Annotated in this window: 44 protein-coding genes and 1 pseudogene; 19 read left to right on the top strand and 26 right to left on the bottom strand. The window is 71.1% G+C overall.

Translation table 11 applies throughout. The features are described from left to right. On the top strand, positions 1-1,767 hold a 1,767-nt coding region (locus D7X96_RS19150; RefSeq protein WP_370450132.1), incomplete at its 5' end, for an outer membrane protein assembly factor BamB family protein. 35 nt (positions 1,768-1,802) lie between these two features. On the opposite strand, the gene D7X96_RS19155 is transcribed toward D7X96_RS19150, so the two are convergent. Further along, the gene (locus tag D7X96_RS19155; protein WP_199746993.1) at positions 1,803-2,732 is read right to left on the bottom strand and encodes a hypothetical protein; all 930 of its coding nucleotides are present in this window, start codon (positions 2,730-2,732) and stop codon (positions 1,803-1,805) included. A 35-nt stretch (positions 2,733-2,767) separates the two neighbouring features. On the opposite strand from D7X96_RS19155, the gene D7X96_RS19160 reads away from it, so the two are divergent. After that, on the top strand, positions 2,768-3,820 hold the full coding sequence (locus tag D7X96_RS19160) for an alpha/beta fold hydrolase (protein ID WP_233609892.1): 1,053 nt from the start codon (positions 2,768-2,770) through the stop codon (positions 3,818-3,820). Here D7X96_RS19160 and udk read toward each other — a convergent pair. The 3 genes from udk to D7X96_RS19175 form a co-directional block, all read right to left on the bottom strand. Continuing rightward, positions 3,817-4,455: a uridine kinase gene (gene udk, locus D7X96_RS19165; protein ID WP_120551073.1), complete on the bottom strand. Its 639-nt coding sequence runs from the start codon at positions 4,453-4,455 to the stop codon at positions 3,817-3,819. The genes D7X96_RS19160 and udk overlap by 4 nt on opposite strands. A gap of 68 nt (positions 4,456-4,523) precedes the next feature. Then, positions 4,524-6,170, bottom strand: coding sequence for an MbnB/TglH/ChrH family RiPP precursor modification enzyme (locus tag D7X96_RS19170; protein WP_120551072.1), 1,647 nt, complete (start codon positions 6,168-6,170; stop codon positions 4,524-4,526). Positions 6,171-6,204: 34 nt separating this feature from the next. Continuing rightward, on the bottom strand, positions 6,205-6,657 hold the full coding sequence (locus D7X96_RS19175) for a winged helix-turn-helix transcriptional regulator (protein ID WP_199746992.1): 453 nt from the start codon (positions 6,655-6,657) through the stop codon (positions 6,205-6,207). A gap of 112 nt (positions 6,658-6,769) precedes the next feature. Between D7X96_RS19175 and D7X96_RS19180 the strand changes: the two genes are divergently transcribed. Further along, on the top strand, positions 6,770-7,555 hold the full coding sequence (locus D7X96_RS19180) for an SDR family NAD(P)-dependent oxidoreductase (protein WP_121770384.1): 786 nt from the start codon (positions 6,770-6,772) through the stop codon (positions 7,553-7,555). Positions 7,556-7,705: 150 nt separating this feature from the next. Beyond that, positions 7,706-9,034 (top strand): ferritin-like domain-containing protein, encoded by a 1,329-nt coding sequence (locus D7X96_RS19185; RefSeq protein ID WP_121770385.1) that lies wholly within the window; start codon positions 7,706-7,708, stop codon positions 9,032-9,034. Here D7X96_RS19185 and D7X96_RS19190 read toward each other — a convergent pair whose 3' ends face one another. Continuing rightward, positions 9,035-9,457 (bottom strand): hypothetical protein, encoded by a 423-nt coding sequence (locus D7X96_RS19190; protein ID WP_147442882.1) that lies wholly within the window; start codon positions 9,455-9,457, stop codon positions 9,035-9,037. A gap of 128 nt (positions 9,458-9,585) precedes the next feature. Between D7X96_RS19190 and D7X96_RS19195 the strand changes: the two genes are divergently transcribed. The 5 genes from D7X96_RS19195 to D7X96_RS19215 all read left to right on the top strand — a co-directional run bounded on the left by D7X96_RS19195 (position 9,586) and on the right by D7X96_RS19215 (position 14,564). Then, on the top strand, positions 9,586-10,389 hold the full coding sequence (locus D7X96_RS19195) for a GNAT family N-acetyltransferase (RefSeq protein WP_120551067.1): 804 nt from the start codon (positions 9,586-9,588) through the stop codon (positions 10,387-10,389). 115 nt (positions 10,390-10,504) lie between these two features. Beyond that, on the top strand, positions 10,505-11,188 hold the full coding sequence (locus tag D7X96_RS19200) for a hypothetical protein (RefSeq protein WP_120551066.1): 684 nt from the start codon (positions 10,505-10,507) through the stop codon (positions 11,186-11,188). Further along, positions 11,181-11,516 carry a YfhO family protein gene (locus D7X96_RS19205; protein WP_121770386.1) on the top strand — a complete coding sequence of 112 codons (336 nt, stop codon included), beginning with the start codon at positions 11,181-11,183 and terminating at the stop codon, positions 11,514-11,516. The genes D7X96_RS19200 and D7X96_RS19205 overlap by 8 nt, the downstream gene beginning before the upstream one ends. A gap of 136 nt (positions 11,517-11,652) precedes the next feature. Further along, complete coding sequence (locus D7X96_RS19210) at positions 11,653-12,900, top strand: hypothetical protein (protein ID WP_233609894.1); 1,248 nt, start codon at positions 11,653-11,655, stop codon at positions 12,898-12,900. Between the two features lie 68 nt (positions 12,901-12,968). Further along, positions 12,969-14,564, top strand: coding sequence for a sensor histidine kinase (locus tag D7X96_RS19215; protein WP_244219651.1), 1,596 nt, complete (start codon positions 12,969-12,971; stop codon positions 14,562-14,564). An 8-nt stretch (positions 14,565-14,572) separates the two neighbouring features. On the opposite strand, the gene D7X96_RS19220 is transcribed toward D7X96_RS19215, so the two are convergent. The 3 genes from D7X96_RS19220 to D7X96_RS19230 are packed head-to-tail and all read right to left on the bottom strand — an operon-like array spanning position 14,573 to position 18,508. Next, the gene (locus D7X96_RS19220; RefSeq protein WP_120551063.1) at positions 14,573-16,840 is read right to left on the bottom strand and encodes a carboxypeptidase-like regulatory domain-containing protein; all 2,268 of its coding nucleotides are present in this window, start codon (positions 16,838-16,840) and stop codon (positions 14,573-14,575) included. Between the two features lie 44 nt (positions 16,841-16,884). Further along, a complete protein-coding gene (locus D7X96_RS19225) occupies positions 16,885-17,697 on the bottom strand; it encodes a TIGR02452 family protein (protein WP_121723600.1) in 813 nt (270 codons plus the stop codon). 4 nt (positions 17,698-17,701) lie between these two features. Next, entirely contained in the window at positions 17,702-18,508 is an 807-nt protein-coding gene (locus D7X96_RS19230; RefSeq protein WP_120551061.1) for a hypothetical protein, read from the bottom strand. A gap of 365 nt (positions 18,509-18,873) precedes the next feature. On the opposite strand from D7X96_RS19230, the gene D7X96_RS19235 reads away from it, so the two are divergent. Further along, positions 18,874-22,023, top strand: coding sequence for an ATP-binding protein (locus tag D7X96_RS19235; protein WP_121724606.1), 3,150 nt, complete (start codon positions 18,874-18,876; stop codon positions 22,021-22,023). A gap of 7 nt (positions 22,024-22,030) precedes the next feature. On the opposite strand, the gene D7X96_RS19240 is transcribed toward D7X96_RS19235, so the two are convergent. From D7X96_RS19240 to D7X96_RS19255, 4 genes are read right to left on the bottom strand one after another with little or no spacing between them, the layout of a single operon-like run. Beyond that, the gene (locus D7X96_RS19240) at positions 22,031-23,653 is read right to left on the bottom strand and encodes a M28 family metallopeptidase (protein WP_120551075.1); all 1,623 of its coding nucleotides are present in this window, start codon (positions 23,651-23,653) and stop codon (positions 22,031-22,033) included. 42 nt (positions 23,654-23,695) lie between these two features. Continuing rightward, positions 23,696-25,720: a glucans biosynthesis glucosyltransferase MdoH gene (mdoH, locus tag D7X96_RS19245; protein WP_120551059.1), complete on the bottom strand. Its 2,025-nt coding sequence runs from the start codon at positions 25,718-25,720 to the stop codon at positions 23,696-23,698. 47 nt (positions 25,721-25,767) lie between these two features. Then, the gene (locus D7X96_RS19250) at positions 25,768-26,283 is read right to left on the bottom strand and encodes a hypothetical protein (protein WP_121770387.1); all 516 of its coding nucleotides are present in this window, start codon (positions 26,281-26,283) and stop codon (positions 25,768-25,770) included. Continuing rightward, positions 26,271-27,764 (bottom strand): OpgD/OpgG family glucan biosynthesis protein, encoded by a 1,494-nt coding sequence (locus tag D7X96_RS19255; RefSeq protein ID WP_208647340.1) that lies wholly within the window; start codon positions 27,762-27,764, stop codon positions 26,271-26,273. Before D7X96_RS19255 ends, D7X96_RS19250 begins: the two co-directional genes overlap by 13 nt. Before the next feature lie 561 nt (positions 27,765-28,325). Here D7X96_RS19255 and D7X96_RS19260 point away from each other — a divergent pair. The 4 genes from D7X96_RS19260 (at position 28,326) to D7X96_RS19275 (ending at position 33,500) form a co-directional block, all read left to right on the top strand. Continuing rightward, the gene (locus tag D7X96_RS19260) at positions 28,326-29,696 is read left to right on the top strand and encodes a DEAD/DEAH box helicase (RefSeq protein WP_121770398.1); all 1,371 of its coding nucleotides are present in this window, start codon (positions 28,326-28,328) and stop codon (positions 29,694-29,696) included. Positions 29,697-29,885: 189 nt separating this feature from the next. Next, positions 29,886-31,787: a serine/threonine-protein kinase gene (locus D7X96_RS19265; protein ID WP_120551240.1), complete on the top strand. Its 1,902-nt coding sequence runs from the start codon at positions 29,886-29,888 to the stop codon at positions 31,785-31,787. Positions 31,788-31,842: 55 nt separating this feature from the next. After that, on the top strand, positions 31,843-32,664 hold the full coding sequence (locus D7X96_RS19270) for a hypothetical protein (RefSeq protein WP_121770389.1): 822 nt from the start codon (positions 31,843-31,845) through the stop codon (positions 32,662-32,664). A gap of 11 nt (positions 32,665-32,675) precedes the next feature. Next, positions 32,676-33,500, top strand: a complete 825-nt coding sequence (locus D7X96_RS19275; RefSeq protein WP_121770390.1) for a hypothetical protein — start codon at positions 32,676-32,678, stop codon at positions 33,498-33,500. Between the two features lie 13 nt (positions 33,501-33,513). Here D7X96_RS19275 and D7X96_RS19280 read toward each other — a convergent pair whose 3' ends face one another. Next, positions 33,514-34,479: a 3-oxoacyl-[acyl-carrier-protein] synthase III C-terminal domain-containing protein gene (locus tag D7X96_RS19280; protein WP_121770391.1), complete on the bottom strand. Its 966-nt coding sequence runs from the start codon at positions 34,477-34,479 to the stop codon at positions 33,514-33,516. 5 nt (positions 34,480-34,484) lie between these two features. Continuing rightward, positions 34,485-36,401, bottom strand: a complete 1,917-nt coding sequence (locus D7X96_RS19285) for a thiamine pyrophosphate-binding protein (protein WP_120551236.1) — start codon at positions 36,399-36,401, stop codon at positions 34,485-34,487. A gap of 394 nt (positions 36,402-36,795) precedes the next feature. On the opposite strand from D7X96_RS19285, the gene D7X96_RS19290 reads away from it, so the two are divergent. Both D7X96_RS19290 and D7X96_RS19295 read left to right on the top strand, forming a co-directional pair. Beyond that, positions 36,796-37,209, top strand: a complete 414-nt coding sequence (locus D7X96_RS19290; RefSeq protein WP_120551235.1) for a hypothetical protein — start codon at positions 36,796-36,798, stop codon at positions 37,207-37,209. Positions 37,210-37,333: 124 nt separating this feature from the next. Then, positions 37,334-39,091, top strand: coding sequence for a tetratricopeptide repeat protein (locus D7X96_RS19295; protein WP_147468347.1), 1,758 nt, complete (start codon positions 37,334-37,336; stop codon positions 39,089-39,091). 4 nt (positions 39,092-39,095) lie between these two features. On the opposite strand, the gene D7X96_RS19300 is transcribed toward D7X96_RS19295, so the two are convergent. The 7 genes from D7X96_RS19300 to D7X96_RS19330 form a co-directional block, all read right to left on the bottom strand. Next, complete coding sequence (locus tag D7X96_RS19300; protein WP_121724633.1) at positions 39,096-39,674, bottom strand: GNAT family N-acetyltransferase; 579 nt, start codon at positions 39,672-39,674, stop codon at positions 39,096-39,098. Positions 39,675-39,759: 85 nt separating this feature from the next. Then, entirely contained in the window at positions 39,760-40,989 is a 1,230-nt protein-coding gene (locus tag D7X96_RS19305) for an ABC transporter permease (RefSeq protein WP_121770392.1), read from the bottom strand. Between the two features lie 5 nt (positions 40,990-40,994). Beyond that, positions 40,995-42,155 carry an ABC transporter permease gene (locus D7X96_RS19310; protein ID WP_233609924.1) on the bottom strand — a complete coding sequence of 387 codons (1,161 nt, stop codon included), beginning with the start codon at positions 42,153-42,155 and terminating at the stop codon, positions 40,995-40,997. Between the two features lie 74 nt (positions 42,156-42,229). After that, positions 42,230-42,991, bottom strand: coding sequence for an ABC transporter ATP-binding protein (locus D7X96_RS19315; RefSeq protein WP_121723788.1), 762 nt, complete (start codon positions 42,989-42,991; stop codon positions 42,230-42,232). Next, entirely contained in the window at positions 42,988-44,241 is a 1,254-nt protein-coding gene (locus tag D7X96_RS19320) for an efflux RND transporter periplasmic adaptor subunit (RefSeq protein WP_120551229.1), read from the bottom strand. Before D7X96_RS19320 ends, D7X96_RS19315 begins: the two co-directional genes overlap by 4 nt. After that, the gene (locus tag D7X96_RS19325) at positions 44,238-45,563 is read right to left on the bottom strand and encodes a TolC family protein (RefSeq protein ID WP_120551228.1); all 1,326 of its coding nucleotides are present in this window, start codon (positions 45,561-45,563) and stop codon (positions 44,238-44,240) included. Before D7X96_RS19325 ends, D7X96_RS19320 begins: the two co-directional genes overlap by 4 nt. Continuing rightward, complete coding sequence (locus D7X96_RS19330) at positions 45,560-46,258, bottom strand: YIP1 family protein (RefSeq protein ID WP_121770393.1); 699 nt, start codon at positions 46,256-46,258, stop codon at positions 45,560-45,562. The genes D7X96_RS19325 and D7X96_RS19330 overlap by 4 nt, the downstream gene beginning before the upstream one ends. Before the next feature lie 216 nt (positions 46,259-46,474). Between D7X96_RS19330 and D7X96_RS19335 the strand changes: the two genes are divergently transcribed. Together D7X96_RS19335 and D7X96_RS19340 are read left to right on the top strand one after the other, a co-directional pair. Beyond that, on the top strand, positions 46,475-49,057 hold the full coding sequence (locus D7X96_RS19335) for an AAA family ATPase (protein ID WP_121770394.1): 2,583 nt from the start codon (positions 46,475-46,477) through the stop codon (positions 49,055-49,057). A gap of 2 nt (positions 49,058-49,059) precedes the next feature. Then, complete coding sequence (locus D7X96_RS19340) at positions 49,060-49,923, top strand: Rossmann-like and DUF2520 domain-containing protein (protein WP_121770395.1); 864 nt, start codon at positions 49,060-49,062, stop codon at positions 49,921-49,923. Positions 49,924-49,970: 47 nt separating this feature from the next. Here D7X96_RS19340 and D7X96_RS19345 read toward each other — a convergent pair whose 3' ends face one another. Next, positions 49,971-51,296 (bottom strand): hypothetical protein, encoded by a 1,326-nt coding sequence (locus tag D7X96_RS19345; protein WP_120551224.1) that lies wholly within the window; start codon positions 51,294-51,296, stop codon positions 49,971-49,973. 89 nt (positions 51,297-51,385) lie between these two features. Between D7X96_RS19345 and D7X96_RS19350 the strand changes: the two genes are divergently transcribed. Beyond that, on the top strand, positions 51,386-54,478 hold the full coding sequence (locus D7X96_RS19350; RefSeq protein WP_121770399.1) for a hypothetical protein: 3,093 nt from the start codon (positions 51,386-51,388) through the stop codon (positions 54,476-54,478). Here D7X96_RS19350 and nadD read toward each other — a convergent pair. The 4 genes and pseudogenes from nadD to D7X96_RS19370 all read right to left on the bottom strand — a co-directional run. Further along, the gene (nadD, locus tag D7X96_RS19355) at positions 54,475-55,035 is read right to left on the bottom strand and encodes a nicotinate (nicotinamide) nucleotide adenylyltransferase (RefSeq protein WP_120551223.1); all 561 of its coding nucleotides are present in this window, start codon (positions 55,033-55,035) and stop codon (positions 54,475-54,477) included. The genes D7X96_RS19350 and nadD overlap by 4 nt on opposite strands. Positions 55,036-55,045: 10 nt before the next feature. Then, positions 55,046-55,723, bottom strand: coding sequence for a hypothetical protein (locus D7X96_RS19360; RefSeq protein WP_120551222.1), 678 nt, complete (start codon positions 55,721-55,723; stop codon positions 55,046-55,048). Between the two features lie 7 nt (positions 55,724-55,730). Further along, complete coding sequence (locus tag D7X96_RS19365; RefSeq protein WP_121770396.1) at positions 55,731-56,921, bottom strand: exo-beta-N-acetylmuramidase NamZ family protein; 1,191 nt, start codon at positions 56,919-56,921, stop codon at positions 55,731-55,733. Positions 56,922-56,971: 50 nt separating this feature from the next. Next, a pseudogene (locus D7X96_RS19370) lies at positions 56,972-57,607 on the bottom strand (adenylate/guanylate cyclase domain-containing protein); the annotation flags it as partial.

Genomic DNA, 57,607 nt, shown 5'->3' on the forward strand with positions numbered 1-57,607 from the left:
GGCCTGGGCAAGGCCGAGCCGCACGCGGAAGAAAAGCCCGCCCCCCCCACCCCGCTGCGGATTGAACCCGTCTCCGTGCCGGGGTTCGGCTTCGAATTGAAGGACATCTCCCCCGCCTCGCGTGAGGCGCCGGCGAAGGGCACCTCCGGGGCGCTGGCGCCGCTGTTGGGCGCGGGCGAGGTGTGGCTGGCGCTGCCGGGACGTCCGCAGGCGTGGCGTGCGCCGGGGCCGCCGTTCCTCACGGTGCTGGAGTTGTCCCGCCAGGCGGTGGAGCTGGCGCGGGCCGTGGAGCTGGGCGAGGCCCGCTTCGAGTTCGAGCCCGCGGGCGTGCGCCCCGTGTTGACGCTGGACCTGCCGGGACGCCGGGCGAAGCTGGGGCCCACCGGCGCCTGGTTCGAGCTGGAGCCGGCGGCGCTCCTGTCCGCCCTCTTCCAGCTGGGGGAGGCGCTGGGCCTGGCGTTCGCGGAGGCGCACCGGGTGCAGGTCTCCAACCCGTACCTCGTGGAGCTGGCGGAGCGCTGCCGCGAGGGGCTGTCGCACCTGCGAGGCGCCCACAAGCCGCCCGAAGCGGAGGGCGAGGCACGCGAGCGGAAGACGCCGCCGGTGCGAGGCGAGTCCCGTCCCCTGAAGGTCCCCGGGAAGCTCAAGCGTCTGCGCTTCGAGAAGCTCTGGGAACAACGCGGCCTGGAGGAGCCGGAGGAGGCGCGGCTGCTGCTGGGCCGTCACGGGCCGGTGTACTGCGCGCCAGGGCTGGCCGGTGCGTTCTCGCGCAAGGACGGCGCGCTCCTGTGGCGCCGGGCCGCGTCGCTGGGCGTGGCGGCGTCCGCGGATGGCCACGCGGTGGCGGCGGACGGCACGCGCGTGTACGGCTTCACCGGCCGGGGTTCGGGCGCGCGGTGGCTGCACGACCATGACGGCATCCCGCTGGGGCCGCTGCTCCTGCGCCAGGACGGGCTGCTGTTGACGCTGTCGGAGGACCGCACGGCGGTGGCCTTCGCGGAGGCCACGGGCCGCGAGGTCTGGCGCCTGGCCCCGCCGCGCACGCAGCGCGGATGGCTGGCCACGCAGGGGCACCGGGCCCTGCTCTCCACGGACTCGGGCTACCTGTACGGCCTGGACCTGGAGGATGGCCAGGTGCGCTACCGGCTGCGCTCGCCGCTGCCCTTCCATGGGCCTCCGGTGGCGTGCGGCCGGCGCTTCCTGGCGCTCATGGGGCGCGGCTCGCACCACGCGCTGCTGCTGGCGGACGCGCACACCGGCGAGGCGCAGTGGACCTTCGAGCCGGACCTCCTCCTGCCCTCCACGCCGCTGCCGGTGGGCCAGCGGGTGCTCCTGGCCGGGATGCGCGACCAGGACGGGTTCCTGGTGTGCCTGGACGCGCGCGGACGCAAGGTCTGGGAGCGCGCGCTGCACCTGGGCCCCGGGCCCTACGCGCTGGCGCCGATGCCTCGCGCGGTGGTGGTGACGAGCGCGTCCGGGGCCGCCGCCCGCGTGGCGCTGTCCGGTCAGGTGGACTGGCGCGTGGGCGCGGCGGGAGAGCCGCTGATCACCGCGCTGCCGGCGCGCACCGCCCGCGACGTGACGCTCATCGCGGGCGAGGTGGTGCGCGCGGTGGATCCTCGCGGCGGTCAGGTGCTCGCGGAGGTGAGCGCGGGGGTGGGGCTCGTCGCGCTCCAGGCCGACGTGCGCCTCAACCTGTACTTCCTGGACGACGCCGGCACGCTGTCCGCGTACCGGCTGGGTTCACACTTCGCCGTGGTGAAGTGAAGAAGGGCTACTCGCCCTTCACCTGAAACGAAGGGCTACTCGCCCTTCTTCGCGGAGGCCTTGGCCGGGTCGATCTCCTCCTCGGGCCGCTCCTCCTGCGTGGCGCCTTCCCACGTCTCGTTGGCGCCCAGCTTCCACTCCGACGGCACGTCCAGCTTCCACGTGTAGGTGGCGTTGGCGTTGCCACCGGACGCCGCGTGCGAGGCGACGTTGATGGTCATCTCCAGCTTCGCGACCTCCGCGGGCAGCAGGTCCAGGTCGTAGTGGCCCAGCACCATCTGCGGGGGGAACTCGGCGATGAGGCGCTCGGGGTAGTCGATCTTCATCGACGGGTCGCCGCCGCGCATCTCACCCAGCAGCTTGCCCTTCGCGTCGGTGAGCTTCCACACCGTGTCGAACGCGGCGCTGGTGACCATCTTCTTCACCTTGCCCTCGTCCTTCTCCACGCGCTGCGCGCCCCAGAGCACCAGCTGCAGGCGGATCTGCGGCTTGCCCATCACCATCACGACGTCGTTGGAGACGACATCCAGGCGCATGCCCTTGTCCGTGGCGGACAGCACGGGGCGGTAGCGGCCCTCGTGCAGGGCGTCGAACTGCTTGCGCGCGTACTCGTAGAAGGCCTTGCGGTCCGTGGCGCGGTTGTCCTTCTTCTCGCCGCCGGACGCCTCGCGCTGCTCCAGCTCCGCCAGGTAGCTGTCGAACTTCTTGTTGCCGTGGAAGCGGTCCAGGTGCGCGTCCACGTCGTCGAAGTACCCCTTGAAGAAGGACTTCAGCTCGTCCTTGTAGGACGCCTCATCCGGGTTGGTGCGCATCCACCCCACGCGCTCCAGGTAGACGGACTGGATGCGGCGGAAGTCCGCGTCCCGCTCCGCCTCCGTGGCCCGCGCGGAGGCGGTACGGTGACTCGCCACCGCGGCGGTGATCACCAGGGCGATGACAACGATGATTCCGAAGTAGCGCTTCAAGCGACAGGCTCCTGTGCGTACGGGCAGGCAATGATATGAGCCCCATCATCGTGCCCCAGGCCGAGGGAATCCAACTGTTCACCGTGCCCCTTCCGCTGGAGGAGGGAGAGCTGCTGGGGAGCCCCCAGATTGCCTGGCAGGCCTACGGAAAACCGTCGGATGGCAAAGCGGTGGTGGTGCTGCACGACCTGTCCCATTCCCACCAGGCGTTGAGCACGGAAGTGAACGGTGCGTTCCAACCTTCGGGCTGGGGGCGCGAGCTCATTGGCCCGGGCAAGGCGCTGGATCCGGACGTGACGCCGGTCATCGTGCCCAACCTGCTGGGGAGCCCGTTCGGCTCCACGTCGCCGCTGACGCCGGATCCGCACACCGGCGCGCCGTGGGGCACGGCCCTGCCGCCGCTCACCGTGCTGGACATGTCTCGCGGCGTGGCCGCGCTGCTCAAGGCCCTGGGGCTCACGCGCGTGCGGGCGCTGGTGGGCATTGGCCTTGGCGGGCTGGTGGCGCTGCGGCTGGCGGCGCTGTTCCCGGAGCTGGCGGACGGCGTGGTGGTGCTGGGCGCGGCGCGGGCGCTGCCGGAGGGGCTGCGCGAAAAGCTGGGCCTCACGTCGCAGGTGCTGCGCATGGCGCCCGACAACGAGGACACCCCGCCCCTGCGCGAGCGCGCGCCGAACCGGACGCTGGCGCGGCTGCGGATGGACTACCTCAAGCTGCTCTACGGGCGTGATCACCTGAGCACCGCGTATCCGGACAGCGCCGCGGCGCAGGCGGCGCTGGAGGCGGAGGCCGCGTCGTTCGCGGACACGTTCGACCCGGTGGCGTGGGCGCTGCTCTGCTCCGCGTACGCGGGCTGCGACCTGACGGAGACGTTCCCGAAGATCCGCGCGCGGGTGCTGCTGCTCGCGGGCGCGACGGACGCGCTGGCTCCGGCGGGGCGCGTGCGGGACACCTACCACCAGCTGACGGCGGCGGGGGTGCAGGCGCGGTTCGTGGAGCTGCAGGGGCCGGGGGACCACGGCACCCTGCTGTCGGACGCGCACCGGCTCAAGGGGCCGGTGCAGGACTTCCTGCGCTGGCTGCGCGGCTAGCGCTGCGTCTGGTGCTGCGTGGCGAGCCGCGCCCGGAGCGCGCCCACCAGCATCCCGATGGCGATGTCGTTGTTGCCGCCGTGCGGGATGATGATGTCCGCGTGGTGCTTGGACGGCTCCACGAAGCCCATGTGCATGGGGCGCACGTGGCGCAGGTACTGGCTCACGACGTGGTCGAAGTCGCGGCCGCGGTCCTTGATGTCGCGGGTGAGGCGGCGAAGGATGCGCAGGTCATCATCCGCGTCGACGTAGATCTTCACGTCCATCAGCTCGCGGACTTCCTTCATGTGCAGCACGAGGATGCCCTCGATGAGGATGATGTCCCCGGGGTCCACGCGGTGCGTGTGCGGCTGACGGCCGGACGTGACGAAGTCGTAGACGGGCTTCTGGATGGCCTGGCCCTGCTTGAGCGCGCGCAGGTGGTTGACCAGCAGCTCCGTGTCGAACGCGTCGGGATGGTCGAAGTTCACCTCCCGCCGGTCCACCAGGGACATGTCCTTCAGGTCCCGGTAGTACGAATCCTGATCAATGAAGGCGACCCGGCAGTCCGCGAGAGCCTCACGCACCTTGCGGGCCACCGTGGTCTTTCCAGACGCGGTGCCGCCCGCGATGCCAACGACGAGGGGTGACGACATGCGGCGGGCAGTACCCCACCAGACAGGTGGGCGCAAGGGTCCGTTGACCAGCCGACATGTGGCCTGGCTTATGCCCGCCGCAAGAGCCCACGCACCTGCCCTTCCGCGAGCAGCCAGGCAGGCAGGGACTCCACCGGGCGCGGACCGTCCGCGAGCCCCTGGAGCCCCCCGGCCACCTCGGGAGGCAGGGTCAGGACCTCGAAGCCCGTGCCCTTGCGGCGGATGGCGAAGCGCCACGGCCCCGGACCCGGCCGGGCCGCCACCTGCGCCAGGGCCTCCAGCCCGGAGACCTCCAGGGCCCCGCAGGCCCACGCACGGCCCGTGAGGTGCCGCCGCAACGCCCGAGCGGCGAACACCAGCTCCGTCAGGTCCGCGGGGAAGGCGCCCAGGCGGACGTCCTCGGCCAGCGCGACCTGCCCCGGAGCCGGGGCCACGGGGGGCTGGAGGAAGGCGTGCGGCAGCATCATCTCCAGGGACAGCGCGGCGGCCACTCCATCCGAAGGCGCGGCCATCACGCGCTTGCGCGCCCAGGACGCGAAGGCGTGGGACAGCGACTTGCCCAGCCCGTCGAAGAGGCCCCGGTACTCGCGCGAGCGGGTGAAGGACTCCAGCCCCTCCGGCGTCGCCGCGAGCAACAAGCGAGTGAGGGGCCAGTCCTTGTCCAGCTGCTCCGCCACCACCGCCAGGCGGAAGTCCCGGTCCGCGCGCGTGCCCTCGGGGTCCTCGTCCTCGGAGGCCGGCGTGACGCCGTGGCCCGCGTCGAAGAGCGACCACGGACGGCTGTCCCCGGTGAGCGCGGGCACGGGCTCGCGCGACGCGGGGTATTCGATTGGAGACCGGTTCTCCTTCGGGATCAGTGCGCGCAGTCTCCTCAGCGACGCGAGCGCCACCTCCGGCGGATGGCCGTCTCCCTCGAAGGTGACGGCGCGCAGGCGCGGGCAGCGCGGGAGGACCTCCGCCAGCAGCTCGAACAGCTCCTCGCGCACGGGCTGCGTGTGATCATCCACGTAGAACGTCCGCCCTGCCCTGCGCGTCACCACACCGCCCGCGATGTGGATCTCCACGACCTGATCCAACGGGAAGCCCTCCAGCCCCGCGCGCAGGGGCAGCCCCGCGGAGAGCTGATGGCTGAAGAGGTGGCCCAGGTCCAACAGCAGCGGCAGGCCCGTGCGCGCGTGCAGCTTCGCCATGAAGTCCAGCGCGTGCATCCCGCCGCGCGTGGCGAGCACCGCGGGGTTTTCAATCACCAGCGGGACGCTCAAGCCGGCCTGGATGTGGAGCGCGTGCGCCGCGCTGTCCCGCACGCCCGCGTCGTTGAACGGCGGCGTGACGTAGAGGTAGCCCGGGAAGGGCTGGCCGCCCGCGTGCCACCAGCCCACGTCGTTGCCCACCCACGGGCTGCCCACCGCGCGCGCGTGCGCGTCCAGCTCCTTCAGCGCGGACGCGGGCTCCAGCTCCGGGCCCCACAGGTTCAGGTGCACGGGGTGGAAGAGGACGGGCACCTCCTGGCGCCGGCGCCACATCTCCGGAAAGAGCGTCGCCTGGGCCTTCGCCTCCTCCAGCGCGATGGGCGCGCTGTACTCCACGAAGTCGAAGAGGCCGGGCGAGGCGTCGAGCAACCGGTACGGATGCGGCACGTCCGAGGCGCTCAGGTTGCTGCTCAGCCCCAGCCCCATCCAGGGCAGTGACCACGAATCCGATGCAGGGCGCGTCATGGGCACACCCTAACCAGCCCGGCTCCGGGTGGCGCTAGCCTTGTGTGTCCGGCCGCTCCAGGCGCACGTCCCGGACCGTCAGCAAACGGCCGTCCGCCGCGCGCACCTCCAGCGGCTTCACCGGCTGCCCGTGCACCGCGTCCAGCACCCGCGTGCGCGGCTCGCCCTCTTCGAAGCAGTGCTCCTGTCCCCACTGGCCCAGCGCGACCAGGATGGGAAAGAGGCTCCGCCCCTTCTCCGTCAGCACGTACTCCTGCCAGGCGCTGCCGTCGGACGCCGGCTGCAAGTCGAGGATGCCGTGGTCCACCAGGTGCTTCAGCCGCTGGGCCAGGATGTTCTTCGCCACGCCCAGGCTCTTCTGGAACTCGCCGAAGCGGCGCAGGCCGTACTGCGCATCGCGCACGATGAGCAGCGACCACCAGTCCCCGATGACGTCCAGCGAGCGGGCCACCGGGCACGCCGCCCCTTCCATGCTCGTCCGCTTCATCACCGCCTCCCTCCAGAGGGACATTCCACAAGTGGTTGCATAACGAAACCAGGGCCTTTATTCATCCGGCAATTGGTTTCATCATGAAACCATTCAAACCGGAGGCAGTCGGATGCGGCTCAAGGGAAAGACGGCGCTGATCACGGGTGGCAACAGCGGCATCGGGCTGGCGACGGCGCGGCTGTTCGTGGCGGAGGGGGCTCGGGTGGCCATCACCGGGCGCAACCGGGAGACGCTGGACGCGGCGGTGAAGGAGCTGGGGGCGAACGTGCTGGCGGTGCAGGCGGACGCCACGGATCCGGCGGCCCTGGAGCGCGCGGTGGCGGCGACGGTGGAGCGCTTCGGTGGGCTGGATGTCGTGTTCGCGAACGCGGGCATCGCGGCACAGACGTACGTGGGGAAGACGACGCACGAGGCCTTCGCGTCCGTGCTCCAGACCAACATCACCGGCGTGTTCTTCACGGTGCAGGCCGCGGCGCCGCACCTGAAGGCCGGCGCGTCGGTCATCCTCACGAGCTCGGTGCACAGCGAGCTGGGCATGCCGGGGTACTCGGCCTACGCCGCGAGCAAGGGCGCGCTGAAGGCGATGGCCAGCGTGCTGGCCGCGGAGCTCGCGCCCAGGGCCGTGCGGGTCAACGTCGTGTCGCCGGGCGCGACGCTCACCCCCATCTGGGAGAAGAACGCGCCCACGCCGGAGGCCTTCGCGAAGATGGAGCGCGGCATGTCCGCCACCATCCCCATGGGACGCATGGGCAAGCCGGAGGAGATCGCCAGGACCGTGCTCTTCCTCGCCTCCGACGATGCATCGTACGTGAGTGGGCAGGATCTGTTCGTCGACGGCGGCGTCAACGGCGCGGCGCTGGGTGCGCCCTTGTTCCGAACGTCGCAGCCGATGTGAGCGCTTCCTGGCGCCTCAGGTTTCTGAAGGTGCCTCGGTTTTCCGAGCACGTGGGCCTGCTCCGAGGACGCCGCTTCCCAGAGGGCGCACGGCGCTGGCATCGCCATTGCTGTCTTCGCGGGGCAACTCGTCCCACGGGAGCAGGCGTCCATGAACTCGAACCGGCTGAAGCTTCTCTTCTCTCGCGCGCTGCGGACCTCGCTCGCGACGCCGCTGGTGCTCGCGGGCTGCGGCACCGGCAGCACGAACCTGAACGGCTATTCGGCCATCGAGTGCTCGTCCCAGGGGGTCCTCGCCATCGATGACCTGAGCATCCAGCCGGCACCGGACTCCGTCGAGCTGCGTCAGATCACGGGCTACGGCCGCGAGGGCCCGGTGTTCTACGAGACGCGTGGCTCCACGGGCCAGCCATGCGCGACCGCCAGCGACCCGGCCGCGTGTCAGATCGCGCTGGAGGAGGCGCGCGCCGCCGAAGGCTTCCATGGCGCCTGCTTCGACATCTGCACGAGCTACTTCCTGGCGACGACGCGCGGCGACGAGGTGAAGACCTGGTCGTCACTCCAGGATCTCCGGGAGCTGCTGGGCAGCGTGGAGACAAGCCAGGACGCGGCGCTTCTGGCGTACGCCTCGGGCTATGCGCTGAGCTGCGGCAAGCTGGAAGAGGGCGCGGTGAAGCGGAACCTCGACGGGAGCTTCAACGTCGTGGGGACGAAGGGCTTCGCGTGCGGCGAGGGCAGCGATCTCACGCAGCACGTCCTCCGGGTGTCCAGGGACGGCGAGGTCAGCGAGCTGGAGAATCACGTGCTGGAGCGCGGCAGCGGGTCCTGCGCCGTGGGCCGCCGGCCCGTGGGCCTGGAGGGCGTGACCGCGGGTGCTTGCGAGGACGCGCTGGGACACCACTTCGCCCGGACGGCGCACCTGGAGGCCGCGTCCATCCACGCGTTCCTGCGGCTTCGCGAGGAGCTGGCCCTGCATGGCGCGGAGGCCGGCCTCCAGGACGCGGCGCTCGCGAGCGCGATGGATGAGGTCCTGCACGCGGAGATGACGGGCAGGCTCGCGCGGCGCTTCGGGGCCACGCCTCCGCCGCCCGCCGTCTCGGCCGTGCCGCCGCGTCCGCTGGCCGAGGTGGCGCTCGACAACGCCGTGGAGGGCTGCGTGCGCGAGACGTACGGCGCGCTGGTGGCCCACCACCAGGCCCTGCACGCGCGCGACGCCGAGGTGCGCGAGGCCATGGTGCGCATCGCCGAGGACGAGACGCGGCACGCGGGCCTGTCGTGGGACATCGACCGGTGGGTGTGCTCGCGGCTGTCCGCCCCGGAGCAGCAGGCGCTGCGCGAGGCCCGCAAGCGCGCGGTGGCCCTGCTGCGCGCGGAGGTCGCGGCGCCGGTGGACGCGGCGCTCGTCACGGAGGCCGGGCTGCCCACGCCGGAGGTGGCGCTGGCGCTGCTCGACACGCTGGAGCAGGAGCTCTGGGCCTGATCACGTCGCCGGCTTGTTCCGGGCCGCGGCCTCGCGCGCGGCCTGGAGCGTGTCGTCCACCGCGGACTCCACCGCGTCGCTGACCAGCTCCGGCGCGGAGGTGCGCCAGCGCGCGAGCGACGCTTCGTGCATCGCCTCCGGATCCTGGAGCCGCGCGTCCGTCTCCGGCGCCACCTCCGCGATGCAGTCCGGGCAAACCCCTTCGAGCGCCCGCGACCACACCTCCATGTGGGTGGTGATCAGCACGCCCTCCATGGCCAGGGCCTCGCGCAGCCCGCGTTGCCCCGCGCCGCGCATCTGCGCGCCGTGCACGCGGTCCAGCATCGTCCGCATCCAGGCGGCCACCGCCTCGGGTTTCGGGCAGGTCTGCCTGCCACATACCCGGCACGTCGTCTGCCAGGGCTGCCCTTCCATCGGATTCATCGCGGCGTCTCCTCGCACCCGGGTCGCGCCCTCGCTTTAGCAGGGCCCCTGCCCTGTGGCACGTAGACGCGGACATCAGCGATTGCCGAGAATCCAACTCCTTGACCCAGCTGTCTGGAGGCACGCCCATGTCCCGAGCCGAGATCGACGAATCGCATGCGCAGTTCCGTGGAGCCTGGAGGCTCATGACGCTGGGCCTGCCGCGCGGCGAGGTCGTGGAGCGGGCGGACGTGTTCATCACCGCGGGCCATGTCACGTGGTCGCTGATGAACATGTCGTTCCTCAACCGGCCCGCCCGGACGGAGGCGGAGCTGCTGCGCGCGGTGGACTCGGCCGCGAGCTACTACGCCCAGGGGCCGCACGGGTGGGCCTTCACGCTGACGCCAGAGTGGCTGGCGCCGGAGCTGCGCGAGCGGGCGGACGCGCTGTTCGCCTCGCGAGGGCTCAAGCCGGGCATGGCCACGACGGGCATGGTGGCGGACCGGTTGGTGGAGCCGGTGCGTCCCCTGCCGCCGCTCGACCTGCGGCCGGTGCGGGACACCTGGGGCTACAACGCCGTCGCGGACGTGAACGCCGCCAGCTACGACACGCCCCAGGAGCTGGGACGCGAGGCCCTGGCCGCCCCCGGCATCTACGGCCCGGAGAGCCGGGCCTTCGTCGGCTGCCACGACGGAGCGCCGTCGACGTCCACGGTGGCGCTGCGCGTGGATGGCATCGTCTACATCGCGCTCGTGGCGACGCTCGCGGAGCACCGCCGCAAGAGCGCCGCGGAGACGGTGCTCCGGCGCGCGCTGGAGGAGGCGAAGCAGGCGTGGGGGCTGGAGCGCACGGTGCTGCACGCCACCGAGGCCGGCGCGCCCGTCTACCGCCGCATGGGCTACCGGGACGTCGCTCCGTTCGTCTCGTACTTCGCCCCCGCGAAGGGAGCGTGAGGCCAGGCGGTGCTCCCGTGCTGGACGGGGGCACCGGGGTCCGTGAACAATCCGCGCCCCGATGAAGCCCCCCACAGCCCCTGCTCACACCGAGCCACGCGCCCCGGGTCCGCGCGTGGCGTGGGCCGTCGTGGGGGGCGCGCTCGGGCTGACGTGCCTGTTCTTCTACCGGGCCGTCTTCAGCGCGCAGGTCTTCACCGGGCGGGACATGCTGCTCGTCTACGCCCCGCTGCGCCGCTACTGGGCGGGGCGCGTGGCGTCGGGCGGGTTCCCGGGCTGGTACCCCTTCGACGGCCTGGGGCAGTCCTTCCCGGGAATGATGCTGTCCGCCGCGTTCCATCCCTCGCAGTGGCTGGGGCTGGTGCTGTCCACCGGCACGGCGATGAAGCTCACCGTGCTGGCGTGCCCGCCGCTCGCGCTCGTGGGTACGTACGCGCTCCTGCGCCTGTACGCGGTGCCCCGGGCCGGCGCGTTCTTCGCGGGCGTCGCGTTCGCGTTCAGCGGCTACATGGTGAGCCTCACCAGCAGCCTCGCGTACCTGATGGCGGGCGCCACCCTGCCCTTCTGCCTGTGGGCCGCGGTCCGCTTCCTGCGTGAAGCCACGCCTGTCCGCGCCGCTGTCGCCGCTCTGGGCCTGGCCGGCGTGCTCCTGGCGGGAGACACGTGGGCCTATGCGTTCGCGAACGTGTTCGTGCTGTTCCTCGCGCTGACGGAAGAAGGGCCGCGCGCGGCGCTCGTGCGGCGAGGGTTGGGACTCGTGGCCCTGGGCGCCTGTCCCTGGCCTCGCCTCCGTGGGTGACGCACCCCTGGAAGGCGTCGTCCGCGTCGAACAGGACGTGCCCGAATCCCTCATCGTGCAGGTGGACCCTTCCGAGGATGCGGTGCTGCTGATCAACGACGCGTGGCAGCCCGGATGGACGGCGCTCCTCGACGGTGCGCCCACGCACCTGCTCCCCGCGAACGCGTTGGTGCGCGCCGTGCCCACGCCCCGTGGCACCCACCGCGTCGAGCTGCGCTACCACGCACCGGGCTTGATGCCGGGTGTCTGGCTCTGTGCGGCGACCTGCCTGGGACTCGCCGTGACGGAGCTCCTGCGCCGCCGCCGGTCTCCCCGGAAAACCGGCTGACCTCACGCGTCACCGCTCTTCAAGGGTCATCCACTCAACGCTGCGGGACTCCCACGGCGGGGCCCGGGGTTTGGACCGGCGCTCCCACTGCCTAGCTTGGTCAACCATCCCCCCACCCAGGATCTCCACCGTGGCGATTCCTCCTCGCACCGATGTGCATCGCTCCGTTCTCGCGCTGTTCGGCGCGCTCCTCTTCCTGACCTCCGCCTCCGCCCGCGCGCAGACCGCGCCCACGCCGCTGGAGGACAACCGCACCATCACGCTGGGCTACATCGGCATCGCGTATGAGCTGGGCGGCATCATCGACCCCACGCTGCAACCCGGTGGCACCAGCAGCGCGCGTCCCAACTGGTTCACCTTCGCGCCGCACGCGTCCCAGGCCGGTGGCAAGGGCATGTACAGCGCGGCGCTCGCCCGGCACTTCATCAACTCGGCGCGGCTTCAGCCCTCGGTGTCGCTGACGGGCGCGCTGGACCGGCTGGGACTGGGCGGCGTGGTGCGGCTGCGGGTGCAGGACCTGTCGCTCCAGCTCATCGCGCAGGGCCTGACGACCGACGCGGCCACGGCCCTCAGCGTGCTGACCAGCTCGCTCAACGTCGCGGCGCTCGGCGATACGCGCACGCTGCTGGCCACCGCGTCGCGCATGGGCGCGATGTACTGGAGCGCGCCGGGCGTGACGCCGCTCGACAAGGTGGAGGCCATCGTCATCACGCTGGAGCGCACGCTCCACGAGGGCAACCTCGCCATCTTCAACGACATCGGCGGTTCGGCGCGGCTGTACCTGGACTGGCGCGCGGCCGCCACCGGGCCCATCACGCCCTCGCGCGTGCTCACCGAGTTCACCCTGGTGGACGCCTACAACACGGAGGCGCAGCAGGCTTACACCTGGGCCGTCGCGCACGCGGAGGACTCGCCGCGCCCCACGCGCATGGACCTCCTCTTCCCGGGCATGCACTGGAAGAGCCTGCTCATCGCCGCGTTCGCGCTCTACGAGGAGGCCCGGCTCGCGCCCACGCCCGCCCGGCGCGACGCGCTCATCGCCATGGGCACCAACTTCGTCGCGTGGCGTGAGCAGCGTGACCAGGCGCAGCCTGTCTTCACGCCCTCGGGCTCGCCCACCGACGAGGTGTCCCGCGCGGCCGTGCTCCAGGCGCTGACGCCCTTCCTGATGACGGACTTCGGCACCGTGCGCTGGACCTACGCGGATTACGCGTATGCCCAGCCGGACCGCGACGGCAATCCCCTCACCTCCCCCCCGAGCGAGTACAGCTGGGCGGACTTCTGGGACCGGTGGAACGGCATCCTCTTCGCGTTCAACCAGGCCTACGCCCGGCCCACCGAGCTGTGGGTCATGCCTGAACCCCTGACGGATCCGCTGAACTGACAGACGGCCTTGGATGACCCGCGCGCTCGCTTGACGAGCGCGGGGGCCCTGCGGGAGCGTGCAACCCGATGAGTCCCCTCCCCGGTGGTCCGTTCGAACCCGCCCGCCACGCGTCCAAGGACGACGCGGCCGCACCCGGCCCGGCTGCCACGCGCACGCCGGGTGACGCGAACCAGCCGCCCGTCCCGGCCGACGAGGCCAGCATGTCCGCGCAGACCCGTTTGCAGGTCCTGCGGGAGATGATGGCCGAGGCGTTCCTCGCGCTCGACGCGCAGGGAACCATCCATGAGCTCAACCACCGCGCCGCGTCCCTGCTGGGCCTGCCGTATGGCTCCTGCGAGGGCCTGACGCCGTGGGCGGCGCAGCCCATGCTGGCCGGCACCACGCTGCACGAGCGGCTGCTGGACGCGCTCACCACGCGCGAGCCGGCGCGGTTCCTGTCCGAGCTGCCGTCGGGCGTCTGGCTGGAGCTGTCCGTGCGGCCGGTGGGCGGTGAGATGTGGGTGCTGGCCACGGACATCACGCGCCGGCAGCGCGCGGAGACGGAGGTCGCGCGCACCGAGGAGCGCTTCCGCCAGCTGGGCGAGCGGTTCCAGGTGGCGCTCGAGTCCGCGCAGATGGCGGTCTGGGAGACGAACCTCGTCACCGGGCAGGTGTTCCGCTCCGAGGGCCATGACCGGCTCTACGGCTATCCGCAGCCGTTGGAGGAGTGGACGCACGAGCGGTTCCTGGCGTCGCTGCATCCGGACGACCGGCCCGCGGTGGAAGCGCAGGTGACGGCCATCTTCCACAACGACGTGCTGTCGTACTCCTCCACCTTCCGCACGCACTGGCCGGACAACACCTGGCACTGGCTCAACAGCCGCTCGCGCGTCATCCGCGACGCGAACGGCAAGGTGATGGTGGTGCGTGGCGCCATCCTGGACATCACCGCGCTGAAGGAGACGGAAGAGGCGTTGCAGGAGGCGGTGCGCACGCGCGACGACTTCCTGTCGGTGGCCAGCCACGAGCTGCGCACGCCGCTCACGTCGCTGCGCCTGCAGGTGGACCTGCTGCGGCGCATGGCCGAGGGCAAGGAGCCGGAGTCCGTCGGATCGGACAAGGTGAAGGCCCGGCTGGACGCGGCGGACCGGCAGCTCAGGCGGCTGGCGTCGCTCCTGGACAACCTGCTGGACGTCAGCCGCATCCGCACGGGCAAGCTGGACTTCGAGCTGGCGCGCGGAGACCTGGCGCCGATGGTGCAGGACCTGGTGGCGCGCTTCGGTGACGAGGCGAAGCAGGCCGGGGTGGAGCTGGACGCGCGCGTGGAGGGGCCGGCGCCGTGCCGGTTCGACAAGCTCCGGATGGAGCAGGTGGTGAGCAACCTCATCTCCAACGCGCTCCGCTACGGCCAGGGCACGCCGGTGCACGTGGCGCTGCGCTGTCACGACGGGCAGCTGCGGCTGACCGTGCGCGACGGAGGCCCGGGAGTCCCCAAGGCCGAACGCGAGCGCATCTTCCAGCGCTTCGCCCAGGTGCAGGGCTCCGCGCGCACGGGAGGCCTGGGGCTGGGGCTGTACATCGTGGAGCAGATATTGGAAGCCCACGGCGGACGCGTCTGGGTGGAGGACGCGCCAGGGGGTGGCGCCGCGTTCGTGGTGACGCTGCCAATGGAAGGCGCGTAGGCGCAGCTTCAGCGCGTGTAAGGCTTTGCATCCCCCTGCGCGGGACGCACGGATTGGATGACGTGCACGCCGGCCCGAGTCAGTTCCACGGGCACACGCAGGAGCCCGTCCGCCCCCGCCATCTGCTCCCGGATAAAGAGCGTGTAGTGCCCCAGGGGAAGATGGCTGAAGTGGAAGACCGCTCCCAACATGAACGAGGGGATGGAGGGGTCATCATCGTCGTCTTCCGAATGGAAACCGGCCCTGATGAGCGCATCCAAGGCTTCGGGCGACTGGGGCCACGGAACGTCTCCTGGCAGCAGGAACGCGGAGACGAACTCGCGAGACGCCTCGACGCTCACCTTCAGAGCGGCAGGGCCTTGCCGAGGCGTGGGCGCCCATGCGTGCTCCGATCCGGGCTTGAGGCGGAGCCGCGTGGGGGAAAAGGCCACCGGAGGCGAATGGGGCACACCCCGGACGTTCAGGAGGCCCACGTCGGGATGCACGATGCACTCGCGGTCTCCCGGAATCCTCAGGGTGAAGTGGCCCGACCAGTCCGTTCCGGAGAACGCCCGGAACCCACCTTCGCAACGGACGTCCACACTCACCGCCGCCAACGGAACCCGAGCGCCGTCCGTCATGGAGCCGTGCAGTTCCGCGCTGGAAACGAGCCGCAAGCGCACGGCCACTTCATCGGGTTCGAGCGCATGGAGCACGGTGCCGTGCTTCTTCGCGTCCACGCGCAGGAACTGACGCCTGCCTGGCACGTGCTCGAATTGGAAACGCCCCTCTGCGTCAGTCCTTGTCGTCCTCGGATGACGTGGACCGTGTCCCTCCAGGTCGAACACCTCCATGAGTTCGACCTGTTGATCTTTCATGCCCGTGCGGCCGTCGCTCGCGAAGAGGCGTCCCTGCACCGTGCGGCCCACGTCGAGCAAGGCGTCCGGGGCCTGGCGTAATTCTCCGTCCTCCCCTTGCGCACGCACGAGGGCGGGAGCGAATCCAACAACGTTGATGATCCATTGATAGACATGGGTCATCGGAACGGACTGCACGTACTCCCCCTGCGGATTGTTCGCTGAGTGGCCGTCGACCTGGAAATACCCCACGGGCTGTCCATCCGGACGTACGACGCGGCCTTTCAAACCACCAATGATGTCGCGGAACACCACCGCTTCGCCGGTTCCCGTATGGAACGGGCCCCTCGCCTCTGGGCCCGGGGAGTATTCCCTCTCTTCCCAGGTCAGGAAGGCCAGAGGCTTGAAGACGTGCGGAATGGCGAAGGAGCCGTCCGGTCCCACGACGCTCTTGCACTTGCCACTCAGGCCCGCGGCCTCCGGATCCTCACCTGGAATCCACGCGATCACCGCGCCGTGATCGAAAGCCTTCCCGTGGGTGTCCACGGCCCGTCCTCGCCAGGGTCCCGTGTCTCGAAGGCCTTCGAAGCTCACCGTCGCTTCCGCCTGCTGCTCCGGAAGGACCTGGACCTCGATGGTGCGGGTCCATTCACAGCCGGGCACGGGCTCGTATTCGCCAGAGACGAGGTAGCGCCCGGCGCGAAGCTTCTGGAAGACAGTGGCTTCTTCCGCCCGCTCCGGGAACCGCTCGAAGTGGCGCCGCTCCTCCTCCACCGAGGAGATGGAGGTGGCCCGTGCGGACACGGGCCGGCCATCGGGTCCGCGCACCTGGATCCGCAGCGAGCCGAGCCCGCCCATCACCACCGTCAATTCGGGCTGCGGCGTCTGGAGTTCCAGCCGCGTGGGACTCCATCCGTCCTTCTCCGCGAGGAGCTTCACGGCCCCGGCGGGCACACCGTCGATGCGAAAGCGTCCTTCGTCATCGCTCTCGGCACTCAGTGACACGTCCTCGTCCGTGGAGGGAGTCACCTGGATCACGGCCCCCGCGACAGGCTGCCCCTTCAGATCCACCACGCGCCCCACGAATGCCGCCGCCCGCTCCAGCGTCACATCCCAGCGGGCCTCCGCGCCGAAAGGGACGCGCGCATCCGTGCGGATCAGGCTCACGAAACCAGGGGCCTCTGCCTGGAGGACGTACCAGCCCGGCATCACCTGGAGCCGCGCCGTGCCCGTCACATCCGTGGTACCCCCTCTGGCGACGTTCGACCCGGAGTCCGCGCGGCGTGCCGCCAGGGACACGCCTGGAACCGGTTGGTTCGCCGCATCCACGACGCGGACGACTACTGGCACCTCCTCGACAGGCCATCGCTTCAGCACCGGGCGCGGAGCCTCCGCGCACGCGAGCACCACGGCCACGAGCCCCACCCAGCTCCATCGCATGTGCGCAAGGCTAGCAGGCGCGCGCGCGAAAGCCAGACAGCCTCTCAGCCGAAACGCTCCCGGAAGGTGCTCAGGTTCGGCCCCTTCCCTCCGCGCTCGTACACCGCGAACACCACGCGGCTGAACGCGCCCGCCATCGTGGACAGGCCTCGCGCGAAGGCCTCCGCCACGTCATGCGGGTTGTTGCGGAACGCCCCGCAGCCCCAGGCCCCCAGGAGGATCGTCCGGTGCCCGTGGTGCGCCGCCACCTGCAACACCTTGAGCGTCCTGGCGAACAGCACCTCGCGCAGCTTCTGCGCGACCTCCGGGTCACCGGCGGGCAGCTGCCTTGCGTTGGGCGCGGGCGCCGTCAGCAGGGACACGTGGAACGGCCGGTCCAGGAGGTCGTAGTGCTCGTTGCGGAAGAACGGCACGTCCGGTGAGTAGAGGAAGTGATCCGTGTACAGCGGCGAGCGCAGCTTGCGGTTCACGTCGTAGAACTCCGGCCACTTCAACAGGCACGGATACAGCGCCGAGCACCGCGCCAGGTCCTCCTCCTGCGCCTTCGCGCCCGTGAGGAAACCTCCACCCGGATTCGTCGCCGACGCGAAGTTGAGCGCCAGCACCCGCTCCTCGCCCTCCTGCTCCACCAGCCGGCGCGCGGCGTCGCCCGTCTTCTCCGGCGTCACCTCGATGGTGAAGCCCGGCACCGGCGCGGGCCGCGTCAGGCGGTCGAAGTCACCGGGACGCACCAGCACGGTGCCCTCGACCGCGCGCGCCACCGCGTCGCGAATGGACACCTCCCGCCCGGACAGCGGCACGTACGTGCCCTGATCCAGGATGCGAAGGGTCTCGTCCGCGACGCGGTTCAACGACATGGCGTCACTCGCAGCCGATGCGCTCGGGCGCGACCACCAGGTCGTCGATCCACGTCTCCGACTCGGAGTCGCCCTTGGGGTGCACGAAGCCGTAGCCCACCGCGAAGTTCGTGAACGGCCGCATGCCCACGTTCGGGAAGTCATACGCCAGCTGCCCGTCCGCCCAGGCCATCGCATGGCCCGTTTCGGCCGTGGCGCTGTCGCGTTCCACGCCCCACTCGATGCAGGTCCACCGGTTGGGTGACACCTTCACCACCACGGGGTCCTCGTCCTGGTAGTTCCAACCCGTCCCGCGCCCCGTCCAGTTGTCCAACGCGAAGCCACCGTTCGGCAGGCCCTGGAGCTCGATGCCACCGAAGTCGTTGTCGTTCGGGGAGAAGAGGATGAAGTACGTCCCCATCACTCCCGGCGGCGAGGACCGGCTCAGGTACACGTACGCGCGCGCGTAGAGCTTCGTGCCGAACTGCGGGATGTCCTTGCGCAGGTGCGCGATGGCTTGCTCGTCCTTGCCCGGCTCGAAGGGCTCCTCGTTGTGGCCTGCTTCCGTCACCACGTGCACCGCGCCGCTGCCGGAGCGGGTGCGCGAGCCGTCGATGGTGACGGTGGCGAAGTGGAAGTCATCCGGCTGCTTCCAGCCGTTATCGCCGTTGTCGAAGTTCTCGCAGATGTACGCGGAGGCCGGGCACTTGCCGTTGCCGGAGCTGGTGCCCGAGTCCGGGGTGTTGTCCTTCTTGTCGCCGTCGCCGCAAGCCGACAGCGCGCCCACCGCGAGGGAAGCCATCATCAACGCCAGTGCCGAAGTCGAACGCATGAGTCCTTCCAGGAAGAGGCGTCGCGCCCCCGTACTCCTGCCGCGGGGACGGGACGTGTCACCGTCCTAACACGGCCCCCCGTCCTCCCTGGAATGGGGCCCGGGGGACCCCGGCGGCCCCGGCAGGCGAGCAGGCGCTGGCGACAGGCCCCGTGGGGCCATGCGTGTGTTGCTGGTGGATGGACGCGCGCGCGGCGCGATCACAAGTGCTCACTGGCGGCACGCGACCCCGCCCCGCCGGTGCGCGTTGCCGTTCCAGCCCGTACTGCTTTCCATGTGAAGCGCCAACGGCACGGGCGTCACCCTCACGGGCAGCAGGAGGGGTGGGAGCAGGTGGGGGTTCCAGGCATCGGGGAGAGCGGGAGATGGGAGAGGCCTTCCGAAGACTCACGGTCGTCGCGCCTCCGGCCGACGAAGGCGCCCCCGTTCGTGCTCCGCCGCCGCCCGCCCGGCACCCGCCGCCCATGGGTTCGGTGGCGCTCGTCTTCACCGACATCCAGGGGTCCACGCGGCTGTGGGAGCGCTGTGGCCAGGCCATGCGCGACGCGCTGGAGCTGCATGACGGCGTGCTGCGCGCGCTCCTGTCCGGCACCAACGGCTACGAGGTGAAGTCGCAGGGCGACGCCTTCATGGTCGCCTTCGCGTCTCCGGTGGAGGCCGCGCTCTGGTGCCTGCGCGCGCAGGAGGCGCTCTTGAGCGCGAGCTGGCCGGAGGCGCTGCTGGACGAACCGGACGCGGCGCAGGAGCACGCTCCCGAAGGCCTGACGCACCGGGGCCTGCGCGTGCGCATGGGCGTGCACGTGGGCGAGCCCGACTACCGCCTGGATCCGGCCACGCACCGGCTGGACTACCTGGGGCCGCCGGTGAACATCGCGGCGCGCGTCGCGGGCGCGGGACACGGCGGACAGGTGCTGCTGAGCGGCGCGGCGTGGGCCCGCGTCCAGCCGGAGCTCGCGTCGCTGGGGATGCCCATCGCGCGTCCCCTGGGGGCCTACCGCCTGCGCGGCGTGAGCGACTGCGTGTCCCTGGTGGAGCTGTTGCCCGCGTCGCTCGCGCACCGGCGCTTCGGCCCCCTGCGCGCCCAGCGGGAGCGGCCCGGCAACCTGCCCGCGCTGCGGCAGGACCTGGTGGGGCGCGCGGAGGAGCTGGAGACGCTGCGGCAGTGGATGTCGGAGGGCGCCCGGCTGATCACCATCCTGGGCCCGGGCGGCATGGGCAAGACGCGGCTGGCCACGCACTTTGGCGCGCTGGAGTCCGACGCGGGCGCGTGGGAGGGCGGCGTCTGGCGGTGCGACCTGGAGGAGGCGCTGACGGAGGAGGACCTCTGCCACGCGGTGGGCCGGGCCCTGGGCGTGCCGCTGACCGCGGACGGAGACGGCAGCATGCCCGCGGAGCGGCTGGGACGCGCGCTCGCGGGGTGCGGCGACGTGCTGGTCATCCTGGACAACGTGGAGCAGGTGGTGCGTCACGTGCCCGCGACGCTGGGGCACTGGCGGGTGCTGGCGCCGCGCGCGCGCTTCCTCGTCACCACGCGCGAGGCCCTGCGGCTGCCCGGCGAGCGCGTGCTGGACCTGGCCCCGCTGAGCCTGCCGGAGCCGGATGAGCGGTGCTGGGAGGCCATCCTGCGCTCGGACGCGGTGCGCCTGTTCGTGCAGCGGGCCCAGGAGACGCGCGGCGACTTCGTCCTGAGCGACGCGGAGGCCCCGCGCGTCGCGGACATCGTGCGGCAGCTGGACGGCATCGCGCTGGCCATCGAGCTGGCCGCCGCGCGCGTGAACGTGCTGGGCGTGGAGCAGCTGCGCGAGCGGCTGTCGAAGCGCTTCGACCTGCTGCGCGTGGGGCGGCGGGACGCGCCCGCGCGGCAGGCGACGCTGAGAGGCGCCATCGACTGGTCCTGGAACCTGCTGGAGCCGGCCGAGCGCGCCGCGCTGGCGCAGTGCTCGGTGTTCCGGGGCGGCTTCACGCTGGAGGCCGCCGAGGCCGTGCTGGTGCTGCCGGAGGGCTCGCCGGACGTGCTGGAGGTGGTGCACTCGCTGCGCTCGCAGTCGCTGCTGTGCGCGCGCGAGGAGGGGGCCCCCGGCGGCTTCCTGCGCCTGGGGCTGTACGAGAGCATCCGCGAGTACGCGGCGCTGCGCCTGAAGGAGATGGGCGACGAGGTGGCGTGCGAGGCCCGTCACGCGGACACCTACGTCCGGGTCGCGGGCCGGCTGCGCGAGCGCGTGCAGAAGACCGGAGGCGCGACGGCGCTGCGCAGGCTGGCCCTGGAGCGGGAGAACCTGCTGGCCGCGTGCGACAACGCGCTGGCCGTCCGTCCGGTGACGGCGGAGTCCCTGGGCCGCGCGCTGGAGACGCTGGGCGTGCTGGAGCCGGATGCGCGCACGCGCGGGCCGGTGGGCCTGCTGGTGGGGCGGCTGGAGCGCGCGCTGGAGGCGTCGTCGCACGTGGCCGTGGCGCCGCTGAAGCGCGCGGAGGCGCTCGCGGTGCTGGGCCGCGCGTACCTGGACGCGGGGCAGGCGGAGTTCGCGCGCCAGGCGCTGGAGGAGGCGCGCGGCATCTTCCACACGCTGGGCGAGGCGGCCTCGGAGAAGCGCGTGCTCGTGGACCTGTCCATCGTCGCGCGTCACGCCGGAGACGGAGCCGCCGCGTGGACGCTGATGCGCGACGCGCAGGCGCTGCCCTCCGGAAACGACCGCTGGCTGGAGGCCTACGCGGTGGGCAACCTGGGGCTCGTCGAACAGGTGCGCCACGGGCCCCAGGCGGCCATCCCGCACCTGCGCGCGTCGCTGGCGCTGTTCCACGAGGTGGGCGACGTGACGTTCGAGGTGGGCTTCCTCACCAACTGCGCGGTCGCCATCGGCGAGGCGGGCGACGGCGGCGAGGCCGTGATGCTCCTGGGCGAGGCGCTGGGCCGGGCGCTGAGCGTGGAGGACCGCGCGGGCCAGGCGCTCGCGCGGCTCAACCTGGGCTGCTACCTGATGGACGCGGGCGGCATCGCGGACGCGTGCGAGCACCTGGAGTCCGCGGTGCGCCTGTCCCGGCTCCTGGGGCAACGCCTGCTGGAGGGCACGGCGCTGGGGGAGCTGGGCCGGGCGTGCCTGGCGCGGGGTGACTGGAAGCAGGCGAGCACGGCGCTGACGGAGGCCATCTCCATCCTGGGCCGGGCGTCCCGCTGGCAGTCCCTGCGCTTCATCGCGCACCGGGCCGCGCTGGACGCCGCCCGCGGAGACCTGAAGGCAGCGCGCGAGGGCTTCGGCCTCCTGGACGCCAGCCCCGAGCTGCGTGAGGACCCTGCCCTCCTCCAGCTCGTGGACCTGCTCCGCGCCGCGCTCGACCTGGCTGAAGCCGACGCCGCGCCCTCGCCAGGCGCCGAGGGCGACGAGGCCCGGGCCAGGGCCCGCCGCCGCATCGAAGCGGCCCGCAACGCCCCGCGTGAGACGTCGTCGTCCGACATCCGCGGCGCGCTGCGCTTCCTGGAGGCCTGGCCCGGCCTCACGGATTCGCACCCGGAGGCCTGAAGCTTCGCTACGGCTTCGCGGCCGGCTTCGCGAAGCGGCGGAAGAAGCTGTCGTCGTTCCAGTACGGCCGGCCCGGAGCGTCCGCCACCGTGTTCGTCAGCGCGGTGAGGAACGTGATGAAGCGCGCGGCGCCCTCGTGGTCCACGGGCTGCTGCGCCAGGTCGTCCGACGGCGCGTGGTAGCGCTCGGTCAGCCACTGCTTGAAGATCTTCTCTTCCTCCGAACCCGGCGTGTAGCCGAACTTGAAGAACAGCGCGGGCACGCCCTCGCGGATGAACGAGTACTGATCGCTGCGCACGAACAGGTTGCGGTCCGGCTCCGGATCCGCGAGCACCTGCACGTCCAGCTTCGCCGCCACCTCCGCCAGCGGCACCGCGAGCGAGGACTCGTCCTTGCCATGCGCCACCACCGACGTGAACGGCCAGTGGGGCATGAACATGTCCAGGTTGAAGTCCGCCACGATGGACGTGATGGGCACCGGCGGCCGCGACGCGAAGTACTTCGACCCCAGCAGCCCCTTCTCCTCCCCCGTCACCAGCGCGAGCAGCACCGAGCGCTTCGGCGCCTCCTTCTGCGCATGCAGCTGCCGCGCGACCTCCAGCAGCGCCGCCACGCCGGACGCATTGTCCATGGCGCCGTTGTAGATGCGGTCCCCCTTCACCGGCTCGCCCACGCCCACGTGGTCCAGGTGCGCGCTGAGCACCACGTACTCCTTCGCGAGCACCGGATCCGAACCCGGCATGACGCCCACCACGTTCATGGACTTCAGCGGCTTCACGTCGAAGGCCAGCTTCGCCTTCATGCGCAGCGGGAGGTCGAACCTGGGCAGCGGCTTGTCCGCGTTGGCCAGCGCCACCAGCTCCTCGTAGGTGTGCGGCGCGCCCTCCAGCCACTTCTGCGACTGCGCGACGTTCACCACCACCGCGACCTTCATCCCGCGCGAGTCGTTGAGAGACGGATCCGTGAACACCACCGTGGGATTCTTGGCGGAGGCCACGGTGCGCTCCCAGGGCAGCTCCAGCAGCTTCGGGTTCTGGAGATACACCACCCCCACGACCCCCGCCGCCTTGAGCACCTTCATCCGCTCTTCCCACGAAGAGAAGTGCGACTTCACCGGCCCGGGGATGTTCCCCGGCCCGCCCTGGAGCATCACCACCGCCTTGCCCTTCAGGTCCAGGCCCGCGAAGTCGTCGTAGCCCAGCTCCGGGATGGACAGGCCATAGCCCACGAACACCAGCGGCGCGTCCACGGTGCCGTTGTCGCCCTGCCGCGAGGACAGCACCACGTCCTCGCCCTGCACCAGCGGCTGCGCCTTGCCGTCCTTCACCAGCGCGACGCTGGACCTGGACTCGATGAGGCGGCGCGACTGAAGCGCCATGGGCTGGAGGAAGCCTGTCTTCAACAGGGGCTTCACGCCCAGCGCGGCCAGCTCCTTGGACACGTAGCCCGCGGCCGTCGCGTAGCCCTTGCTGCCCGTATCGCGCCCCTCCATCGCGTCACTGGCCAGCACCTCCACGTGCTTCCACCAGCGGTCCTCGCCAACAGGAGGCTTCGATGCAGGAGGCTCCGCGGCGAAGGCCCCGGAGGAGACGAACAGCGCGAGCGCGGCGACGGATGAGACCCGGTTCATGCCCCGGAGCATCCAGGGCAAGGCCGGGTCATGCAACCCTCATCAGGCCTGCACGCCCAGCCGCCGGCCGCGAAGCTCCGAAAGGGTGCGGGCATCCAGCAGCACGGCTGATTTCTCCTGCGGGGACAGCGGCTCCACGCCGCCCGCCAGCAGCTTGCGCCGCGCGGAGGCCAGCGCCGCGGGGACGCTCGCCGCCGGGTGCGACTCCAGCAGCGCCAGGTGCAGCGCGTGTGCCCGAGGGTCGGTGAGCACGTGGTCCAGCGCGTCGTCCACCGGCTCCAGCTCCTCCTCCGCCAGCTCCTGCGCGCGCACCAGCACGGTGGGCGGCTGGACCTCTTCCGGGATGAGCAGCAGGCCCCGGCGCTGCAGCCACAGGCCCAGCGACGCACGGGAGGTGAAGACAGAGATGGCCGGGGCCAGCCACAGCCCCAGGATGACCGGCGACAGCCACGCCAGCATGCCCGGCGCCACCGCGACCGTGAGCACCGCGAGCACGACGCCAATCACCATGTGCCACTTGTGCCGGCGCAGCGCCTCCGGCCACGGCAGGTCCGTGTCCTCACGCTGCTGGCTGGACCAGTTCACCTTGTAGCCAAACAGCGTCCCGAACACGAAGTGCGACTGGAAGAGCATCATCACCGGCGCCATCAGCGTGGAGACGAAGCCCTCCAGCATCACGCTGAGCACCAGCTTGAAGCGGCCGCCCATGTTCGCGGCCTCTTCACGGTCCGCCAGCACCAGGCCCATGCCCATCAGGCGCGGAATCCACAGCAGCGCCAGCGACAGGGCCATCAGCCGCAGCGCGCCCACCGTGTCGAACGCGTCCCCGCCCGGCAGCGTGGCCTGGAACTCCATCAACGTCGCGGGAGCGAAGAACCACTCGTGCAGCGCGGCGAACAGGCCCGCCACCAGGAAGATGAGCCACAGGGGCGACGCCACGTAGGACATCACGCCCATGAGGAAGTGCATCCGGCTCATGGGGTGCAGGCCGCCCGCCATCACCAGCCCCAGGTGCTGGAGGTTGCCCTGGCACCAGCGGCGGTCGCGCTGCGCGTACGCCAGCAGGTCCGGCGGCGGCTGCTCGTAGCTGCCACCCAGCTCCGGCACCAGCCACACCGTGTAGCCCGCGCGGCGCATCAGCGCGGCCTCCACGAAGTCGTGGCTGAGGATGTGGCCGCCGAAGGGCTGCTGGCCCGGCAGCACCGGCAGGCCGCAGTGCTCGATGAAGGGCGCCATGCGCAGGATGGCGTTGTGGCCCCAGTAGTTGGAGTCCCCCAGCTGCCACGCCGCCGCCCCCGCCGCCACGATGGGGCCATACACCCGGCCCGCGAACTGCTGCAGCCGCGCGAACAGCGTGGAGCGCCCCACGTTCTGCGGCGGCACCTGGAGGATGCCCGCGCCGGGGTTGAGCTCCATCAGCCGCGCCATCTTCACGACGCTGTCGCCCGCCATCAGGCTGTCGGCGTCCAGCACCAGCAGGAAGTCGTAGCGGCGGCCCCAGCGCTCACAGAACTCCGCCAGGTTGCCCGCCTTCTTGGCCGTGTTGTCGGAGCGGCGGCGGTAGAAGATGCGCCCCTGCCCGCCCACGCGGCGGCACAGCTCCGACCACGCCAGCTCCTCCGCCACCCACGACTCCGCCTTCGTGGAGTCGCTCAGCACGTAGAAGTCGAACGCGTCCAGCTGCCCCGTCGCCGCGATGGACTCATACGTCGCCTGCACGTGCGCGAACACGGCGGCCGGGTCCTCGTTGTAGACGGGCATCACCACCGCGGTGCGGCGCGTGAGCGGCTCCGCGGCCTCTTCCTCCGTGGGCCAGCGCAGCCCCGGCACCCGCTGGTTGGACACCAGTTGGATGAAGCCCGCGACGCCGCTCCAGAACGACAGGGCGATCCACGCGAAGCACACCGCGAACAGGCCCAGCACGAACAGCTCCGGCACCGTGGTGCCGTGGGCCGCGAGCAGCCGGTGCATCTCCACGCAGGCGAACCCGGTGGACAGGGCGGCGAGCCCCAGCACCATCACGCGGCGCGGACGCGCCAGGGCCGGAGTGTAGGGTTGGGCGTTCATGCGGACTCCGGGCTCCCGTGCGGCTTCGCGAATGTGAGGTGCGCGCCCTAGCGCGACGGCGACACGCCGGCCTGGCCGGCGGCCGGACGCAGCCAGCGGCGCAGCATGTCCATGAAGGGATTGAGCACGAGCTGCTGCTCGCGCATCTGGCAGGGCACCTCCGCCGGGGCGGACATGGGCACCGCTTCACACACCGCGCGGCGCCACGCGTCCGGCAGCGAGGACGGAGTGCGCATCAGCACGTCCGCGCCCCAGCGCGCGCCGCCCACCAGCACGAACGCGGCCCGGCCGCGCACCAGCAGGGACGGCCCCACGTGCGCGGGCCCCAGCACCTCCGCCAGCCACCCCTCCACGCGCCACCGCGCCAGGGCCAGCGCGGCCTCCGGAGACAGCGTCAGCTCACGCGTGCCCAGGACCCAGCCCGCCAGCTTCTCCAGGTCCTGCCGGCCGGTGAAGCCGAAGTCCTGGAAGAAGTTCACCAGGGCGGCCTGGGTGTCCGCACGAGCCGCCTGCGGCATCGCCGGGGCGAAGGAGATGAACGGGTGCGTGGTCACGGAATCCACAGGTAGCTCCAGGTCTCGGTGAGGGTCTCGGAACCGCGTTTGAGGAAGCAGCGCAGCTCGACGGGGCCTTCTCCGTCGGGCATGAGCTCGAAGGCCGCGCGGAAGCCACCGGTGACGGCGTGGACCTCCGCGCGCGGGTGCAGCACCTGGCCACGCGAAGCGGTGACGACCGCCTCCACCGGGCCGGTGCCCTCCGTGCTGGCCTTCGTGAAATCAAGGACGAAGCGGCGCGCGCCCGGCTTGCTGCCCGCCGCCACACGCGTCGCCGCGACGGTGGAACCGCCGGCCTTCACGCCCTCGGGGTTGAAGCCCCAGGACAGCCGGTAGGCGAAGTGAAGCTGTGCACCCGCCTGCACCGGTGCATCCGGCACCCAGAAGGCCACGATGTTGTCGTGGATCTCCTCGCGCGTGGGCAGCTCCACCAGCCGCACGGAGCCCGCGCCCCAGTCACCCACCGGCTCCACCCAGGCGCCGGGGCGGCGCTCGGAGCGCGCCTCCAGGTCCTCGTAGCTGCTGAAGGCCTGGTCGCGCTGCAGCAGGCCGAAGCCCGCGAGCCCGTCCGTGTGGAAGCTGCTCGTCTGGATCTGCTTGGGGTTCTTCAGGGGGCGCCAGAGCTTCTCGCCGTTCTTCATCCATACGGAGATGCCGTCGGAGTCGTGGACCTCCGGGCGGAAGTCGTCGAAGCCGCCCCGGTCGTTCTCCCCGAAGAGGAACATGCTGGTGAGCGGCGCCACGCCCAGCTGACGCACCGGCTTGCGCACGAACACCGTGGACTCCACGTCCATCACGGTCCGCTCACCGGGCCGGATGGCGAAGCGGTACGCGCCCGTGACGCTGGGGCTGTCCATCAGCGCGTGCACCACCACCGAGTCCGAGCCCTTCGCCGGCGTCTCCAGCCAGAACTCGCGGAACGTGGGGAACTCCTCGCCCCCCGGCTGCGCCGTGTCGATGGCGAGCCCGCGCGCGGACAGGCCGTACAGGTTGCCCTTGCCCAGCGCGCGGAAGTAGCTGGCGCCCAGGAAGACCACCAGCTCGTCGTAGTAGTCCTTCGTGTTGAGCGGCGCGTTGAGGCGGAAGCCCGCGAAGCCGTTCACCTTGCCCTTGGGCGGGTTGCCCACCAGGGGCCCGTAGGTGAACTGATCCGTGGAGAAGGGCACCGGGCGCGCCTTGCCGCCCTCCACCACGTTCACGCCCACCGGGCGGGTGTAAAAAAAGCCGGGGTGGAAGAACTGCGCCCGGAAGGGCAGCCCCTCCGCGCGCCACAGCGAGGCGGCGTCACGGAAGCGGATGTCCCGGTACTGATCGTAGGTGAGCTTCTCGAAGGACGGCGGCACGCCGACGGGCGGCTCCTGGTACGGCTTCGCCGCCAGGGCGCGGGCCTTCTCCTCCACCGTCGCCGCGGAGAACCCGGACGAGGCCTTCGCCGCCGTCCCCGCCTTGGGCTGCTGGGCACACGCCAGCGATGCCGCGCACAGCCCCATCCCCCAGGCCATCCCCACCGTCTGTCGCTGCCACCGCTTCAAGTCCCGCTCCTCCCAGGGCCCACCGCCCACGCCAGTACGGCGCGACGCGGCAAAGGCTAGCAACGGTTGTGCCAGGAGGCAGGTGCTGGGAGTTTTCCCAGTCATTCCAAGGACCTGCCCATTCCGGGGTCCGGAGCGGATGATTGGCGCTCCAATGATTCCGCTCGCTTGAGAGGGCAGCCTGGAGGGAGGCTGCCGGCGCCTGGATTGGGGGGTTGTGGACGATGGGGACAGGCGGCCAACAGCCCTGTCCGAAATCTCCACAGGCATGGGGGGCAGGCGGGCGGGAAGGATTTCCCGGGACATTGCCCCCCATTGCAGGCAGTGTGGCTCACGCCCTGGGCGGCACCGGGAATCGTTCCGGACGCGCAGGGGTTCCAAGACGTTCGCAGGTGCCTCGGGCCGTTGATTGGCCTGACCGCGTACCGCCAGGCGCCCCCGTATTCCGCGGGAGAGCGCGCTGCGCGGTCGGTCCCCCAACTGAGGGGGAGTGCGCCCACCCTTCTCATGCGGGATTTCATGACTTTCGATGAACTGCAGTTGACTGATTCGCTCCTCAAGGCCGTCAAGGCCGAGGGCTACACCACGCCCACGCCCATCCAGGCGAAGGCGATTCCCCATGCCCTCGCGGGCAAGGACGTGCTGGGCGTGGCCCAGACGGGCACGGGCAAGACGGCGGCGTTCGCGCTGCCCATCCTCCAGCGCCTGTCGGCGAAGGCGCCCGCGGGCGGCGCGCGTCCGGTGCGCTGCCTGGTGCTGACGCCCACGCGTGAGCTGGCCAGCCAGGTGAGCGACAGCTTCGTGACCTACGGCAAGAACCTGCCCCTGCGCCATGCCGTCGTGTTCGGCGGCGTGGGCCAGAATCCGCAGGTCCAGGCGCTGCGCCAGGGCGTGGACATCCTGGTGGCGACGCCGGGGCGCCTGCTGGATCTCATCGACCAGGGCTTCGTGACGTTGCGCGCGCTGGAGGTGTTCGTCCTGGACGAGGCGGACCGCATGCTCGACATGGGGTTCATCCACGACGTGCGGCGGGTCATCAAGGTGCTGCCGCAGGTGCGCCAGACGCTGTTCTTCAGCGCGACGCTGCCGCCGGACATCATGGACCTGGCGCGCAACATCCTGAAGGACCCCGTGCGCGTGGAGGTGTCCCCCGCCTCCAGCACGGCGGAGACGGTGAGCCAGCAGGTGTACTTCGTGGAGCGCGAGGAGAAGCGCGCGCTGCTCACGCACCTGCTCCAGGACGCGAAGACGATTCCGCGTGCGCTCGTGTTCACGCGCACGAAGCACGGCGCCAACCGCGTGGCCAAGCAGCTCACGGCGGCGGGCGTGCGCGCGGACGCCATCCACGGCAACAAGAGCCAGAACGCCCGCGAGCGCGCGCTGGACGAGTTCCGCGCCGGCACCCTGCGCGTGCTGGTGGCCACGGACATCGCGGCGCGCGGCATCGACATCGACGGGCTGTCGCACGTGTTCAACTACGACCTGCCCAACGTGCCGGAGCAGTACGTGCACCGCATCGGCCGCACGGGCCGCGCGGGCGCCAGCGGCCAGGCCGTGTCCTTCTGCGACTCCGAGGAGCGCGCGTACCTGCGCGACATCGAGCGCACCATCCGCCGCAGCGTGCCGGTGGTGGCGGACGCCGCCTTCCGTTCGCAGCTGCCCCCTCCCCTGCCCGGTGACGTGGAGGAGAGCCGTCCGCCCATGAACCGTGGTGGCGGCCAGGGCCGTTCGAGCGGTGGCCAGTCGCGTCAGGCCAGCGGTGGTGGCAACGGCCAGGCGCAGCGCAGCGGAGGCCAGGGCCGTTCGCAGCAGCCCCGGCCCGCGGTGGCCTCACCGGCGGCGGGGCCGAGCTCGCCTCCGCCCCGGCGCACGATGTCCAAGTGGGGCTGAGAAGCCCCCCTTCCGGTTCATGAAGTCCAAGGCGCCCGGGTCCTCTCACGAGGGTCCGGGCGTTCGACTGTCCGGGGTATGGGACGCAGGGGTCGGGCTCGCCCCCTGCCGGGTGGGGCGTGGTAGCGTGCCGTCCGTGTTTCACGGCGGTGCATCGCACCCCTTTGTCATCAGGACACGCCCTCTGACATGACGCGCTCGGCTGACGGTGAGCTGCACATCGATTCGGTCCTCCGGAATACCTACAAAGTCGTCTCCGTGTTGGGGCGGGGCGGCATGGGGTCGGTGTTCCTGGCCCAGCACCTGCGGCTTCCGGGCAAGCACGTCGCGGTGAAGGTGCTGCGGGTGGGGGACCACGTGGGGCCGGACCTCCACGTGCGCTTCCGGCGCGAGGCGGAGATCGCCTCCCGGCTGGGGCACCCGAACATCGTGGAGGTGCTGGACTTCGACACGCTGGAGGACGGCAGTCCGTTCCTGGTGCTGGAGTACCTGCGCGGAGAGAGCCTGGCGGACCGGCTGCGGCGCGGGCGGCTGTCATTGGAGGAGGTGTTCTCCTTCACGCGGCAGATGGGGAGCGCGCTGCAGACGGCCCACCGCGCGGGCGTCGTGCACCGCGACCTGAAGCCCGCGAACATCTTCCTGGTGCCCACGGACTCCGGCGGCGTGGTGGGCGAGCGGGTGAAGCTGCTCGACTTCGGCATCTCCAAGGTCATGTCGTCGGAGACGCTCCAGACGCAGGAGGCGGTGCTCATCGGCACGCCGCAGTACATGTCGCCGGAGCAGGCGCAGGGGCAGAACAGCCGCATCGACGCGAGGACGGACCTGTTCGCGCTGGGCGGCATCGTGTTCGAGATGATCTCCGGGATGACGCCATTTGGAGGCGGGTCGCTGGCGCAGATCATCTACCGCGTGGTGCACGAGCCGCCGGTGTCGCTGACCACGCTGATGCCGGACCTGCCGCCGAACGTTCCGAAGGCGGTGGCCCGGGCACTGGAGAAGAACCCGGACCACCGTCATCCGGACGTCGCGTCGTTCATCGCGGAGCTCACGGGCACGGCGCTCCAGTCGCTGCCGGAGACCGAGGAGCAGATCGCGGCCCGGACCTTCAATCGCGCGAAGCGTCCGTCGGGGGTCGCCCTGCCCTCCGTGGCGCCGAGCGACGAGGACGCGATGGGCGCGACGATGGCGCCGGCGAACAAGGGGCCCGGGACGGGGCGCTTTGGCGCGGATGCGTTGTCCGCGTCGGATGACATCGGCTTCGACGCGACGGTGGCGCCACGAGCGGGCGGCACGGTCCCCTTCGGTCAGCAGCCGCAGGTGTCGGGCGGCACGATGGGTTTCGGCGCCACGCAGCTGCCCGGCAGCGGCACGGGGAGCTCCGGCGTGGCCCTGCCCGTGCCCGGGAATGTCCCCGCGCAGTCACCGGGAAGCATGGGCGGACAGCAGATCGCACCGGTGAGCGTGGCGGGTCAGCCGGGGATGCCAGGGACCTTGCCGGTGCCCGCCCCGGTCCCGCCGAAGTCACGCGTGCTTCCCATCGCGGGGGCCGCCGCGCTGATCGCCGGTGCCGTGGGGCTCGGGTGGTGGCTGCGGCCTCCGCCGCCGGTCGCGCCTCCGCCCGTTGTCGCGGACTCAGCCCCAGCTCGCGTCCCCCCGGCCCAGGATCCTCCGCCCGTGGTCGCGCCCACGACGGTCACGCCGCCGCCCACCGTTGCGCGGAATGATCCGCCAGTGAACGTCGATGCCCAGGTGCAGCAGACCAAGGGTCCAGGCAAGACGAACACCCGGCCGGGCGGCAAGACGCAGTCTCCGCGCATCCCCCTGGAGCCCACGGACACCGTCGCGCTCAACGACCTGAAGGAAGCCCGCGCCGCGGCCGCGCGGAAAGACGTGGACGCCGCGGTCCGTTCAGCCCAGCGCAGCTACGCGGCCCAGGACAACCTGGCCGCGCACCACCTGGCCATCAAGCTCCGGTGTCAGACCGGAGACATCGTGAACGCCCCGCCCGAGGCACGTAAGATCCGGCCTTCCGAGCTGACACCGCAGATCATCGCCGAATGTCAGAAGCACGAGATTGAATTGCCGCATTGAGCGAACACCGCCCGCGCCGCACGACCGCGGCCAGGTTGAGGGGGAAGTACCCAACATGAAATGCATCGTCGCCGTGGCCGTGCTGGCCACCCTCCTGGGCACCCTGCCCGCCCTTGCCGCCCCGCCCGCGCCCGTGGAGGCCGGCAAGGTGTTCGTCGGCCCGCAGGGGGAACAGGTCGCCGTCGTTCCCGTCACGCCCCGCGAGCAGAAGAAGTTCCTCCTGCGCATCCAGGGCACCGGCTCCGTGCTGGACAACCTGGTGCTCCCCTACACCCTGAAGGACTGGAGCAGCCCCAGCACGCTGCGCCACAACTACACGACCCAGTGGCACGGCAAGGACTACTCGCCGTTCATCATCGTGGGCAAGAACGCGGAGCTGCACTTCCCCGGCGGCCCCGGCAACGGCATCGCGGTCCAGTACGACGAGGCCCGCTCCCAGAAGCTCAAGCCGGAGGAGGTCTACGCCCAGCACCAGCAGCAGACCCAGAGCGGTCAGCTCGCGAAGCTGATGGCCTTCGACCGCAAGGCGGAGGAGACCGTCCATGACACCGCCTACGCCGAAGCACTCCAGGCGCTGAACACCAGCTGCGGCACCTCCGTGGCGGGCGTCATCGACTGGACCACCGTCACCGAGCCCTTCCTCAAGGCCCAGAAGATCTCCCGCTACTGCGTCTTCCCCCTCACCGCGCTCAAGTCCCTGTGCGACGTCTCCGAGGAGGCCCGCACCACCGTGAAGGCCCGCGTCCAGCAGATGGACTGCCGCTTCGGCGCCGCGCTGGAGCCCGCCCTGCAGGGAAGCCGCTTCGTGTGGACCACCACCCCGGAGGCGTCCAACCAGGAGAAGGCCGCCACCCGCTACTTCAAGAAGAACCTCTAGGCCCGCGCACCATGCTCTTCCAACGCATCCTTCCCGTGGCCGTGCTCCTCTCCACCACTCCCGCCGCCGCCGTCGAACCGCCGTGGGGCAAGGCGGAGAACCTGGGCCAGCGCATGCTCCTGGAGGCCTCCGCCGTCTGCACCGACGGCAAGGGCCACTACGTCGTCTCCGTGCCCCGCGAGGACACGGACGAACTGGACGATCAGCTCTACTACGGCGACGGCAAGTCCCTGGTGGCGGTGCCGCGCCCCCGCAGCCGGAACCTGAACGCCACCACCTTCCAGGACCCGCGCTTCTTCAACCCCAACGGCACCGCCGACTACGACGGCGTGGACCTGCGCGTGCACTCGCAGCTGACCGTGGACATGAAGGAGCGCACCTGCTCCCTGCGCTGCGGCGAGCGCAAGGTGACGCTGGACATGCTCCCGACCGCGCAGTCCAAGGAATTGCTGCGCAAGGCCACCTACGCGCCCAACCCGCAGAAGTTCGCGCCCCACGCGCTGCTGCGCGACTCGGCGGGCACGTACTACTACGTGGACAAGGGCTTCACGCCCGCGGAGTCCCGCAACTTCCGCGTGTTCATCGGGCCCCGGGGTGACCTGAAGCCCCAGAAGATGACCAACGTGGTGGCGGACTCCGAGGGGGAGATCTTCACCACCAAGAAGGGTCAGCTGCGGCTCGTCATCGACCGCGCGCAGAAGCCCGTGTGGATCGAGAAGGCGCACAAGGAGGTGGAGCTGCGCAACGTCCCCGTGGAGCAGAACCTGCCCCTCATCTACAACGAGCTGGGCGTCTACACGGGCATCCGCCTGGGCACGCCCTGCGACGATCAGTAGCCCGCGGCTTTCGTCAGACGCGCACCAGCAACGCCATCTGGTGCGCGCCGATGCCCAGGCCCACCATCACCAGGTACTTCGTGCGCAGCTCCCGGTGGAACCGGGCCAGCGTCACCGGCATGGACGCGTGCACCATGTTCCCGTAGTCCTCGAAGGTGTCCAGGTACTCGCGCGGGCGGATCTCCTGCGCCCAGTGGTCCATCAGCTTGCGCGTGGCCTGGTGCGAGATGAGCGTCACGTCCTCGCGCGAGATGCCGTGCTTCGCGAGCAGCCGCGCCACCAGCCGGGGCGGCCCGTTCATCCCGGAGTTCAGGAACGCCTTCACGCCCGACGTGGGCGCGATGCCATAGGTTGGATACGCAAGCCCGGACTCCGGCCGCGCGCCCATCATCATCGCGCCGTACTCGTCGCTGAAGGTGTCCGCGCCCCAGTCCACCAGCGTGAGCCGGTCCCCGGCGCCCACCACCACCGCGCCCGCGCCGTCACCGATGCCAATGGCGTGGCCCTGCGTGTAGTCCACGTTGCGCGTCCACGCGGAGCCCACCGCCACCAGCGCGTGCTGGATGCTGCCCGCGCATAGGGCCTCCCAGGCCAGCACCACGCCCATGAGGAAGTTGGCGAAGTCCGCCTGCACCGGCACCACCAGCGTGCCCTGTGACAGGCCCAGCTCCCGGTGCACCGCGTACAGCGCGTTCGGCGCGATGAACTCCGACACCGACACATAGCCGTACAGCCGCTCCACGTCGGACGCCTTCAGCCCGGCGTCCTGGAGCGCGGCGGCGCCCGCCTTCGCGGTGAGCGCGGCCAGGGACTCGCCGGGCCCCAGCACCCGGCGCTCGCGGTTGCCGTAGAAGAGCGCGTGCTCACCGCCGCTTCCGGCGGCGCGGCGCAGGGGCTCGAACAGCGGGTCGTCGTTGCCGCGAACCTGCTCGGGGAGGGCGGCACCGACTCCCAGGAGCGCGAAGGTCGCGGCGGTCATCGGTGCTACTTCCCGTCCGACGCCACCGCGGCGAAGCGGTCGCCGTACGGCGGGACCTCGCGGTAGTCGATGTGCGCGACGATGACCTGCGGCTGGCCGGTCTCTTTCGCGCGGCGCAGCACTTCCGGCAGCAGCGCGTCCAGCTGGCCGGGGGCGTTCACCGTGTAGGCGCGCGCGCCCAGGGACTCGGAGAAGGCCTTCAGGTCCGGGTTACCCAGGCCGTAGAAGTCGTCCTCCAGCGGCACGGTGCGGTCCTGCACGTGCTCGCCGTGGTTCACCATGCCCAGGAAGTTGTCGTTGAGGACGATGGTCACCGTGCCCACCTTGTAGCGCGAGGCGGTGAGCATCTCCGTGCCGTTCATCAGGAACGCGCCGTCGCCGACCACGGCCACCGCGGTGCGATCCGGCCGGCCAATCTTGCCTCCGATGACGGCGCCGCAGGACCAGCCCATGGACGACAGGCCGCAGGGGTAGAAGATGCGGGCGGGCGGCGTGACGTGCAGGATGTGCGCGGTCCAACCCGAGCAGTTGCCCATGTCGATGTACAGGTCCATGTCCGGGCTCAGGTGCTTGTCGAGCTCCAGCATCAGGTCCTGCGGCTTCACCGAGTCCGCGGCCTGCGGGGAGCGCACGACGGGCGTGGGCTCCGTCAGCGCCATCACCTGCGCCCAGCGCTCCTGCACGCGCGCGCCGCTGGACGGGCCAATCATCTGCCCCAGCTCCGCCAGGCCCGTCACCACCGAGCCCGCGTCCGCCACGATGGGCAGCCGCACCGGCAGGAACTGACCGATGTTGGAGGCGTTCACGTCCACCTGGATGACGTGGTGCACGGACTGGAAGTAGCGGTGGAAGCTCTTGGAGGCCCACTCGCCCAGGCGGCTGCCCAGGACGAGCATCACGTCCACGCCTTCGCGCAGGTACGCCTCGGAGCGCTTGCTGCCGCCCAGGCCCAGCACGCCCAAGGACAGCGCCTCGCGCTCGGAGAACAGCCCCTTGCCGCGCATGCTGGTGGCCACGGGGATGCCGTGCTGGGTGACGAACGCGGTGAACAGGTCGGCGTGCTCCGCCATCGCCTCGCGCGCGCCCGAGCCCAGGAAGATGAGCGGACGGCGCGCGGTGCGCAGCAGCGTGAAGGCGGCGCGCAGGTCCTCGAAGGGCGCGTTCGCCGGGCGGGCGCGGAAGGCGCCGCGCGTGGTGGGCACCGAGGCGCGGTGGATGGGCTGGCGCGCGATGTTGGACGGCACGCTCAGGTGCGCGGCGCCGCCGGGCAGCCCCTGCGCGGTGCGCATGGCGCGCGCCAGGAGCCGCTGGAAGCTCTGCGGGTCGTTGATGCCCGTGGAGCTGAGGCACGCCTGGCGGAACATCTCCACCGTGTTCACGCCGTGGACGCTGCTGCTCTCCTGCATCGCCATCAGGCCCACGCGGTCCGTGGCGACGTTGCCGCTGATGGCCAGCATGGGCACGCCGTCCAGGCTCGCGGAGGCCACGCCCGTCAGCGCGTTGGTGGCACCCGGGCCCGCCGTCACCATGCACACGCCCAGCTTGCCGGTGGCGCGCGCGTAGCCGTCCGCCATGAACGCCGCGCCCGCCTCGTGGGACGAGATGATGAAGCGCATGGAGGCGTGCTTGCGCAGCGCCTGCTGGAACGGGGCGAGGTTGCCGCCCGGGATGCCGAACACCGCATCCACCTCCTCCGCCTCCAGGTGCGCGATCACGCAGTCCGCGACGGTGATGTCCTCCACCGTCTTGAAGCCCCGCGCGTTCGTGTCCCCGTACATCGGGATCGCATCGCCGTGCCGGGCGTCCAGCGCGTTCGCCTTCCCCGTGGCCGGAGTCTCGTGCCGGAGCGCCTCGACGGGCACCTCATTCCGCAGGGTGTTCGGCGCGACCGACTGGAGCTCAGCGAGCGAGGAGTTGGACATTGAAGGACGTCTCCAAGGCCCCGGAACCCGTGAGGTCCGGCGCTGCCGCGCCGGCTCGTTGCCACCGAGTCCGGGGGGACCTCGATGCGTGTGACAGTTTTGCGGGGGTGCTGGAAAAGTGCATCCCTTTAATAGCGGAGAGCCAAGCGAGTGTGAAGTAAAAAGAGTGGAAAGTTCGCCTGACGCTGGATTCTTACACTTCGCGATGGGTTAGCACGTTTACCCCGGGACGTCTTCATCTTCACGGAGAGAACAAGCTTCGCGCGCGCGTACGTGGATGCAGCCAGAGTGGATCCACCGTAGGCCCGAGTGGAGTAGGCTCAGGGCTGCGCTGCCTTCCACCCGGAGTCGCATGGGAATGGCGCGTGCACCACAAAAACAACGTGGGGGTTTCATGGCTGAGAATCTGCGGACTGAGTACGGCTTCCGGATCAATGCGCCGGGCTACATCACCCCTGCCGAGGCCAAGGTCTGGTTCGAGGACCTTCGCACCAAGGTGTCGGTGAAGCGCGGTCGTCCCTTCGGGCTGATGGCGGACATCCGCAGCCAGAAGGCGAACCCTCCGGAGACCCAGGAGATCATCAAGAACGCGATGGCGTGGCTCCGGCAGAACGGCATGGTGCGCTCGGCGGTGGTGGTCGACAGCACCGTGGCGCGCCTGATGATGGTGCGCATGGCCAAGCAGAGCGGCGTGTACGAGTGGGAGCGCTACATCGACGCGTCGAAGGACACGGATTGGGAGCACAAGGCCATCGACTGGATCACCAACGCGACGGAGCCCTCGAAGGAAGAGGACGCCGCGGCCTGATGTGAGTCCCCTGGGTGATGGCGGTGGATGCCTCCTTCGGGTCGAGGCCCACCGCCTCCCCTGCCCCATCGCGGGCACGGTTCCCCTCGCTACCTCCCAGGTCCTGTCCGTGATTCCCGGGTCCATGCGGACGCCAGGCTGGGTCCGGGCGGCCCTGCTCCTCATCGCTGGATGGCTGGGGCCGAGCTGCGCCGCTCCGTCACCCACGCGTGACGACGCGCGAGCGGCGGCGGTGTCCTCCCCTGCTCCGGCCTCGAGGTCCCTGCGCGTGCGTGTGTACGCGGACGCGGACCACCGTGCGCGGAGCCTCCATTGGGAGCGCGACGTCGAGGCGTGGCTCCAGCGCGCGGGCGAGGCGGTGCGCGAGCCCCTGGGCATCACGTTCGAGCTGGAGTCCGCGCGGGCGTGGGACCGGCGCGGCCCGGACGGTCCGCTGGAGCCGGTGCTGGAGACACTGGAGGCCGTGGACGCGGGCGAGGACGTGGACCTCGTCGTGGGTCTGGTGGCGGCGCCGGCGTCCTTCAGCGGCGCACAGCATGAGCTGGGCTTCGCGCGCGTGCTGGGGCGTCACTGCATCCTGCGAGGCCTGAGCGGGGAGCTGCCGGTGGTGGCGCGGCAGCGGTTGGAGGTGGCGGTCCTGCTGCACGAGTGGGCCCACACGTTGGGCGCGATGCACGTGCGCGACGGACGGGGCTGGATGGCGCCGAAGTACGACGCGGGCCAGCGGGGGTTCGATGCGCGGACGCTCGGGTTGCTGAGCGTGGGGCTGCGGCACCTGCCGGCCGCGCGCGTCGAGTTGGAAGCGCAGAAGGCCTGGGCCCGGGAGCTGCGCGGGGTGGTGGAGGCCTTGAAGGGTCCGGCGTGGGCGGGCCCCGAGCGGGACTTCCTCCTCGAGTGGACGGAGCGGGTGCGCGCCTCCAGTGGAGTGCTGGGACCGGAGGGCACGCCCCGCTCGCTGACACCGCACGAGCGGCAGCGGCTGGCGGAGGTCATCGCCCTGGAGAAGGCGGGCCGGCCGGAGGTGGCCGCGGAGGCGCTGGAGCCGCTGGCCGTGCGGCATCCCCAGGATGAGCGCGTGCAGTTGCTGGCGTGTTACCTCGCCGTGCACCTCACGCCTGGGGCGGACGCCACGCGTGAGCGCTGCGAGCAGGCCATCGCGCGGTTTCCGCGGGAGCCCTCGCTGCGCATGAACGTCGCGCTGCTCCACCTGCACGCGGGCCGCTTCGACGAGGCCCGGGACAGCCTGGTGACGGCACGCGCGAACCTGGAGGCGCGCACGGACGTGGAGCCCGCGCAGTGGGCGGGCCTCGCGGGCCTCTTCCTGCGGGCCCACTGCGTGACGTGGGCGGAGCAGACCGCGGCCCGGGCTCCGGCGCTGGCGGCCTCCGCGTCGGTGCTGGAGCAGGCGGCCCGGTTGCGAAGACAGGTGGCGCTGCCCTCCGGGCCCGGCGTGGATCCCGCGCGTGAAGCGGTGCTGGTGCGCGCGGTGTCCGACGTCGAGGCGCTGCTGCATGCCGGCTCCCCGGCGCCCGCGCGTGAGCGCATCACCTCGCTGGCGAAGGCGTTCCCGGAGCATCCGTCCGTCACGCTCCTGCAATGCGAGCTGCACCTCTTCCAGGGGCGCCTGGGCTCCGCGCGCACCGCGTGCGAACGGGTGCTCGCGCTCCAGGAGGATGCGGTGCAGGCCCACCTGCTGCTCGGCGTGCTGGCGACGAACACGCGGGCGCATGCGCGTGCACGCAAGCACCTGGAGCGGGTCATCGCCCTGGAGCCCTCACGCACGGAGGCGTGGCACCTGCTCGCCCGCGAGTACCGGGGCACGCGGCAGCTGAAGACGCTCCAGGTCCGCTACCGCGAACAGTTCGCGCGCGACCTGCCGTGAGGCCCTATGCGGCCACGGAGGCGCGCCACGCGTCCTCGAGCAGCGCCAGCAGGAAGAGGTCGTTGAACCCTCCCCCGTTCCCGTCGGCCTGGTAGCCGCGCAGCACGCCCTCCTGCTGGAAGCCCGCGCGCGTCAGCGCCTTGTACGACGCGCTGTTGCGCACGTTCACCAGTCCCTCGATGCGGTGCAGGTTCAGCTGCTCGAAGCCGAAGCGGATGAGCGCGGGCAGGACGCCCGTCATCACGCGCTGGCCCCACAGCTCGCGCCCCACCATGTAGCCTACCTCCGCGCGCCGGTCCTTCTGGCTCCAGTTGAAGAGGGTCAGGTAGCCCACGGGCGTCGGGGCCTCTTCGCGCGACAGCACCCACCGGATGCCCTTGCCCTGGCGCATCGCCTCCAGGTCGCCGGTCAGCTTCTGGTGCAGCGTCTCCCGGGACACGGGCACCGTGAAGTTGAGGCTCCGCGCCACGTCCGGGTGCGAGTACAGCGCGATGACCCCGTCCAGGTCCTCGGGGGTGAAGAGGCGCACCCGGTACGGCGCGGGGACGACGGGCAGCGGCAGCGTTTCGTAGGACATGGTCATGCGGAGCAGGCCCCCTGCGGTAGGGACGGGAGCACCCTACCGGCTCCAGCGCCATCACCGCCATGGCGCTGACGTGCGCACGCCCCTACTCCGCGCGCATCGCCTCCACCGGATCCAGCCGCGCCGCGCGCGACGCCGGGTAGATGCCGAAGATGAGCCCCACGCCGCAGCTCATCCCCAGGGACAGCGCCACGGCCCACATGGGCACGCTCATGGGGAACAGCAGCACCCACTTGCCCAGGAAGACGAACCCGAAGCCCAGCCCCAGTCCCAGCACCCCGCCCACGAGCGACAGCATCACCGCCTCCGTGGCGAACTGGCCCAGGATGCGGCGGCGGCGAGCGCCCAGCGCCTTGCGGATGCCAATCTCCCGCGTCCGCTCCGTCACCGACATCAGCATGATGTTCAGGATGCCGATGCCGCCCACCACCAGCGACAGCAGGCACACGCCCACGCCCGCGAGCGCGATGACCTGCGACAGCTCGTTGAAGGACGCCGTCATGGACTCGTTGGTGTGCACCTCGAAGTCGTTCGCGTCCTGGGGCGTGAGGCCCCGGCGGCGGCGCATCAGGTTCACCACCTCGTCCTGCGCCTTCTGGAACGACTCCCCGTCACGCGCCTGGATGTCGATCTCCACCGAGCGGTTCTTGCCGTAGAACTGCTGGAAGGCCCGCATGGGCACGATGGCCTGGTTGTCCTGGCTGGCCATCCCCATGACGCTGCCGCGCTTCTGCAGCACGCCAATCACCTGGAACGGCCGGCCCTGCAGCCGCACCTCGGAGCCCACCGGATCCATGCCCGGGAAGAGCGTGTCCGCCAGGTCCACGCCAACGACCATCACCGGGCGGCCATCCAGCGTCTCCGTCTCGTTGAAGAAGCGGCCCGTCGACACGACGACGCCGCTCGTCTCCAGGTACGTGGGCTCCGTGCCCAGGATGCTCACCGACGGGGGCGTCTCCCGGAACGCCGTGGTCAGCTTCTTGCCCCACTCCTGGGCCATGGGCGTGGCCGCCCCCACCGAGGGACACGACTCCACGATGGCGCGCACGTCCTCGCCGAGCAGGTCCTTGCGCTTGGCGTACTTCGCCCAGTTGATGCGGCCGAAGCCCGTGGGCCACTTCGTCACCTCGAAGGTGTGCGCGCCCAGGCTGCCCAGGTTCTTGTTCACCTGCTCGCGCAGGCCTTCAATCAGCGCCATCATCGTGATGACGGTGGCCACGCCGATGACGATGCCCACCAGCGTCAGCAGCGAGCGCAGCGGGTTGCCCAGGAAGGTGCCCACCGACAGCCGCAGGTTGTCCAGGAAGGCCCGCATCGCGCTTACTCGTAACGGAGTGCTTCCACCGGGTCCAGCTTCGCCGCCCGCGCGGCCGGCCAGATGCCGAAGAGCAGGCCCACCAGCGCCGCGAACGCCACCCCGCTCACCACCGTGCTCGGCCGCACGTCCGCCGCCAGCGGCGTCACCAGGGACACGACCTTGGCCGTGCCCAGCCCCACCACCGTCCCCAGGAGCCCGCCCACCGCGGACACGCTGGAGGCCTCCATCAGGAACTGGAGGACGATGGTGCGCTGACGCGCGCCCAGCGCCCGCCGCACGCCAATCTCCCGCGTCCTTTCGCGCACGGACACCAGCATGATGTTCATGATGCCGATGCCGCCCACCAGCAGGGTGATGAGGCCCACGCCGGTGGCCACCGCGTAGAGCGCGCCGGTGAGCTGCTCATAGGTCGCGGCGAGCGAGTCCGTCCGGTTGACGTTGAAGTCGTCCGGCTGGCCCGGCGGCGTGGCGCGCACGCGCCGCATGATGCCCACCAGCTGGTCCTCCACCTTCGCCATCCGCCCCGCATCCGCCACGGCGATGGCGATCTGCATGGGCCGCCCCTTGCCGAAGTGCGAGTTGAAGGTCTTGAAGGGCATGAACACGGACAGGTCCATGTTCTCCGCGACGACCTTCCCCTTGCGCCCCAGCGTGCCCACCACCTGGAACGGCCGCCCGTCGATGCGCACCGTCTGCCCCAGCGGGCTGATGCTGGGAAAGAGCGAGGCGGCCACGTCCGCGCCCAGCACCGTCACCGCCCGGTTCACCTCTTCGTCCGCGCGGGTGAGGAAGCGTCCGGACACCACCTCGTAGTTGCCAATGGCCTGGTAGTCGCTCCACACGCCGTTGATGCGCACGTTGGAGACCTGGAGGGCGCCGTGCGCCACGTCCGACGTGCGCATCACCGCCGGGGAGATGGCGGTGATGAAGTCCGCCTGGGCGCGCAGCTGCGACACCTGCTCCAGCGTGAAGTTCTTCCGGTTGCGGTACATCCACCAGTTGCCCTTGATCATCCAGGGGTACTTGGAGATGAAGACGGTGTTCGCCCCCAGCGTGGCCAGCTGCTTCTCGAACGACGAGTTGAGCCCCTGGATGATGCCGACGATGGCCAGCAGCGTGGCCACGCCAATGCCGATGCCCAGCGTCGTGAGCACCGTGCGCATCCGGTTCGCCCGGAGGGAGAACACCGCGATGCGGGCCCCCTCCAGCACGTCCACGCGGAAGACCTGCCCGAACTTCACGCGGTCCCCGCCTGCGGCGGAATCACCACGTGCCCGCCCATCGCCACCTCCGGCCCCGGCCCGTCCGCGACGATCTGCCCGTCGCTCAACCGGATGGCCCGGGGACACCGCGCGGCCAGCTTGGGCTCGTGCGTGACGAGCACCAGCGTGTGCCCCGCGCGGTGCAGCTGCTCGAAGAGCTTGACGATCTCCTCGCCGGTGGCCGAGTCCAGGTTGCCCGTGGGCTCGTCCGCCAGGAGCATGGACGGCTCCGACACCAGCGCCCGCGCGATGGCCACGCGCTGGCGCTGACCGCCCGACAGCTCGTTGGGCCGGTGGTGCATGCGGTGCGTGAGCTGCACCTTGTCCAGCGCCGCCTTCGCCCGCTCGCGCCGCTCCTTCGCGTTCATGCCCCGGTACACCAGCGGCAGCTCCACGTTGGCGAGCGCCGTCTCCCTGGGCAGCAGCTGGAACGTCTGGAAGATGAAGCCGATCTCCACGTTGCGGATGACGGCCAGGTCGTCGTCGTCCATGCGCGACACGTCCTTGCCGTTGAGCATGTAGCGGCCGCTGGTGGGCGTATCCAGGCAGCCCAGCACGTTCATCAGCGTGCTCTTGCCGGAGCCGGACTGGCCGATGATGGCCACCCATTCCCCCCGGTTGATGCCAAAGGACACGCCGCGCAGCGCGCGCACCTCTTCACCGCCCACGAAGAAGGCCCGCGTGAGGTCCTCCACCTGGATGAGGGGGCCCGCGTCGGGCGACGAGGTTGACGTCACGACTTGCCCTTCGCCGCGGCCTTCTCCGGCTCGCGCACCGCGTCCCCGTGGGACAGCTCCTTGGACAGCGTGCGGTAGGGGCCCTCCACCACGCGGTCACCGGCCTGCAGGCCCTCCAGCACCTCCAGCTCCGTGTCGGACGCGATGCCGGTGCGCACGCGGCGCACCTGCGCCTTGTTGTCGTTGTCCACCACGAAGACGACCTTGGCCAGCGACTCCGTGCGGCGCTTGGCGGTGAGGGACGTGCCCTCCACCGGCGCCTGGTAGTCCGGCAGCGAGCGCTCGGCGCGCACCGTGACGGCCTGGATGGGCACGAGCACCGCGTCGTTGTGCGTCTCCGCGCTGATGCGCGCCTCGGCGCTCATGCCGGGGAGCACGCCCGGAGGCCGCGCGTCCAGGGCCACGGTGATGGGGAAGCTCGTGACTTCGGCCTCCGTGCCCGGGTTCTTGATGGTGGCCTTCTGGGCGATCTCCACCACGGTGCCGGTGAAGGACTGGCCCTCCAGCGCGTCCAGCGTCACCTCCGCGGGCTGGCCGTACTTCAGGTGGACGACCTCGTGCTCACCCACCTCGAACTTCACCTCCATCTGGTTGAGCGCGGCGATGGTCATCACCACGTCCTCGGAGAAGTCGGAGCCGCGCACGCGCTCGCCCACTTCGCGGGACAGCTCAATCACGTTGCCGTCGATGGGGGACAGGAGCGTGGTGCGCGCCAGGTCCGTGGCGGCCTGCTCCAGCACGGCGCTGCTCTGGGCCACGCGCTGCCGGGCGGCGGCGAGGCGCGCCTCCGCGGTGTCCACCACCGCCTTGGTCTGCTCCACCTCCGCGGCGGACGCGAGCCCCTTCTCCGCCAGCCCCTGCACGCGGGCCAGCTCCGCGCGCTGGCGCACGGCTTCCACGTCCGCCACCTGGACCTCGGAGCGGGCCGCGTCGCGCGACGCGGTGGCCTGCTTCACGGCCGCTTCGTAGTAGCGCTTGTCGATCTGCCCCAGCACCTGCCCCTTGGTGATGGCGTCTCCGTCCTTCACCTTGAGGGAGACCAGGTCTCCGGACAGGTTGGAGGAGATCTTCACCGTGGTGGCCGCCTGCACCTTGCCCGCGCCGGTGATGGTGCGGGTGATGGTGCCCTTGCGGGCCTTGGCCATCTGGACTTCCTGCGTCGGGGGCGGCCGGTCCTTCAGGCCTCCCACGGTGATGGCCGCCGCACCAAGCAACAGCACACCGGCGATTGCCGCCTTCCACCACGTCATTGTGCGTCTCCCGGATTCAGCGTGCCCATGGCCCGGAACAGGGCATAGCGGGCGATTTCGACATCGATGCGGCTCTGGAGCAACACCAGCTCCGCCTGCGTCAACTTGAGCTGCGCGTCTCGCACGTCCAGCGTGGAGCCGGCGCCCGCGCGGAAGCGCTCCTCCGCCAGCGCCAGGCCCTGCTGGGCGACCGCGCGGTTGGCCGTCGCGAGCTGCGCGGAGGCAATCTGTCCCTCCAGCACCTGGTGGGAGCGGCGCACCTCCGCCTCCAGCTCCCGCGCCGTCTGCGCGAACGTCAGCTCCGCCTTGCGGATGTTGACCGCGGCGCGCGCGGACTGGGCGTTCGTGGCGAAGCCGTTGAACAGGTCCCACGTCAGGTTGATGCCGCCCGTGAAGATGTTGCCGTAGCCGGGCTCGCTGAAGAACGAGCCCGGGGCCTGGCTGCCGTGCGAGTACTGCGCGGACAGGCCCACGCGCGGGATGTAGTCACCCTGCACGATGGCCCGCTGCAGCTCCGCCACCTGCACGCGCTGCTGGAGCGCCTTGAGCAGGGCCCGGTGCTCGCGGGCCTGCTGGAGGGCCGCGTCCAGGGCGGGCGCCGGCGCGGGCTCCTGCTGGAGCACGCCGGGGTCCACCGCCTGGAGCAGCTCGGTGCCAGGGCGCGCCAGCCACACGGCCAGCTGCACCTGGTCCGCCACCAGCTGGTTCTGGCGCTGCACGACGTTGATGCGGTCGTTGCCCAGGTTGACCTGGGCGGCGATCTCCTCCGACTTGCCCACGCGGCCCGCGTTGAAGAGGGCGCGCGCGCGCTCCAGCTGCTCCTCGCTGCGCTGCGCGGTGGCCTTGAGCACGTCCAGCGACGCCTGCGACAGGAAGAGCGCGTAGAAGCGGCGGATGGCCTCCAGCTCGGAGGTGTCCGCCTCTTCGATGGACTGGTTGCGCGTGGCGTCCACGTTGACGCCCGCCTGCTCCAGCTGCTTCCAGAGGCCTCGGTTGTAGATGACCTGCGACAGGCCCAGGGACGCGGAGTAGCTGTCCGCCGTGTTGGAGGAGCTGACCACCTCTCGCGTGACGGTCTCCGTCTCGCTGATGGGCACGCTGAAGACCTGCCGGCGCCGGCCCAGGTATTGGAGGTTGGGGCCCAGGTTGAGCTGCACCTGGGGCAGGAGGCTGGAGCGCGCCACGCGCTGGTCCTCCTGGGCCACGGCGACGTCCAGCGCGGCCTGGAGCGCCTGGGTGTTCTTGCGGCCCAGCTGGCGCGTCTCCTCCAGCGTGATGGGCGTGGCGGTGAGCAGCGTGGCGACGACGAGGAAGGCGCTCACTTCGCACCTCCCGCCGGCAGGCCAATGAAGAAGACACCCGCGTACATGAGGTACATCACTCCAATGAGCGCCAGCGCCCGGCCCAGGCGCATGCCGGTGGCGGTGGAGAAGCCCACGCCCAACAGGCCCACGCTCCAGAGGTTGAAGAAGTCCACGCCCTTGAGCACCCGCTGCATCTTCGGCGACAGGCCGTCCAGCATGGCCAGGCTGGAGGGCACGAGCGTCTGCGCGCGCAGGTCGGTGAGCGAGTGCTGGTAGCCCGCGCACACCGCATAGATGAGGTGGTACAGCGCGATGGGCAGCAGCGCCACCGCGGCGGCGGCCATCAGCTGGCCGAAGGCGGCGGGCTTGTTGAAGAGCCACGCGGCGACCCAGAGGACGCACGCGAGCACCAGCACCATCAGGGGCATCACGATGAGCCCGTTGGCGATGCCGCCCACCAGCGCCTTGCGCGACGCCGTCTGGATCTGCTCGGCGATGTCGGACTCGGAGACGCTGGACGCGGTGGAGTCCGTGGGCAGGGCGCTCACGACGGAGCCGGTGGCGTCCCAGCGAAGGGCGAAGACGGTGCCGGAGATGGCCACGCAGAAGGCGAGGATGAGGAGGGGCCACAGCCAGCGCCGGGCCTCGACGGCGGCGCGCGTGCCACCAATGGGGTCGACAAAGACGCGCGCCGGTTGAGCAAGGGAGGTCATAGGGATGGGGTCTCAGGGCGGATTACGCAGCCCTCCCGGAGTGATTGCCCGGTCCCTTGAATTGAGTCGGGAAACGGGCGGGCAGCCAAACGAAATCCGGCCGCACCCCAAGGTTTATCGTGCCTTGCATCCATCCTGTAGCGGTCTGTAGCCTAAATTTTGCGGCGGAGCGGCGGACGGTGTATTCCGCTCGGCTGGACGCTTGCCGGAGCATGAATGGTCGACAGCACGGATCTCGCCCAGGTTCTCCATGAGGCGCATGACATCGCCCGCAGCGTCGCCCAGAAGCCCACGTCGGCCCACGTGTTGCTGGCGCTCTTCACGGTGGAGAACCGCGCCCAGCTCCTCCTGAAGGAGAAGGGCGTGGACGAGGACGCGCTGCTCCAGCTCATCACGGAGGCCCCGGCGGAGACGGGCCACGTGGTGCAGGAGCTGACCGCGCGCGCCCGGGAGCTGGCTACCACCACAGGAGAAGGAGAGGCGCACTGCCTCCACCTGCTCATCGCCATCATCCGAAAGCGCTGCGCCGCGAGCGACCTCCTGGGCCGCACGGGCCTGGACCTCATCTCCCTGTCAAACACCGCCCTCGCCTACTGCACTAACGGTCGTGGGCCGCCGCGCCGGCTCCAGCCGGGCTACGGCCAGGCGGTGGCCACGCGCGCGCCGGTGAGCCGCCCGGTGGGCGCACCGCCGTCTCCCCTGCCCTCCGCCACGTTCGCGCTGAGCGTGCCGCGCCCCGCGCCCATCACCACGCCCCCGGTGACGACGCCTCCTCCGCCGGTCACGCGCTCGACGCCCGCGCTGTCGCCGCGGGATCTCATCGACGTGGACGAGGACGACGTGACGCAGGACGCCGCCGCGGAGGTCCTGCCGCCGCCGATGCCGCGCATGGCGCCGACCGCGCCCGCGGCCCCGGTGGCCCGCGCGACGCCGCCCCCCGCGCCCGTGGCGCCGCCTGCGCCGGTGGCCCGTCCGTCCTCGACGCCGTCCTCGCAGGCCAAGGGTCAGCCGCTGACGCTGGACGCCAAGGCGTTCCCGATGCTCACGTCGCTGGGCCGCAACCTGAGCCTGGCCGCGCGCGATGGGAAGCTGGACCCGGTGGTGGGCCGCGCTCGGGAGGTCGAGGAGGTCATCGACATCCTGGGCAAGCGCCGCACCAACAACCCGTGCCTGCTGGGCGAGCCCGGCGTGGGCAAGACGGCGGTGGTGGAGGGCGTGGCGCAGCGGCTTCTGGGGCTGCGCGGCACGCTGGCGGAGAAGATCCTCGTCGAGCTGGACATGGCCACGCTGGTGGCGGGCACGCAGCTGCGCGGCTCGTTCTCCGAGAAGCTCAACGCGCTGAAGGAAGAGGTACGGCGGGCCGAGGGGCGCGTGGTGGTCTTCATCGATGAGATCCACACGCTGGTGGGCGCGGGCTCCACGGGCGAGGGCCCGCAGGACGCGGCCAACGAATTGAAGACGGCGATGGCTCGCGGCGAGTTCCCCTGCATCGGGGCGACGACGCACGACGAGTACCGCAAGTTCATCGCGGCGGACCCGGCGCTGGAGCGCCGCTTCACGCCGGTGGTGGTGAACGAGCCGTCGGTGCCGGAGACGGTGCAGATCCTCCAGGGCATCATCGGGCGCTACGAGGAGCACCACGCGCTGCGCTACCTGCCGGAGGCGCTGCAGGCGGCCGCGTCGCTGGCGAGCCGCTACGTGACGGACCGGTTCATGCCGGACAAGGCCATCAGCGTGGTGGACCTGGCGGGCAGCCGCTGCCACCGCGAGGGCAAGCACCGGGTGGACGCGGCGGACGTGGCGCGCGTGGTGGCGAAGCTGGCGGGCGTGCCGGAGGAGCGGCTGCTCATGAATGACTCCGCGCGGCTGCTCCGGTTGGAGAACGACCTGGCGGAGCGCGTGATTGGCCACGGCGACGCGGTGGTGCGGATCGCCCGGGTCATCCGCCGCAACTACGCGGGCTTCGCGTCGCGCCGGCCCATGGGCAGCTTCCTCTTCCTGGGCCCCACGGGCGTGGGCAAGACGGAGATGGCGCGGGCGCTGGCGGAGGTGCTGTTCGGCAACCGGGACGCGCTGGTGCGCCTGGACATGAGCGAGATGTCCGAGTCCCACGGCGTGTCGCGCCTCATCGGTTCGCCCGCGGGCTACGTGGGCTTCGGCGAGGGCGGGCAGCTGACGGAGCCGGTGCGCCGGCGGCCGTCGTCGGTGGTGGTGCTGGACGAGATCGAGAAGGCGCACCGCGAGGTGCAGATGCTGCTGCTCCAGGTGCTGGAGGAGGGGCGGCTGACGGACGGCAAGGGCCGGCACATCGACTTCTCGAACACGGTCATCGTGATGACCACGAACCTGGGCGCGGAGGCGTTCAACCGCACGGGCCGCGCGGTGGGCTTCGGCGCGGCGGACGCGGCCGAGGGCAAGGCGCTGGACCTGGCGTCGGACACGGCGCGCAAGGCGCTGCCGCCGGAGCTGTGGAACCGCATCGATGAGCGGCTGCCGTTCCGTCCGCTGGCGGAGCAGGAGGTGGCGAAGATCGCCACGCTCATCCTGGCGGAGAGCAGCAAGCGGCTCGCGACGGAGCGCGGCATCGTCTACACGGCGGGCACGGACGTGGTGGGGCACCTGCTGAAGTCCGGCGGCTTCGACCCGATGCTGGGCGCGCGCCCCATGCGCCAGGTGGTGCAGCGGCTGGTGGAAGGCCCGCTGGCGGAGCGCATCCTCTCCGGCGAGTTCGGCGCGGGAGACCGCGTGCGCGTGGCCGTGCAGGCCGGTCAGCTCCAGTTCGCGCGGGACGCCGCCTGACGGTGGCGCGGCGAGGCGGGAGCGGCACGGCGAAGGCCAAGCGCGTTCCCGTGGTCATCGTTGGCGCGGGGCGGCTCGGTGGCGCGCTCGCGTTGGCGTTGCAGGCGAAGCGCTGGCCCGTGCGCGTGCACTCGCGCGACGACGCGGGCCGCGAGCGCACGCGGGCCCTGGGTCTGAAGCCCGCGACCCCGGCGGACCTGAAGAAGGCTCGCGTCTGCGTGCTGTGCGTTCCGGACGCGGCGGTGCCTTCCGTGTCCGAAGCCCTGTCCCGCGAGCTGCCGCGCACGGTGGCGCTGGTGCACACCGCGGGCGCCCTGCCCCTCTCCGCGCTGGGCACGCAGCGGGGGCGCGCGGTGGGCTCGTTCCATCCGCTCTGCGCCGTGTCCTCCGCTCGGGACTCACTCGCGGGCCACACCGCGGCCATCAGCACGCGCTCCCCTGCCCTGCGCGCCGTGCTCCAGCGCATGGCGGAGGACGTGGGCTTCGCGATGTTCGACGTGCCCGAAGCGCACCGGGCCGCCTACCACGCGGGCGCGGTGCTGAGCGCGGGCGGACTGGTGGCCCTGGCGGACGCGGCGGTATGCGCGCTGGGTGCGGCGGGCATCGAACCGGAAGCCGCGCTGAAGGCCCTGCTGCCGCTGATGCGCTCGGCGCTACGAGGCATTGAAGCGCGCGGCCTCTCAGGCGGACTCACCGGCCCCATCGTCCGGGGAGACGCGGGCGTCGTCGCGGCGCACCTCGCGGCGCTGCCTGAAGACATCGCCCCGCTCTACGCGCAGCTCTCGCGGCGGGCCCTGCGCCTGGCCTCGGACCGGCTCCGTCCGGAGGCACGTACCGCGCTGGAGGCCCTGCTCGCGAAGAAGTGACGGCGCGCGCCCCGGTGACCCCGGACGCGCGCCCCTCCCACCGGTGACTAGGTGAGGATGATGCGCGGGCTCTGCAGCGCGCGGCGCACGATGGCCAGCGCCTGCTCGGAGGCGGCCTCGGCCTCCGTGAGGCGGCGCAGGCAGACGTCGCCGCCCGTCGCCACGGAGCGCTTCAGGTCCGCCAGCAGCGTCAGCGCCGCCTGCAGCATCTCCTTGCCCTGCGGGGACTCCGCGGCCGGCTTGCCCGCCGCCTGCGACACGTGCGCCGTGAAGCGCTGCACCGCGTCCATGGTCGCGTTCGGGTCGTACTTCTCCAGCATCGGCTTCAGCCGCTCCGGGTTGATGCGGATGAGGCGCAGCGCGCCGACCTTCTGGAAGGCCGGGTGCACCAGGCCAATCTCCGACATCTCGAACGCGCCCAGCAGGCCCTCGTCCGGCGCGCGGTGCGAGTGCGGCACCACGTCCACGAAGAGCGCCAGCGGATCCGCGCCCTGCTTGAACGCCTCCAGCTCCTCGTCATCCAGCGGCGGGAAGCTCGCGGGCGTGCCGATGAAGAGCAGCGGCAGCACCACGTCGTGCCAGAACTCCTCCGGCGCGGAGCCCGTGCCGCCCACCGTCGCCACCAGGTGCGTCAGCAGCTCCGCGAGGCGCGGGGCGCGCTCGGCCTGCTCCGCCAGCGTCTTGCCCTGCTCCATGCGCTGCAGCGACGTGACAATCTGCCCCTCGAACTGCTGGCGGGCCTCCGGCGGCAGCGGCGGCTGGGTGCGGCCCAGCGCGTCACGCACGTCGCGCGCCAGCGCGTCCGTCTTCGACTCCAGGGCCTGCTTCGCCTTGGCCGAATCCACCACGATGAACTGGAGGAAGCCCGGGTCGAACAGGCGCTGGTAGTCCTGGGGGCCCAGCCGCTGGGGCTGACCGCCGCCCAGGGCCTGCGCCGGGTTGGTGCCGAACTTCACCTGCCCCAGCGAGCGGCGGATGTCAGCGGCCAGGTCGTCCAGCCGCGTCAACTTGCCCTGCACCAGCGCGTCCATCACCGCCCCGAACGGGGACAGCATGATGATGGCCTCGGGGAAGCCCAGCGAGGCGCCCTCCGGCGAGTCCCGGTTGGGGAACCAGAAGGCCTGGTGCTCGGAGATGAGGCGCAGCGCGAAGCCGCCCGCAAGGCCCAGCGCCGCGCCCTGGTGGTTCGGGTTGTTCGGGTCGAAACGACCGCCCAGCAGTTGGATGACCGACTTCTCCACGTCCGCCCACGCCGCCTTCGTCAGGTCGACCGGCGCGCCGCTGGCCTTCTCCAACGCGGCGGAAAGCTGGAGCTGCGCATTGTGCACGTGCTGCGGGACGGGGAGCCCCTGGGGCTCGGCGGGTTCGGTCATGGGAAAGGTTCCTGTGGGGAAAGCGACGCGTTCCCTTACCGTGAAAAACGCGTTCGTGACTACGATTTGTGCTCGGTAGGATGCCCGCCATGTCAGCTTCTCGCGGGCCCGCCCGCCAGCCCGCCATCCTCGCCTGTCTCCTGCTGCTGACATCGGGGTGTGCCTTCGTCGCACCCCGTTTTCCGCAGAACGTCCAGGCGTCGTTCGCCCGCGACGAGATGCACAAGCTGACGACGCGCTCCCTGGAGCTTTACTACCCGGTGCACCTGCGTGCGACGGCGCTGCGGATGGCCGCCCGGATGGAAGGCTGCGTGGACCGGCTGCGCACGGACGCGTGGAGCAAGGCCGAGCGCAAGCGCGTCCTCGTCTACCTGACGAGCGCGGACTTCAACAACGCGTACGTCCAGTCGGAGTTCGCCAGCACGCCGCAGCAGATGGTGCTGCCGCAGCACATGACGCTGGAGCAGTTCAACCTGCTGGGGCTGGGAGAGACGGACATCGGCGACGTCGCCTGCCACGAGTCCGTCCACTACGTGCAGATGCAGCAGGTGGGCGGCCTGTGGAACGTGCTGAACAAGGTCACCGGCGGCCTCTTCCAGCCGAACATCTTCACCGAGTCCTGGTTCCTGGAGGGCCTGGCCACCTACTACGAGGGCCGGCTGGGCAAGGACACGGGGCGCCCGTACAGCCCGGTGTGGCGCGGCTGGTGGGAGGGCGCGGTGCAGGCCCGCAAGGGCGAGCTCAACGCGGGCTACCTGTCCCCGGAGAACCGCGCGCTGGATCCGTTCGGCGGCAACTACCTGACCGGCATGCACTTCGTGGAGTACCTGGCGAAGACCTACGGCGAGAAGCGCCTGTGGAAGCTGGTGGAGGAGCAGGGCAACTCCCTCTTCCCGCCCATCGCGGTGACGCTGCGGTTCAAGCGGGTGTACGGCAAGGACATCGGGTCGCTGTTCAGCGAGTTCGAGGAGAGCCTCCAGAAGGACCTCCAGCTGCGCGAGCGTCCCGCCACGCAGCAGGTGCTGGTGCGGGAGGCGGGCTACTTCTCGCGGCTCGCCGCGAACCCGGCCGACGGCAGCACGGCGCTCTTGAGCGTGGGCCGTGAAGACATCACCCACCTCACCGTGCGCGAGCGCGACGGCCGCGAGCGCTTCAGCCGCGCGCTGGTGCGGCTGCTGCCGGGGCGCCGGTGGGTGGTGGCCAGCCCGTCGCTGGTCAGCGGCATGACGTTCAGCCGCGACGGCCAGTGGCTGTACCTGGTCAGCGCGGACGTGGACTCGGTGGGCAGCTACACGGGGAAGCTGTGGCGCGTGGACACGCGCACGGGCGACGTGGTGCGGATATGGGACGACCTGGTGGGCATGGGCGGCGACCTCACGGCGGACGGCAGGTCCTACGTGTTCGTGGAGACGCTGGGTGACGCGGCCAATCTCGTCCGGTTGGACCTGGAGAGCGGCCAGCGCGAGCGGCTGACGGACTTCCAGGCGCACACGGCGCTGGGCACGCCCGTGACGTCACCGGATGGCGGACGGTTCGTGTTCCCCATGACCGGCGCGCAGGGTTGGGACCTGGTGCTGCGCGAGCCGGATGGTTCGCTGCGCTGGCTCACGCGGGACGGGCTGTTCAACTACTCGCCCCGGTGGCTGGACGATGATCACCTCGTGTTCCTGCGCGAGCACGAGGGCCGGCTCCAGGCGCACGTGATGACGGTGCCCACGCGGCGCATCGCCCGTGTGACGGACGCGCCGGTGCTGGTGCTCGACGCGGCGCCCGCGGGCGGGGACGCCGTGGTGTTCCTCAACCGCGACGGCATCAACTTCACCGTGGACCGCGCGCCGCTCACCGAGGCCCTGGCGCAGCTGCGCTCCACGCCCGCGACCGTCGCGACCGTGCCCGCGCCGGAGCCGGTGGCGAAGAGCACGGACGGGCAGGACGGCTTCGTCTCCTTCCCCGGTCAGCCCACGGCCGCGGCGGATGCCCCCACGCTGGAGGCCGCTCCCGAGGCCGTCGTGGCGCCTCCGCCGCCGCCGGTGGATCCCGCCCATGACGTGGACGCGCCGGTGACGCCTCCGGCCGTCGTGGGCCACGCGGTGGACGTGCTGACGGACGAGCCCTATTCGCCGCTCGAGGGCTTCTTCATCCCGAACTACCGGGTCCCCTACTTCTACACGGTCCCCAACGACGTCGACGAAAACGACCCGTACTTCGCGGGAGGCATCTCCATCGCGGGGCAGGACCGGCTGGGCTTCAACGCCTACGCGCTCACGCTCACCTACGACCTGAAGGTGAAGGAGCCCGGCGTGTCGTTCGCGTACGGCAACGCGATGCTGTCGCCCTTCTACATCCAGGTCTCCGCGTCGCGCCTGCGCGAGGACGACCGCACGGACATCCAGGCCACGGCGTTCGCGTCGCGCACGTTCTGGACCACGCCCGTGAGCTTCGGCGTGCTCGCGCTCGACCGCCGCTTCGACGCCACGGAGCGCCGGCCCGCCATCACCACCCGCCTCATTGGCCCGGAGGTCGCCGCGTCGTACTTCGCCGGCGAGGGCACGTCCTACGGCGGCACGCAGCGCGGCCTGGGCCTGTCCGTGAGCGGCGGCGTCTTCCCGAAGGCCTTCACGCTCGACTCCACCATGGGCGACGTGCGCCTGGGCGTGGACGGCTACCTGGGCGGCCTGCCCTTCACCGGCAAGGACAACCTCCAGCTCTCCGTCGCGGGCCGAGCCCTGCCCGGCGCGCCCGAGGGCCTCCTGGAGGTCGGCGGCATCCTCCCGGGCCAGGCCTTCTTCATCAACCGCGACACCACCTCGGAAGGAGGCCTGCCGCTCCAGCTGCAGCCGGGCCTGGCCTTCAGCGAGTACCTGCGCGGCTACGAGGACCACACCTTCCGCGCGCGCAACGTGCTGCTCGCCAACGCGCGCTACCGCTACCGCTTCATCATCGACTACGGCTGGGCGTCCACGCTGTGGGTGCTGCCGTCGCTCTTCGTCAGCCAGGTGGAGCTGGACGCGTTCGGTTCCATCGCGCGCACGGACAACCGGGACAACCACGCGGCGGTGGGTGGCATGGCCACGCTGCGGCTCAGCGTGGGCCAGGCCTACGCGCTGTCCTTCTTCTACCAGTACGCCCACCGCTTCGATGACGGCTTCGGCGACCTGCACCTCATCGGGCTGACGTTCTAGCGGGCGCCGCGCAGGCCATACAGGCCCTCTTCCCGCGCCACCTGGAGCGCCGCGGAGGGCACCAGCTGCGACGGCTCGATGCCGCGCGCCAGCTGCTCCCTCACCTGCGTGGAGGACACCTCCGCCAGCGGCGGCCCCACCGTGTCCGGCGCCGGGTAGCCCGCGCGGTAGAGGACAATGACGCGCGCCATCCGCTGGATGCGGTCGAAGTCCTTCCAGTTCGGCAAATCCCGCAGGATGTCGCTGCCGATGATCAGCGAGAAGCGCGTGTCCGGATGCCGCTCCACCAGGAACGACAGCGTGTCCACCGTGCGTCCGCCGCCGCCCAGCTCGCGCTCCACCAGACTCGTCTGGAGCCAGCCGGACGTCTCCCGGCAGAGCGCGTCACACATGCGCACGCGCGCGTCGAAGGACTCCAGCTGCTTGCCGAACGGATGGTGGAACGTGGGCATCAGCCACACCGCGTCCACACCTTGCGTCGCGTGGACGTAGGAGGCCGCCATCAGGTGGCCCACGTGCGGCGGGTTGAACGAGCCTCCGAGCAGCGCGACCTTCACGGCGGGCCTCTTATTTGACGGTGAGCTTCGTCGAGCGCGTGTCGACCTGCAGCACCCGGGGCGGCAGCACCAGGTGTCCATCCAACCGGAACGCGGAGAAGCTCAGGTTGCGCTCCGCCTTCTCCAACAGGCCGCACGTCTGCTCCGCGGCCCCCACCAGCCGGCCCGGCGTCACGAAGTAGCGCGGGCCAATCTGCACCACCGCGGGATCCGGCTCCTTGCCGTGGATGAACACCAGCGCGTTGAGCAGGTCGTCCCGCACCAGGTCGTTCTTGTCATGCACCACGCAGCAGAGCGTGTCCCCCACCAGGTCCATGGCCTTGTTGGCCACGGAGGGGTCCCGGTACGCCAGCGAGTCGCGCTCCGGCACGCGCACGAAGCGCTCCATCACCAGCCGCCGGTCATCTTCCGACGCCAGGTCCGCGGGGGCCTCGCGGGACGCGGCCGTGCGCGACAGGCCCTCCTGGGGCGGCGCCACCAGCCACTGCGTCACGTCCGCCAGGAAGTCCGCGTCGGAGTACTCGCGCCCGCCCCGGCTCTTCTTGCGGCGCCACAGCACCCACTCATCCAGGTCCGTGTAGCGCGCGCCGGTGAAGAGGAAGCGGCGGGCGCCCTTCGACCGCAGCAGTTCATACGCCGCGTCGAAGGCGTCCAGGTCGCCGTGGGTATCGGAGAAGACGCCAATCACGTGAGGGTCACCGCGAGGAAGCGTACAGCAGGGCGGGCTCGCGGTGCTTGCGGAAGGCCTCCGTCTGCAGCTCGAAGCCCTCCAGCATCCGGTCCAGGCTCCAGCCCTCCTCGATGCCGCGACGCACCTGGTCGGTGCCGCACAGGAGGTCGAAGGCGGGCACGTCCTCCACGAACTCGTACGCGTCCGCCCGCCAGGCGAACTGCCCCGGGCCAATGTCGTGCAGCGCCTGGGTGATGGCGATGCCTGTGCGCAGCGGCTGGAACACCTTGCGGTCCGTGACGTGGATGAAGGCCCCGTTGCACGACTGGCCCTTGAACTTGTCGAACGTGGGGGTGAAGCCCACCGGACGGAAGGCCACGCCCGGCAGCCGCTCCCGGTCCAACCGCGCCATCAGCTTGTCGGTGTCCACCCACGGCGCGCCGAACTGCTCGAAGGGCCGGCAGGTGCCGCGGCCCTCCGACACGTTGGTGCCCTCCAGCTGGCACATGCCCGGGTACACCAGCGCCGTGTCCGCGGTGGGCATGTTGGGCGACGGCGGCAGGAACGGCAGGCCCGTGTCGCTCCAGTACATGTCGCGCGTCCAGCCCTCGCACGGCACCACCGTGAGGTCGCAGCCAAAGCCCTCCTGCGCGTTGAACAGCCGCGCCAGCTCCCCCGCCGTCATGCCGTGGCGGTTGGGCAGCGCGTACAGCCCGACGAAGGAGCGGAACTTCTCCCCCACCAGGTTGCCCTCCAGCGTCACGCCATCCAGCGGGTTGGGCCGGTCCAGCACGCAGAAGGGCACGCGGGCCTGGGCGGCGGCCTTCATCGCCAGGGCCATGGTGTAGACGTAGGTGTAGTAGCGGCTGCCCACGTCCTGGATGTCGAACACCAGCGCGTCCAGCCCCTTCAGCCACTCCTGGCGCGGGGACAGCGACTCGAAGGTGGAGCCGTAGAGGCTGTGCACCGGGACGCCCGTCTTGCGGTCGCGCGCCTCGTCCACGGCCACCATGTACTGGGCCTCGCCGCGGATGCCGTGCTCCGGTCCGAAGAGCGCCGCCAGCGTCACGCCGTCCGTGCTGGCCAAGAGGTCCGCCAGGTGGCGGAAGCGCGAGTCCACGCTCGTGGGATTCACGATGGCGCCCACGCGCTTGCCCTTGAGCGCGGAGAAGCCCTGCGCGGCCCACACATCCAGTCCCGTCCTCACCTTCGTCACGTTCGTCCGCCTCGTCCCACGGCCTCGCGCGGGCGCAGGAATGATCAGTTCTAGGGGAGCCGCTTGAGCGCGTCCGCCGCCGCCTGCTTCGAGTCACAGGTGCCCAGGTTGAGGAACCCTCCGGCCGACCCTTCATTCGGGCCGCCGTCCTCCGCCAGGGATTCCAGCGCGCCGCGCGCGTCCTCCAGGCGCAGGCCGCCCACGGCCGTCGCCGCGCTGGCGCGCACGCCGCACTGCTCGTGCTTCAAGAGCGAGATGAGCCGGGACTGCGCGCGGCCGTTGCCGTCCTTGCGCACCGCCGCCGCGTAGTGGACCACCGCGGCGCTCATGTTGCCCTGCGCCTCCTCCAGGCGCCCGCTGAGGTAGGCGCGCTGATCCGCCTCCTCCAGCCGGATGAGCCGCTTCGCCTCGTTCACCTTCTGGACCTTCTCCGCGCCGGTGGCGCCCTCCACGTCGCGGATGGCGCGCATCGCGGGGCCCCCGCCGAAGACGAGCAGCCCTCCGCCCAGGAGCACCACCGCCAGCAGCAGGCCGCACACGCCCCAGCCCGCCCGGGTGGACGACACCTTCGTCGTGATGGAGGGAGGCAGCTTCGCGTACACGCGCGCCCAGAGCGCATCCGTCGCGGTGCGCGCCTGCTGGCCCAGCACGGAGGCCCGCTGCCCCACCGCGGCCCCCACCACCGC

It is taken from the genome of Corallococcus interemptor (assembly GCF_003668875.1).
Lineage (GTDB): Bacteria > Myxococcota > Myxococcia > Myxococcales > Myxococcaceae > Corallococcus > Corallococcus interemptor.

Bases quoted from the DNA above. Each gene is read 5' to 3' on its own strand.
- D7X96_RS19160 (WP_233609892.1), top strand. From the start codon at position 2,768: ATGAGCCCCATCATCGTGCCCCAGGCCGAGGGAATCCAACTGTTCACC.
- udk (WP_120551073.1), bottom strand. From the start codon at position 4,455: ATGTCGTCACCCCTCGTCGTTGGCATCGCGGGCGGCACCGCGTCTGGA.
- D7X96_RS19170 (WP_120551072.1), bottom strand. From the start codon at position 6,170: ATGACGCGCCCTGCATCGGATTCGTGGTCACTGCCCTGGATGGGGCTG.
- D7X96_RS19175 (WP_199746992.1), bottom strand. From the start codon at position 6,657: ATGAAGCGGACGAGCATGGAAGGGGCGGCGTGCCCGGTGGCCCGCTCG.
- D7X96_RS19180 (WP_121770384.1), top strand. From the start codon at position 6,770: ATGCGGCTCAAGGGAAAGACGGCGCTGATCACGGGTGGCAACAGCGGC.
- D7X96_RS19185 (WP_121770385.1), top strand. From the start codon at position 7,706: ATGAACTCGAACCGGCTGAAGCTTCTCTTCTCTCGCGCGCTGCGGACC.
- D7X96_RS19190 (WP_147442882.1), bottom strand. From the start codon at position 9,457: ATGAATCCGATGGAAGGGCAGCCCTGGCAGACGACGTGCCGGGTATGT.
- D7X96_RS19195 (WP_120551067.1), top strand. From the start codon at position 9,586: ATGTCCCGAGCCGAGATCGACGAATCGCATGCGCAGTTCCGTGGAGCC.
- D7X96_RS19215 (WP_244219651.1), top strand. From the start codon at position 12,969: ATGAGTCCCCTCCCCGGTGGTCCGTTCGAACCCGCCCGCCACGCGTCC.
- D7X96_RS19220 (WP_120551063.1), bottom strand. From the start codon at position 16,840: ATGCGATGGAGCTGGGTGGGGCTCGTGGCCGTGGTGCTCGCGTGCGCG.
- D7X96_RS19225 (WP_121723600.1), bottom strand. From the start codon at position 17,697: ATGTCGTTGAACCGCGTCGCGGACGAGACCCTTCGCATCCTGGATCAG.
- D7X96_RS19230 (WP_120551061.1), bottom strand. From the start codon at position 18,508: ATGCGTTCGACTTCGGCACTGGCGTTGATGATGGCTTCCCTCGCGGTG.
- D7X96_RS19235 (WP_121724606.1), top strand. From the start codon at position 18,874: ATGGGAGAGGCCTTCCGAAGACTCACGGTCGTCGCGCCTCCGGCCGAC.
- D7X96_RS19240 (WP_120551075.1), bottom strand. From the start codon at position 23,653: ATGAACCGGGTCTCATCCGTCGCCGCGCTCGCGCTGTTCGTCTCCTCC.
- mdoH (WP_120551059.1), bottom strand. From the start codon at position 25,720: ATGAACGCCCAACCCTACACTCCGGCCCTGGCGCGTCCGCGCCGCGTG.
- D7X96_RS19255 (WP_208647340.1), bottom strand. From the start codon at position 27,764: ATGGGGCTGTGCGCGGCATCGCTGGCGTGTGCCCAGCAGCCCAAGGCG.
- D7X96_RS19260 (WP_121770398.1), top strand. From the start codon at position 28,326: ATGACTTTCGATGAACTGCAGTTGACTGATTCGCTCCTCAAGGCCGTC.
- D7X96_RS19265 (WP_120551240.1), top strand. From the start codon at position 29,886: ATGACGCGCTCGGCTGACGGTGAGCTGCACATCGATTCGGTCCTCCGG.
- D7X96_RS19270 (WP_121770389.1), top strand. From the start codon at position 31,843: ATGAAATGCATCGTCGCCGTGGCCGTGCTGGCCACCCTCCTGGGCACC.
- D7X96_RS19275 (WP_121770390.1), top strand. From the start codon at position 32,676: ATGCTCTTCCAACGCATCCTTCCCGTGGCCGTGCTCCTCTCCACCACT.
- D7X96_RS19280 (WP_121770391.1), bottom strand. From the start codon at position 34,479: ATGACCGCCGCGACCTTCGCGCTCCTGGGAGTCGGTGCCGCCCTCCCC.
- D7X96_RS19285 (WP_120551236.1), bottom strand. From the start codon at position 36,401: ATGTCCAACTCCTCGCTCGCTGAGCTCCAGTCGGTCGCGCCGAACACC.
- D7X96_RS19290 (WP_120551235.1), top strand. From the start codon at position 36,796: ATGGCTGAGAATCTGCGGACTGAGTACGGCTTCCGGATCAATGCGCCG.
- D7X96_RS19295 (WP_147468347.1), top strand. From the start codon at position 37,334: ATGCGGACGCCAGGCTGGGTCCGGGCGGCCCTGCTCCTCATCGCTGGA.
- D7X96_RS19300 (WP_121724633.1), bottom strand. From the start codon at position 39,674: ATGACCATGTCCTACGAAACGCTGCCGCTGCCCGTCGTCCCCGCGCCG.
- D7X96_RS19305 (WP_121770392.1), bottom strand. From the start codon at position 40,989: ATGCGGGCCTTCCTGGACAACCTGCGGCTGTCGGTGGGCACCTTCCTG.
- D7X96_RS19310 (WP_233609924.1), bottom strand. From the start codon at position 42,155: ATGCGCACGGTGCTCACGACGCTGGGCATCGGCATTGGCGTGGCCACG.
- D7X96_RS19320 (WP_120551229.1), bottom strand. From the start codon at position 44,241: ATGACGTGGTGGAAGGCGGCAATCGCCGGTGTGCTGTTGCTTGGTGCG.
- D7X96_RS19330 (WP_121770393.1), bottom strand. From the start codon at position 46,258: ATGACCTCCCTTGCTCAACCGGCGCGCGTCTTTGTCGACCCCATTGGT.
- D7X96_RS19335 (WP_121770394.1), top strand. From the start codon at position 46,475: ATGGTCGACAGCACGGATCTCGCCCAGGTTCTCCATGAGGCGCATGAC.
- D7X96_RS19345 (WP_120551224.1), bottom strand. From the start codon at position 51,296: ATGACCGAACCCGCCGAGCCCCAGGGGCTCCCCGTCCCGCAGCACGTG.
- D7X96_RS19350 (WP_121770399.1), top strand. From the start codon at position 51,386: ATGTCAGCTTCTCGCGGGCCCGCCCGCCAGCCCGCCATCCTCGCCTGT.